Origin of the sequence: Streptococcus sp. 2018WUSS126 (assembly GCF_044427425.1) — a bacterium.
In the GTDB taxonomy this organism is placed as follows: Bacteria; Bacillota; Bacilli; order Lactobacillales; family Streptococcaceae; genus Streptococcus; species Streptococcus hashimotonensis.
The window spans coordinates 1-57,671 of the sequence record NZ_JAOTGB010000003.1; the positions used below are offsets into that span (position 1 = coordinate 1).

The 57,671-nt window shown below is 40.8% G+C and carries 51 protein-coding genes and 3 pseudogenes (1 of these 54 running past the window's edge); 7 read left to right on the forward strand and 47 right to left on the reverse strand.

Features of this window, described 5'->3' with window-relative positions; all coding sequences use genetic code 11:
- The 8 genes and pseudogenes from ODU34_RS01735 to ODU34_RS01770 form a co-directional block, all read right to left on the reverse strand.
- Positions 1 to 84, reverse strand: a pseudogene (locus ODU34_RS01735) (IS200/IS605 family transposase); the annotation flags it as partial.
- 178 nt (positions 85 to 262) lie between these two features.
- Entirely contained in the window at positions 263 to 892 is a 630-nt protein-coding gene (gene upp, locus ODU34_RS01740; RefSeq protein ID WP_012027487.1) for a uracil phosphoribosyltransferase, read from the reverse strand.
- A 79-nt stretch (positions 893 to 971) separates the two neighbouring features.
- Positions 972 to 2,588: an alpha-glucosidase gene (locus ODU34_RS01745; protein ID WP_205014759.1), complete on the reverse strand. Its 1,617-nt coding sequence runs from the start codon at positions 2,586 to 2,588 to the stop codon at positions 972 to 974.
- A 72-nt stretch (positions 2,589 to 2,660) separates the two neighbouring features.
- Positions 2,661 to 4,109 (reverse strand): sucrose phosphorylase, encoded by a 1,449-nt coding sequence (gene gtfA / locus ODU34_RS01750; protein ID WP_136647044.1) that lies wholly within the window; start codon positions 4,107 to 4,109, stop codon positions 2,661 to 2,663.
- A 69-nt stretch (positions 4,110 to 4,178) separates the two neighbouring features.
- The gene (locus tag ODU34_RS01755) at positions 4,179 to 5,009 is read right to left on the reverse strand and encodes a carbohydrate ABC transporter permease (RefSeq protein ID WP_002937312.1); all 831 of its coding nucleotides are present in this window, start codon (positions 5,007 to 5,009) and stop codon (positions 4,179 to 4,181) included.
- A 10-nt stretch (positions 5,010 to 5,019) separates the two neighbouring features.
- Positions 5,020 to 5,892 carry a carbohydrate ABC transporter permease gene (locus ODU34_RS01760; RefSeq protein WP_169051016.1) on the reverse strand — a complete coding sequence of 291 codons (873 nt, stop codon included), beginning with the start codon at positions 5,890 to 5,892 and terminating at the stop codon, positions 5,020 to 5,022.
- A 134-nt stretch (positions 5,893 to 6,026) separates the two neighbouring features.
- Positions 6,027 to 7,262, reverse strand: coding sequence for an extracellular solute-binding protein (locus tag ODU34_RS01765; protein ID WP_136647042.1), 1,236 nt, complete (start codon positions 7,260 to 7,262; stop codon positions 6,027 to 6,029).
- Between the two features lie 12 nt (positions 7,263 to 7,274).
- Positions 7,275 to 9,449: an alpha-galactosidase gene (locus ODU34_RS01770; RefSeq protein WP_136647041.1), complete on the reverse strand. Its 2,175-nt coding sequence runs from the start codon at positions 9,447 to 9,449 to the stop codon at positions 7,275 to 7,277.
- Positions 9,450 to 9,554: 105 nt separating this feature from the next.
- Between ODU34_RS01770 and ODU34_RS01775 the strand changes: the two genes are divergently transcribed.
- Complete coding sequence (locus ODU34_RS01775; RefSeq protein ID WP_136647040.1) at positions 9,555 to 10,397, forward strand: AraC family transcriptional regulator; 843 nt, start codon at positions 9,555 to 9,557, stop codon at positions 10,395 to 10,397.
- Positions 10,398 to 10,424: 27 nt separating this feature from the next.
- Here the strand turns inward: ODU34_RS01775 and ODU34_RS01780 are convergent, their stop codons facing one another.
- Positions 10,425 to 11,585 carry a MalY/PatB family protein gene (locus tag ODU34_RS01780; RefSeq protein WP_136647039.1) on the reverse strand — a complete coding sequence of 387 codons (1,161 nt, stop codon included), beginning with the start codon at positions 11,583 to 11,585 and terminating at the stop codon, positions 10,425 to 10,427.
- 3 nt (positions 11,586 to 11,588) lie between these two features.
- Positions 11,589 to 12,680, reverse strand: a pseudogene (locus ODU34_RS01785) (cystathionine gamma-synthase).
- A gap of 478 nt (positions 12,681 to 13,158) precedes the next feature.
- Here ODU34_RS01785 and ODU34_RS01790 point away from each other — a divergent pair.
- The 4 genes from ODU34_RS01790 (at position 13,159) to ODU34_RS01805 (ending at position 14,766) form a co-directional block, all read left to right on the forward strand.
- Positions 13,159 to 13,413 carry a hypothetical protein gene (locus ODU34_RS01790; RefSeq protein ID WP_398578333.1) on the forward strand — a complete coding sequence of 85 codons (255 nt, stop codon included), beginning with the start codon at positions 13,159 to 13,161 and terminating at the stop codon, positions 13,411 to 13,413.
- A gap of 9 nt (positions 13,414 to 13,422) precedes the next feature.
- Positions 13,423 to 13,674, forward strand: coding sequence for a hypothetical protein (locus ODU34_RS01795; protein WP_044762743.1), 252 nt, complete (start codon positions 13,423 to 13,425; stop codon positions 13,672 to 13,674).
- A gap of 80 nt (positions 13,675 to 13,754) precedes the next feature.
- Complete coding sequence (locus ODU34_RS01800; RefSeq protein ID WP_398578334.1) at positions 13,755 to 14,504, forward strand: tRNA1(Val) (adenine(37)-N6)-methyltransferase; 750 nt, start codon at positions 13,755 to 13,757, stop codon at positions 14,502 to 14,504.
- Complete coding sequence (locus tag ODU34_RS01805; protein ID WP_136647034.1) at positions 14,494 to 14,766, forward strand: GIY-YIG nuclease family protein; 273 nt, start codon at positions 14,494 to 14,496, stop codon at positions 14,764 to 14,766. The genes ODU34_RS01800 and ODU34_RS01805 overlap by 11 nt, the downstream gene beginning before the upstream one ends.
- A gap of 17 nt (positions 14,767 to 14,783) precedes the next feature.
- On the opposite strand, the gene ODU34_RS01810 is transcribed toward ODU34_RS01805, so the two are convergent.
- The 8 genes from ODU34_RS01810 to ODU34_RS01845 form a co-directional block, all read right to left on the reverse strand.
- Positions 14,784 to 15,395, reverse strand: coding sequence for an FMN-dependent NADH-azoreductase (locus ODU34_RS01810; protein ID WP_136647033.1), 612 nt, complete (start codon positions 15,393 to 15,395; stop codon positions 14,784 to 14,786).
- Between the two features lie 116 nt (positions 15,396 to 15,511).
- A complete protein-coding gene (locus ODU34_RS01815; RefSeq protein WP_136647032.1) occupies positions 15,512 to 15,925 on the reverse strand; it encodes a GNAT family N-acetyltransferase in 414 nt (137 codons plus the stop codon).
- Positions 15,926 to 16,354: 429 nt separating this feature from the next.
- Positions 16,355 to 16,954, reverse strand: a complete 600-nt coding sequence (locus ODU34_RS01820) for a DUF1648 domain-containing protein (RefSeq protein WP_105179321.1) — start codon at positions 16,952 to 16,954, stop codon at positions 16,355 to 16,357.
- The gene (locus ODU34_RS01825; protein WP_105179322.1) at positions 16,941 to 17,219 is read right to left on the reverse strand and encodes an autorepressor SdpR family transcription factor; all 279 of its coding nucleotides are present in this window, start codon (positions 17,217 to 17,219) and stop codon (positions 16,941 to 16,943) included. The genes ODU34_RS01820 and ODU34_RS01825 overlap by 14 nt, the downstream gene beginning before the upstream one ends.
- A 143-nt stretch (positions 17,220 to 17,362) precedes the next feature.
- Positions 17,363 to 18,907: a DEAD/DEAH box helicase gene (locus tag ODU34_RS01830; protein ID WP_105179323.1), complete on the reverse strand. Its 1,545-nt coding sequence runs from the start codon at positions 18,905 to 18,907 to the stop codon at positions 17,363 to 17,365.
- Positions 18,908 to 19,369: 462 nt separating this feature from the next.
- Positions 19,370 to 19,963, reverse strand: coding sequence for a YitT family protein (locus ODU34_RS01835; protein WP_105179324.1), 594 nt, complete (start codon positions 19,961 to 19,963; stop codon positions 19,370 to 19,372).
- Positions 19,964 to 20,040: 77 nt separating this feature from the next.
- Positions 20,041 to 20,424, reverse strand: coding sequence for a PH domain-containing protein (locus tag ODU34_RS01840; RefSeq protein WP_105179325.1), 384 nt, complete (start codon positions 20,422 to 20,424; stop codon positions 20,041 to 20,043).
- 91 nt (positions 20,425 to 20,515) lie between these two features.
- A complete protein-coding gene (locus ODU34_RS01845; RefSeq protein WP_105179326.1) occupies positions 20,516 to 23,092 on the reverse strand; it encodes a pneumococcal-type histidine triad protein in 2,577 nt (858 codons plus the stop codon).
- Between the two features lie 387 nt (positions 23,093 to 23,479).
- Between ODU34_RS01845 and ODU34_RS01850 the strand changes: the two genes are divergently transcribed.
- A complete protein-coding gene (locus tag ODU34_RS01850; RefSeq protein WP_105179327.1) occupies positions 23,480 to 24,232 on the forward strand; it encodes a hypothetical protein in 753 nt (250 codons plus the stop codon).
- 518 nt (positions 24,233 to 24,750) lie between these two features.
- On the opposite strand, the gene ODU34_RS01855 is transcribed toward ODU34_RS01850, so the two are convergent.
- From ODU34_RS01855 to ODU34_RS01945, 19 genes are all read right to left on the reverse strand, one after another.
- Entirely contained in the window at positions 24,751 to 25,281 is a 531-nt protein-coding gene (locus ODU34_RS01855; RefSeq protein WP_044694114.1) for an ECF transporter S component, read from the reverse strand.
- Entirely contained in the window at positions 25,278 to 26,126 is an 849-nt protein-coding gene (locus ODU34_RS01860; protein WP_105179328.1) for a pyridoxamine kinase, read from the reverse strand. Before ODU34_RS01860 ends, ODU34_RS01855 begins: the two co-directional genes overlap by 4 nt.
- Positions 26,127 to 26,477: 351 nt before the next feature.
- A complete protein-coding gene (locus tag ODU34_RS01865) occupies positions 26,478 to 27,167 on the reverse strand; it encodes a 5'-methylthioadenosine/adenosylhomocysteine nucleosidase (RefSeq protein ID WP_105179329.1) in 690 nt (229 codons plus the stop codon).
- 8 nt (positions 27,168 to 27,175) lie between these two features.
- Positions 27,176 to 27,496, reverse strand: a complete 321-nt coding sequence (gene macP, locus ODU34_RS01870) for a cell wall synthase accessory phosphoprotein MacP (protein WP_002936700.1) — start codon at positions 27,494 to 27,496, stop codon at positions 27,176 to 27,178.
- A gap of 10 nt (positions 27,497 to 27,506) precedes the next feature.
- A complete protein-coding gene (locus ODU34_RS01875; protein ID WP_004194850.1) occupies positions 27,507 to 28,052 on the reverse strand; it encodes an NUDIX hydrolase in 546 nt (181 codons plus the stop codon).
- Between the two features lie 8 nt (positions 28,053 to 28,060).
- Entirely contained in the window at positions 28,061 to 29,443 is a 1,383-nt protein-coding gene (gene glmU, locus ODU34_RS01880) for a bifunctional UDP-N-acetylglucosamine diphosphorylase/glucosamine-1-phosphate N-acetyltransferase GlmU (RefSeq protein WP_136647031.1), read from the reverse strand.
- A gap of 305 nt (positions 29,444 to 29,748) precedes the next feature.
- On the reverse strand, positions 29,749 to 30,063 hold the full coding sequence (locus ODU34_RS01885; RefSeq protein ID WP_105152888.1) for a hypothetical protein: 315 nt from the start codon (positions 30,061 to 30,063) through the stop codon (positions 29,749 to 29,751).
- Positions 30,064 to 30,128: 65 nt separating this feature from the next.
- The gene (locus tag ODU34_RS01890) at positions 30,129 to 30,602 is read right to left on the reverse strand and encodes an ASCH domain-containing protein (RefSeq protein WP_105179331.1); all 474 of its coding nucleotides are present in this window, start codon (positions 30,600 to 30,602) and stop codon (positions 30,129 to 30,131) included.
- The gene (locus tag ODU34_RS01895) at positions 30,599 to 31,150 is read right to left on the reverse strand and encodes a GNAT family N-acetyltransferase (protein ID WP_105179332.1); all 552 of its coding nucleotides are present in this window, start codon (positions 31,148 to 31,150) and stop codon (positions 30,599 to 30,601) included. The genes ODU34_RS01890 and ODU34_RS01895 overlap by 4 nt, the downstream gene beginning before the upstream one ends.
- A gap of 11 nt (positions 31,151 to 31,161) precedes the next feature.
- Positions 31,162 to 31,860, reverse strand: coding sequence for a 3-oxoacyl-ACP reductase (locus ODU34_RS01900; RefSeq protein ID WP_105179333.1), 699 nt, complete (start codon positions 31,858 to 31,860; stop codon positions 31,162 to 31,164).
- A complete protein-coding gene (locus ODU34_RS01905; RefSeq protein WP_044758700.1) occupies positions 31,853 to 32,089 on the reverse strand; it encodes a DUF2829 domain-containing protein in 237 nt (78 codons plus the stop codon). Before ODU34_RS01905 ends, ODU34_RS01900 begins: the two co-directional genes overlap by 8 nt.
- A gap of 84 nt (positions 32,090 to 32,173) precedes the next feature.
- Positions 32,174 to 32,998 carry a hypothetical protein gene (locus tag ODU34_RS01910; RefSeq protein ID WP_238146018.1) on the reverse strand — a complete coding sequence of 275 codons (825 nt, stop codon included), beginning with the start codon at positions 32,996 to 32,998 and terminating at the stop codon, positions 32,174 to 32,176.
- 1 nt (position 32,999) lies between these two features.
- Positions 33,000 to 33,794: a hypothetical protein gene (locus ODU34_RS01915; RefSeq protein WP_105179348.1), complete on the reverse strand. Its 795-nt coding sequence runs from the start codon at positions 33,792 to 33,794 to the stop codon at positions 33,000 to 33,002.
- 1 nt (position 33,795) lies between these two features.
- Positions 33,796 to 34,113 (reverse strand): PadR family transcriptional regulator, encoded by a 318-nt coding sequence (locus ODU34_RS01920; protein ID WP_024387534.1) that lies wholly within the window; start codon positions 34,111 to 34,113, stop codon positions 33,796 to 33,798.
- Entirely contained in the window at positions 34,110 to 34,274 is a 165-nt protein-coding gene (locus ODU34_RS01925; RefSeq protein ID WP_105179349.1) for a hypothetical protein, read from the reverse strand. Before ODU34_RS01925 ends, ODU34_RS01920 begins: the two co-directional genes overlap by 4 nt.
- A gap of 176 nt (positions 34,275 to 34,450) precedes the next feature.
- Positions 34,451 to 36,454, reverse strand: a complete 2,004-nt coding sequence (locus ODU34_RS01930) for an FtsX-like permease family protein (protein ID WP_398578335.1) — start codon at positions 36,452 to 36,454, stop codon at positions 34,451 to 34,453.
- Position 36,455: 1 nt separating this feature from the next.
- On the reverse strand, positions 36,456 to 37,214 hold the full coding sequence (locus tag ODU34_RS01935; RefSeq protein ID WP_105179351.1) for an ABC transporter ATP-binding protein: 759 nt from the start codon (positions 37,212 to 37,214) through the stop codon (positions 36,456 to 36,458).
- A 95-nt stretch (positions 37,215 to 37,309) separates the two neighbouring features.
- Complete coding sequence (locus tag ODU34_RS01940; RefSeq protein ID WP_105179352.1) at positions 37,310 to 38,302, reverse strand: HAMP domain-containing sensor histidine kinase; 993 nt, start codon at positions 38,300 to 38,302, stop codon at positions 37,310 to 37,312.
- Entirely contained in the window at positions 38,295 to 38,978 is a 684-nt protein-coding gene (locus tag ODU34_RS01945; RefSeq protein WP_002936735.1) for a response regulator transcription factor, read from the reverse strand. The genes ODU34_RS01940 and ODU34_RS01945 overlap by 8 nt, the downstream gene beginning before the upstream one ends.
- Before the next feature lie 169 nt (positions 38,979 to 39,147).
- Between ODU34_RS01945 and ODU34_RS01950 the strand changes: the two genes are divergently transcribed.
- Positions 39,148 to 40,329 carry a DUF2974 domain-containing protein gene (locus ODU34_RS01950; protein WP_105179353.1) on the forward strand — a complete coding sequence of 394 codons (1,182 nt, stop codon included), beginning with the start codon at positions 39,148 to 39,150 and terminating at the stop codon, positions 40,327 to 40,329.
- A 14-nt stretch (positions 40,330 to 40,343) separates the two neighbouring features.
- On the opposite strand, the gene ODU34_RS01955 is transcribed toward ODU34_RS01950, so the two are convergent.
- The 10 genes and pseudogenes from ODU34_RS01955 to lgt form a co-directional block, all read right to left on the reverse strand.
- Entirely contained in the window at positions 40,344 to 41,468 is a 1,125-nt protein-coding gene (locus tag ODU34_RS01955) for an aminotransferase (protein ID WP_105179354.1), read from the reverse strand.
- Positions 41,469 to 42,103: 635 nt separating this feature from the next.
- Positions 42,104 to 44,866 (reverse strand): G5 domain-containing protein, encoded by a 2,763-nt coding sequence (locus ODU34_RS01960; protein WP_398582917.1) that lies wholly within the window; start codon positions 44,864 to 44,866, stop codon positions 42,104 to 42,106.
- A 572-nt stretch (positions 44,867 to 45,438) separates the two neighbouring features.
- Positions 45,439 to 51,915, reverse strand: a complete 6,477-nt coding sequence (locus ODU34_RS01965; RefSeq protein WP_398578492.1) for a YPDG domain-containing protein — start codon at positions 51,913 to 51,915, stop codon at positions 45,439 to 45,441.
- An 846-nt stretch (positions 51,916 to 52,761) separates the two neighbouring features.
- Positions 52,762 to 53,088, reverse strand: a pseudogene (locus ODU34_RS01970) (nuclear transport factor 2 family protein); the annotation flags it as partial.
- Positions 53,089 to 53,097: 9 nt separating this feature from the next.
- The gene (locus ODU34_RS01975) at positions 53,098 to 54,609 is read right to left on the reverse strand and encodes an ABC transporter permease/substrate-binding protein (protein WP_105179358.1); all 1,512 of its coding nucleotides are present in this window, start codon (positions 54,607 to 54,609) and stop codon (positions 53,098 to 53,100) included.
- Positions 54,609 to 55,340, reverse strand: a complete 732-nt coding sequence (locus ODU34_RS01980; RefSeq protein ID WP_105179359.1) for an ABC transporter ATP-binding protein — start codon at positions 55,338 to 55,340, stop codon at positions 54,609 to 54,611. Before ODU34_RS01980 ends, ODU34_RS01975 begins: the two co-directional genes overlap by 1 nt.
- Positions 55,333 to 55,782 (reverse strand): MarR family winged helix-turn-helix transcriptional regulator, encoded by a 450-nt coding sequence (locus tag ODU34_RS01985; protein ID WP_002936751.1) that lies wholly within the window; start codon positions 55,780 to 55,782, stop codon positions 55,333 to 55,335. The genes ODU34_RS01980 and ODU34_RS01985 overlap by 8 nt, the downstream gene beginning before the upstream one ends.
- Before the next feature lie 337 nt (positions 55,783 to 56,119).
- Entirely contained in the window at positions 56,120 to 56,656 is a 537-nt protein-coding gene (locus tag ODU34_RS01990) for a YtxH domain-containing protein (protein ID WP_105179360.1), read from the reverse strand.
- Positions 56,640 to 57,050 carry a DUF948 domain-containing protein gene (locus ODU34_RS01995; protein WP_024376744.1) on the reverse strand — a complete coding sequence of 137 codons (411 nt, stop codon included), beginning with the start codon at positions 57,048 to 57,050 and terminating at the stop codon, positions 56,640 to 56,642. The genes ODU34_RS01990 and ODU34_RS01995 overlap by 17 nt, the downstream gene beginning before the upstream one ends.
- Positions 57,051 to 57,063: 13 nt before the next feature.
- Positions 57,064 to 57,671 carry the 3' portion of a prolipoprotein diacylglyceryl transferase gene (lgt, locus tag ODU34_RS02000; RefSeq protein ID WP_105179361.1) on the reverse strand. 169 nt of this gene lie beyond the right edge of the window, so the window shows 608 of its 777 coding nt (coding positions 170-777); its start codon lies beyond the right edge, outside the window; the stop codon is at positions 57,064 to 57,066.

The window sequence follows — 57,671 nt, forward strand, 5'->3', positions numbered from 1 at the left end:
TTTTCTACGGTACTTAGGTGTGAAAACTATGTGATATTTGTACATCCATTTGGTATGTGATAAACTGTAACTGGTTTTAGCCATTTCTTTTTCCTCCTTTATCTAACCTGAACAATTAGATTATATCAGGAAAAAGAAATGGAAGCTCAAAGCCTTGTCAGCCACCAGCATAGCTGGTGGTTTTCTTGTTTTTCTCTACGAGAAAAACTGGCTCGAAGCCATAATGAAAAAGAAACCAGCAGAGCTGATTCCTTTTAATCAATTATTTTGTACCGAACAAGCGGTCACCTGCATCTCCCAAACCTGGTACGATGTAGCCTTTTTCATTGAGTTTTTCATCCAAAGCTGCTGTGTAAATATCAATGTCTGGATGTGCATCTTGAAGAGCTTTTACACCTTCTGGAGCTGAAACAAGAGCAACAAATTTGATATTTGAAGCACCACGTTTTTTCAATGAATCAACTGCAAGAATAGCTGAACCACCTGTAGCAAGCATTGGGTCAACTACAAAAATATGACGTTGATCAATGTCTTCTGGTAATTTCACAAGATACTCAACGGGTTGAAGGGTTTCTTCATCGCGGTACATACCGATGTGACCAACTTTAGCTGCTGGTACCAAGCTTAGCAAACCATCAACCATACCAACACCTGCACGAAGAATTGGTACGATAGCTAATTTTTTACCTGCAATTTGTTTCTGAACTGTTTTAGTGATTGGCGTTTCAATCTCCACATCTTCAAGTGGCAAGTCACGCAAAACTTCGTAACCCATCAGCATCGCGATTTCATTAACCAACTCACGAAAATCCTTTGTTGAAGTAGATGTACGACGAAGGATAGACAACTTATGCTGAATGAGTGGGTGTGAAATGACTTGGAATTTCCCCATGATGATAAAACCTCTCTTTTTTGTTTTTTCTATTTTACCAAAAAAATTGAAAAAATGCTTGAGAATATGGCAAATTTATTTATTTTTTGAAAACGATAGCTTCAAAAGGTCTCAACATCCCTTTATTAATCGCCTCTTCGTTTTCATAATTGTTCATGAAAATAGAATATTCTTCCACAGCTATAGTATAAGCCTGCTCCTGGCTTGAAAAGTTTACTAATATGATGAAATCATCCTGTTCATCATATTTACGGTAGGCCATTACCGAGCTATTTTCAGTCTCCATCACTTCATATTTTCCTTCAGACATGCAAGGATACTCTTTCCGAAGAGCAATTAATTTTTGATAGGTATAGAAAAGCGATTGTTTGTCTGCAAGTGCTTTTTCAACGTTGATGTCTTTGACAGTATCTCCCAAAGCCAGCCAGGCTTGACCTGTACTGAATCCCGCTCCTTCTGCTCCTGTCCATTGCATTGGACGGCGAGCATTATCACGACCTTTGGCATTTATAGAAGTAATCAATTCCTCCTTGGTAAAGCCATTTTCAATCCGTTCCGCATACATGCGACGTGTTTCAATATCGTCCGCTTGGCTAATATCTGTAATCGGAGTATTGATCATACCGATTTCCTCACCTTGGTAGATATAAGGTGTCCCTGACATAAAATGAAGATAAATAGCCAACATTTTACCACTTAGCTCACGAAATGCAGGTCGATCATCACCGAAGCGAGAAATGGCACGAGGTAAATCGTGGTTATTCCAGAAAAGAGAGTTCCAGCCTTTACCAACCAGTTCAGTCTGCCATTTGGATAGAACCTTATGCAAACGAGCTGGATCAAGCGGTGCCAAATCCCACTTTTCTTTCCCTTCCTGCTGATCAAGTCCTACGTGTTCAAATTGGAAAATCATCGAAAATTCTTTTCGGTCAGGGTGCGAATATAACTGAGCATTTTCTGGATTGGCACTCCAGGTTTCCCCAACAGTCACTAAATCGTATGCACCAAAGGTTTTCTCATTTAATTCCTGAATAAGAGGATGGAGAGTCGGTCCATCGGCTGTAATTAATTTTTCCGGTTCTTTTCCAATCAAATCAATCACATCTAGCCTGAAACCGCCGACACCTTTTTCAATCCAAAAATTGATCATGTCCCAGATTTCTTGTTTCAGAGCAGGATTTTTCCAGTTCAAATCCGGTTGCTTAACAGAGAATTGGTGGAGATAGTATTTGTTCAGATGTGGAACGTATTCCCAAGCAGAGCCTGAAAAGGTCGAGCGTAATTCATTCGGCTCATCAGCCCAAACATAATAATCATAATAGGGATTATCTGGTCCTTTGAGGGCTTCTTGAAACCAAAAATGTTCATCCGAGGTATGATTGAGCACCAAATCCATGATTATTTTGATATTGCGCTTATGGCCTTCTGCAATCAGCTCTTCCATATCTTCCATGGTCCCAAATTCTGGAGCAATTCCTTGGTAGTCGCTGATGTCGTAACCATTGTCATCCATGGGGGACTGATAAACAGGACTGAGCCAAATAGCATCAATTCCTAGCTCGTGAAGATAATCTAATCGGCTGATAATCCCTTGAATATCCCCTACTCCATCTCCATTTGAATCTTGAAAACTACGAGGGTAAATTTGGTAAATGACGGACTTCTTCCACCAATCTGTCTTTTGTATTTCTGACATTTGATTGATCCTTTCTGTACAATCTTATTTACGCAAGAAAAAAGGGAGTCCCCCTCTTTCTATATAATCATATTATAACTCAATTGTGGTAATTTTGCCCTCTTCTATTTCAACAATTTCAAAGTTTTTTTCTTTTAGGTTTGCTGTTAGGCGGGCAGATACCCCTGCATCTTGATTATTCCAGAAAATTTCCATACTTGTTTCATCGAGCATCTTAACAGAGAACTCTCCGTCGAAAGCTGGACTTGTATTGCGGAATTTAAGGAGTTTGAACAAGGATTGTACAACTGGCCGTTGTACTTCGTGCTCAATTTCTTCCAAATCATAGTAATGGCGATTAATATTGCGGCCTTCCTTACTTGATTCTAAAAGTTCAATATCATTTTCGCCTGCAAGTAAACCAACATAGTAAATCTGTGGAATACCTGGTGCAAAACATTGAAGAACACGCGCTAATAGGTAAGCTTGATCGTTATTGCCAAGGGCAGAATAATATGTACAGTTAATCTGATAAATATCCAAATTATTATAGGCTTCTGTACTATAAATTTTCTTTACATTGGCACCTTGTGCATATAAGGCTTCACGCGTTTCCTCTGTCTCTTCATCCGTCAGCAAATCCTTAACGTCCACAACACCGATTCCATCATGTGTATCAAGAGTTGTAAATTGCTTGCGAGGGCAAATCTCCATCCAGTGAACCAGGCGATTGACATGACCAGAATACAAGGCGTGGAGAACCAGCATTGGCAAGGCAAAGTCATAAACATAATAATCCTGTTCCGTAATTTTTTGCTGAATGGTATAGTGTTCATGAATTTCTGGTAAGATTTCTACATCTTTTGGTGCCAATAACTGACGTGGAAAATGAAGCATTTCCCAAATATCAGGCTCCACAAAGAAACAGTTGGTTCCTATTTTTTTATTGGCATAAGCAAAGGCGTCCAAGCGAATAATCGAAGCACCATGTTCTGCCAACTGCTCCAAATTTTCTTGGATGAACCGACGTGTTGTCTCTGTAGTCACATCCAAGTCAATCTGTTGCTCATCAAAGGTACACCATACCTTCTCCTCGCTACCATCAGCAAATGTTGCAATTCTATATGGAGCACGAGTTTTGCGTTTGTATATCAAATCAACATCTTCTTGCGTTGGTTCACCATTTGGCCAAAAGTTTTTATAGCGAATAAACAAATCCGCATAAGCTGAATCGTCTTTCTTTTCAAGAAAATCAAGGAAATAAGGAGATTTTGCAGAAATATGATTGATCATAAAGTCAAACATCAGATAATAGTCCTTGCTCAATGCTTCAATATCTGACCAATCTCCAAATGCAGGATCTACTTTTGTATAATCCATTGGCGCAAACCCACGGTCACCTGATGATGGGAAAAACGGCAGAATATGGATACCTCCCACAACATCCTTTAATGGCCCCTCAAGAACCTTTTTCAAATCCTTGAGATTCTTTCCTAAACTATCCGAATAAGTAATCAACATAGCTTGATTTTTAATTTTCATAGATATTCTCCTTTGTAAGCCTTTTCTTTTTTCTTTGTTAGAAAAGGTTGAACAAGTCAACCTTTAGATTTATTTGACAGAACCACTCGTCATACCTGAAATAATATGTTTTTGGAAGATGAGGTAGACAAGTAGGATTGGGATAATTCCTACAACATAGGAAGCAAATGATGGTCCATAATCACTGAAATACATGCCTTGATAGTTGTATTGGAAAAGAGGTAAAGTCCACATGCTTTGATCACGGTTCAATACTAGTAAAGGCAAGAGGAAATCGTTCCAGACCCAGAGGGCATTGATAATCAAAACAGTTGCATGCATAGGTTTCATGAGTGGGAAAATGATTTTCCAATACATGGTAAATTTATCACAGCCATCAATAGCTGCCGCCTCATCCATTTCTTCAGGAACAATGGTCTTAATATAGCCGACGTAGAGGAAGAGGGCCTGAGGAACTGCATAGGTCAAATATAGAATAATCAAACCGACAATATTGTTTAAACCAAGGCTTGACATTAATTTGGTCATTGGGAGCATAATCACTTGGAAGGGTACAAAAATCCCAATAATCAAGAAAAAGTAGATAAAGTTAAACACTGTCTGGCGTTTCATTTGACGGGCTACGGCGAAAGCTGCCATTGGAATAACAAGTAGAATCAAACCAACAGCAACAATCGTAATCAAGGCAGAATTGCCAAAATATTGTACAATACCATCATTAAACAAGCGTTCGTAGTTGTTTAAAGTAAAATTTTCAGGAAGACCAAAGAAATTACTGGTAATTTCCTTGGTTGGTTTGAATGAGCTGATAATGGTCACAAGTAGCGGAATAAACATGAAGAGAATACCGCTGAAGAGCACGAGATAGACCCACCAATTTTTTTGTTTCTGAGTATTCATGTCAGTCCTCCTAAATTTCAAATTTCTTCGAAATTCTCATCTGAACCAATGAGATGACAATTATGAAGATGAAGAGCACTACTGCCAAAGCATTGGCATAAGAGAATTTGTTGTCTACAAAGGCATAGTTGTAAACGAGTAAGCCCAAGGACTCTGTTTTGCCATCTGGACCACCACTTGTCAATGCAAAGATAAAATCAAATGCTGTCAAACCTGATTTCATAGCCAAGATGAAAACCATACTGATAGATGGCAATAAGAATGGAAGCTCAATGTTGAAGAACTGTTGAGAACGACTTGCACCATCGATTGCAGCCGCTTCCTTCACATCTTCTGGAATACTTTGCAGACCAGACAAGAAGATGATAACCGGCATCGCCAACCCTTGCCAAAGAGCCACAAAAAGTACAGCTGGAATAACCGTATTTTCTTGTACCAATAAGTTTTCCATCAACCAATCGATATGCAGAATCTCACCAATTTGTGTGAAACCATAGTTGAACAGCTGAACGAAAATCAAACCCAAAGTGACTGTGGATAGCACTGCTGGGAAGAAATACCAGGTTCTAAAGAAACCAACTGCTTTAATCTTACGATTGAGGAGACTAGCCAACCAAATCCCTATAACAATTTCTCCGATGACCAAACCAATGGTGAAGATAATGGTAAAAGTCATGGAAGTATAAAAATCAGGATTTTTTAAAATATCTAAGTAATTCTGAATACCGATTAGTTTGAAATCAGATGTCAACCCATTCCAATCCGTCAAACTATAATAGATACCTGTAAATAGGGGATAGAAGAAAAAGATTAACTGTAAGCCAATTGGTATGGCAACAAATAGATAGGGCCAATATTTAGCAATAAATCCTTTTTGATTCATCATGGTACTCCTTTTTGATAAAGTTATAGTTGCTTAGTCTCAGTTCAAGGAATCCCATAGGGTTACTAAAACTGACACTAGGCAACTATAAGGAGGCTAGGCTACAACTAGCCTCTGCTTATAGTTTTCCTGGATTATTTTTTCATTGGGTCAAAGAACACATTCAGTTTTTTCACTAATTCTGCTGAGTTTGGATTTTTAACCATTTCAACAGTGATATTCCAGAACTCTTCTTCTGATTCCCATTCAGATTGCAACCAAACTACATGTTTGTCAGCGAAGGCATATTGTGTCACTCCAGCAGTTTCTTCAAACTTACCTTCTGTATTTACACCTTCAACTGAAGTTGGTGAGCCATCTACATCATAGTATTTCTGGATAACTTCTGGACGTGAGAGGTATTCTAGGAATTTTTTAGACTCTTCTGGGTGCTCTGTATCTGCGGAAATAGATAGAGCAAGGTCAGCTGCACCGATGGTATAGTCGCCCCCTTCTTTATCACCAGGGAATGTAAACATACCATATTCAAATTCTGGTTCTTGTTGGTTAACAGCTGTAGCTGCCCATGTACCTTGTGGAAGCATGAGAGCATCACCTGCTGCAAAACTTGCGACTGCATCTGCATAGAGCGCGCCTGTCGCACCTTTTTGTCCATTATCAGTCAGTAGTTGCAAGCGTTCTAAGACAGCTTTTGTTGTAGCATCATCTTGAATCGCTCCCTTTGCACTGCGGATTAGAATATCTTCAGCACCATCAAAACCACCCGCAACAGTTACCCAAGCTAACTGATGGTAGCCGTTCAATGACCAAGCATCGTTTAATGAAAGAGCAAACGGTGCTGCACTACCATCAGCCTTGATTTTGTCTATCAAAGCTACAAATTCTGCATAGGTAGTCGGAACTTCCAGTCCCAACTCTTTGAACTTATCTTTATTATAGTAAATACCATAAGCATTAGCTGTCAAAGGAAGGGTGTAATTTTTTTCATTAACAAGATAAGGCGTTACAGCACCATCTTTTAGATGACTAAGACCTGCATCATCACCAATTTCTAGGAAACGACCATCCGCTGCATATGCTTTGAAGTCCGCATTTTGTGGATAAATGTTGATGACATCTGGCGCTTCGTTATTTGCCATACGGGTTTTCAGAACAGTTCCTGCATCTGGTACATTTGAAAATTTAACATCAATCGTAGGATTTTCTTTTTCAAAATCATCAATAATTTCCTGCAGAGTTGCTTGCATTTCAGGTTTTTGTGAGAAATATTCAATTTCTACCTTATCGCTACTACTTGCATTCCCACAAGCAACCAAAAAGCTGGCAAAAGCACAAACCGATGCACATTTTAAAAATGTTTTCATTTTCATTATAAAATCCTCCTAGATTTTGTTAAAAATATATTGTACACTAAAATAATCTTTTTGAACATGTGGCATTGTAAGCCCAATGTTCATCAATTCATCCCCGTAGAATGTCTCTCCTAATTGTGGGCATCCATACAAGGCATCTGGGTCTAGCCCCTTCAACCGAACATGAAGCAAAGGCGCTTCTGGCTTGGCAAGAATTTTTACAAATGTAAAGACCGCTTGATTCTTATCTTGACTAACATAATTGGCAGCCCAGGTATTGGTCGTCTTTTTCAGACGGTAGAGCTGACCGAATTGTATAGTTTCACGAATGGAGTGATAGGTTTCGATTTTCTGACTGATTTCATCCAATTCCTTTTCCGAAAGTTTCATTAAATCCAGCTCGTAACCAAATGCTCCTCCCATCATAGCCACGTTACCCCGTGTAGCAAGAGGTGTGATACGACCAACCTGGTGGTTAGGAACGGCAGAAACGTGTGCGCCAATTGAGGAAGGGGGATAAATCAAACTAGTACCTTCTTGAATAGATAAGCGCTCAATCGCATCTGTATCATCACTTGCCCAAGCTTGCGGCATGTAATACATGATTCCCAAATCATTACGACCTCCACCGCCTGCACAGGATTCGAAAAGAATATCTGGGAACCGCTTGGTAAGGTTGTCTAATACACGGTAGAGACCTAGCATGTAACGATGGTGGAACTCAAAGCGCTGGTCATTTGCTAAACCTTCAGGGATATTGGTGATATTACGGTTCATATCCCATTTTACATAAGAAATATTGGCTGATTCTAATATTGAAGAGACGCTATCAATGATGTAGTCACAGACTTCCTGCTTGGTCAAATCCAACACTAATTGTTCTCGGCTGTAAATTGGTAAGCGTCCTTCTGTGCGAATTGCCCAATCAGGATGTTCACGATAAAGATCGCTATCAATAGAAATCATCTCCGGTTCAAACCACAGTCCGAATTTCATGCCAAGCTCATTTATTCGCTCTGCTAAGCCATTCAAACCATTTGGCAACTTATCCAAATTGACTTTCCAATCGCCCAATGAACTTTCATCATTGTTTCGTTTACCAAACCAACCATCATCCAGAACAAATAATTCAATACCAGCTCGACTTGCGACCTGAGCTAACTGTAAAATCTTTTCTTCTGTAAATTCAAAATAGGTCGCTTCCCAGTTGTTGATTAAAATGGGCCTTGGTTTGTTTACAAACGATGATCGAATGAGGTGTTTTGTGATAAAGTGATGACTATTTTGTGTCATGCCAGTAAATCCTTTATCAGTATACGAAAAGAGAACTTCTGGAGTTTGAAACCGGTCATCCTTATCCAATTGCCATGAGAAATAGTGACTTTCCAATCCTAATCCCAATCGACTGGTTTCCATGGCTGTCGTTTCGACAAATGCTGTAAAGTTGCCACTATAGACAAGGTGGGCCGCATAAACATCGCCCTTGTCCTCACTTGCATCGGGTGAGGCTAGTGCTAAGAAGGGTGTTCTTGAGTGACTTGAAGCACCTCGAATGCTACCAATCGAATACTGACCTTTTGTCAATGGGGTCTGTGTCCACTCTTTTTCATAAGCATAGCGTCCTGTCAAGCTGTGAACAATGAAATCTTGATGTGGAAAATCAAGAGTTGCAGACAAGACCTTCTCTAGTTTGCATGGATATTTGCCAGTTTGAATTGTAGCTGACCGTGCGAGATAAGAAGCTTCTTCAAAAACAGAATACTGAAGTGTTACGGTAACATCTGTCAACTGATCATAAAGATCAATTTCAAGACTCTCTACCTCTTCTTGATTTCCAAAACTTGCTGGTAATCCCCTCAGTTCTTTTTTCCCCTTGTATAATCGATACTCTTTGTATTTTAGGTCAAGAGTAACCCCAAATTCGTTCCGAACATCTAGTGCTGAGGTTCTAAAATCTCCCAGACCATTGCTAGAATATTCGAGCGGGAGGACATCCAATGAGTATGTCCTATCCCCAGTAATTGGACTCGGAGAAAACGATCGATCTAAATATGTTATTTTGTTTCCATCGCTAAATTTTTCGATTTTTTTCCCAAAATAACGATGAACCAGATCTCCTGTTTCCAACACTTGGATGATATAAGAGAATTCTCTTGTTTTCAGGTGAAAAATCTGTTTTTCATTATAAATCTCAATCACATTCATCTCTCCCATCTCTTCTTTATGCTATTATTTTACGAAATGAAAACGCTTTATTTAATAGCCTTTTGTATTTAAAACATGTTATAATGTTTCCTAAGGAGGAGTAAGATGAATATTCTGAACATCTATAACGAGCTTGATAGTCACAACTTTGACCTAAATGTAGACCATTACGGTGCCGAACAATGTGACAAGGGCTATTCCTTCGGTCCTACTATCCGTGATAATTTTGTCCTGCATTTTATTACAAAAGGACGAGGAAAAATTCTTGTTGATGGAAAAACAAGCTATCTTGCTGCAGGCGATTTATTTATTCTTCCAAAGGATGTTTCCATTTTCTATCAAGCTGATGATATAGATCCTTGGACCTATATATGGGTTGGTTTTAGTGGTTCACGAGCAAAAGACCTACTGAATCAAAGTCAACTGCTAGAAAACTACTACCTCCACTCCAATCTAGAGTCACCAATTCTAGGCTACATGCATCAGATTAACCATGTTCAGATGCATCCCATCCCCTCTATCACAGAATTGGTCTTAATTGGCTATCTCAATCAACTCTTAGCAGCACTCATCGAGGAATTTCCAAGTGAAACATTAATTAAGCCTGAAACACAAACCAAGCATTATGTTCAGCAAGCCATCAAGATGATCCATAACCACTATGCTCACCCAATTAAAGTTTCTGAAATAGCAGATTTTCTAGCTCTAAGCCGAAGCTATCTCTATAAAATTTTTAAGCAGGAAACTGGCTATTCTATCAAAGATTATATTTTACAAGTAAAAATGAATCGTTCTTGTCAACTATTAGAAGATGCTTCTTGGAGTATCACTGAAATCGCCTATTCTGTCGGCTACCAAGACCCTCTCACCTTCAGCGCGGCCTTCAAAAATTATTTCCATATGAGCCCGACAGAATTTCGAAAAACACAAAAAATAAGGATTAGGTGATTTTACTCACACCTAGTCCTTATTTCTTTATCCAAAAACGTTTCTAAGTCGTTGACAGGCTTCTTCAATGACATCAAATGGAGCTGCCACATTTAGACGTGCATGGTGCTTACCTTCCTTACCAAAGGTCAAACCATCATTCAAAATCAACTTCGCTTTACAATGAAGAATATCAAAGAGCTCCGCATGCTCTAACTCATAAGCAGAAAAATCAAGCCAGATGAGGTAGGTTCCCTGGGGCTTCATGACCTTGATCCTTGTATGGGTTGTCAAATACTCCTCAACAAAGTCTATATTTCTCTCCAAAATAACCTTCAACTCCTTCAACCACTCATCTCCATAAGTGAAAGCAGCTTCTGTGGTTAACAAGCCAATTGTTGGAATCTCGTGCTGATTATTTATCAATTGATGCTTAGCGAAAGTCTTGCGAATGCTTGGATTTTCAATGATTGCAAAGCTATTTTTTGTACCAGCGATATTGAAGGTCTTGGTCGCAGATGATAAGATGATTGAAAACTCTTTAAAACTTTCATCCACTGTGTTAAAGGAATAATGCTTGTGACCATACAAGGTTAAATCTTGATGGATTTCATCTGAGACAAGGATAACACCATGTTTCTGACAAAGACGTCCAATCGCCAAAACTTCCTCTCTTGTCCAAACCCTACCACCTGGGTTGTGGGGATTACAGAAAATATAGAGTTTAACTTGATTCTCTACAATGTCCTTTTCAAGCCGGTCAAGATCAAGCCTAAAAATACCATCCACATCAACTAGTGAATTGGTGACTAGCTGACGATTGTTTAATTTTACAGTCCGCGCAAAGGGGAGATAGACAGGTGTATTAATTAGGATTGCATCCCCTTCTTCTGTCAAAGATTGAATAGCCACAGATAAAGCAGGAACAACTCCTTCGATGAGTAGGACGGACTCTCTTTCAATCTTATAGCCATGCTGTCTATCTTCCCAGTCAATAATAGACTGATAGAGGCTGTCACTAGCATAAGGATAACCAAAAACATGATGATCTGCGTAGTCACGGATAACTTGGCGAATTTCTGGTAGAGGCTCAAAGTCCATATCTGCTATCCACAAGGGTAAGAGTTCTTTATCCGTCTCTACTTTTCTCCATTTTTCCGCATGCTGGGATAGGCGATTCGGACTATCTATAAAATTATACTGTGTCATATCTTATCCCTCCAAGGCTGTTTTTAAATCTGCAATCAAGTCTTCCGCATCCTCTATACCAATAGATAAACGAAGCAAATCATCTGTCAAACCGTAAGAATGACGGGTTTCAGCTGGAATGTCTGCGTGGGTCTGAGTGGCTGGATAGGTAATCAGACTCTCTACTCCACCCAGACTTTCAGCAAAGGTAAAGACTTTCAGGGTGTTGAGAATATGGGGAATCCGACTTTCATCTACCACCTTGACTGAAATCATGCCACCTTTGCCTGTGTAGTAAACTTGCTTGACTGCTGGACTCTTCTCCAAATAGGCAACAATTTTCTGAGCATTTTGTGTCGCCCGCTCCATTCGAAGCGAGAGGGTTTTGAGTCCACGCATGAGTAAGTAAGAATCCAGTGGAGATAGTGTTGGACCTGATGTATTTTAGTCATAAAAGAGCTTATCATATAGGGCTTGATCATTGGTCATCAAAGCGCCAGCTAGTACATCATTATGCCCAGATAGGTACTTGGTTGCTGAATGTAGGACAACGTCCGCTCCTAGAACAAGTGGATTTTGATAAATAGGGCTATAAAAAGTGTTATCGACAATTACCTTAGCACCTTTGGCATGGGCGATAGCCGAAACCTTGGCGATGTCAAACTCCACCATGAGTGGGTTGGTCGGCGTCTCCAGATAAACATAGTCTGTCTCTTCGGTGATGGCTGCAATCAGCTCCTCCTCGGTGTTTGCATAGGTAAATTGAAATCTACCGATACTCTCTTGCTCATTTAACCAGCGGAAGGAACCACCGTACAAATCACGCGCCGCTACCACTTGACTCCCTACAGGAAAACCATTAAAAAGTAAGGCCAGAGCAGCCATTCCCGAGCTCGTTGCTAGGGCATAGTCGGCCTTTTCAATAGCTGCCAAAGTCGTCTCTAGACTGGCACGTGTCGGATTTTTTGTTCTCGTGTAGTCATAACCTGTCGATTGACCAAACTCAGGGTGTTGATAGGTCGTCGAAAGGTGAATAGGGGAAATCAATGCCCCAGTTTTTTCATCGCTATTGATGCCCGTATGCGCTAAAATCGTATCAATCTTATAATCTGTCATAACATCTACTCCATTCTAACTTACAATCTAGTCTAGCATGAAATAGGAGATTTGGTGTGAAAAATATCCAAAAATACTTATAGAAAAATAGCAAGCTTTGTTATAGTTTTTCTTTATAACAACATCTCCCCCCCTTACATATACTTGCTAGATTATCCATTATTAATTTGATATAATGACAAAGAGGTGGTCATTATGAAAATCAGATTCAACAAATACTTCTACCGTTTCAGTAATTTTTATTCTATGATATTTTGGATTTGTTTTCTGCTACCAACTGCCAATGATAGCTTTGATCAGTGGCCACTCTGGTATACAAGCCTAATTCTAATAATCATTCCTATTCATATTTTCAGGGCTTTTTTCCTCAAAGAAGAAAAGGAGCTCACTCGCATGGGTTATATCTTCTATATCGGATTGATTGTATTGATTATTTTCCTGCGTTTTATTTTAGGTAAATAGCTGAAAGGAGACAAGAATGTTTAAACAATTCAATAGAACATTTTATCGAACTTGGGAATTTTACTTCTCCATTCTTTGTATCCTACAAGTGATTTATGCTGTTGTAAATGGACCGTTTTGGTTTATCCATTTTCTCAAGCTTGGAGTCGGACTTTATGCTGGTTATCTAGCTTTCTTTAAGTCACGTAGCTGGATAAAAAAAACATGGCAGATTTATCTGACGATTGGATTGATTGCTAGTTGGATAATCATTTCCTTCTTTGTATTGTGAGGATTTTCTATGTTTAAGGAATTTAATAAAGAATTTTATCGGAGTTTGAATTTTTATTTGATGATCCTGTTATTGCTGGGTAGTCTAGGAGAATGGCTAAATAAGGGACCTAGCCTCTGGCTTGCACTCTTGCTGTTTGCGACTGTCGGTACTGCCCGTAGTGCCTTTTGGTCTAAAGAATGGACCTTGAAAGCAAATTGGCAAATCTATCTCTGTATCGCCTTCTTGCTGGTCGGGGCTTGGATTGAATTTTTTAGTTAGATTGAACGGAGCGGTGAATGCGCTCTTTTTTTCTTCCAAAATGGACTGAGATTTTCTGCTAAAGATGATATAATAAAATCATGCAAAAAATTGAGTTATTAGACGGAGAGCGGATTGACCAGCTCTTCTCGACAGATGTTCAGATTATTCAAAACCGGGAGGTTTTTAGCTACTCGATCGACAGTGTCCTCCTTTCTCGTTTTCCAAAAATGCCTGCTCAGAAGGGGCTGATTGTTGACCTTTGTAGTGGAAATGGGGCAGTGGGCCTCTTTGCCTCCACACGTACTAAGGCTCAGATTATTCAGGTCGAGTTGCAGGAACGACTTGCTGACATGAACCGCCGCTCCATCGCCCTCAATGGTCTGGAGGAGCAAGTTTCAATCATCAATGATGACTTGGCAAACCTGCCCCAGTATGATTTGCGGTCCAAGGTGGATTTGATGCTCTGCAATCCTCCCTACTTCAAGGTAGACGAGGGTTCAAACCTCAATGAAAGCGAGCATTATCTTCTAGCCAGACATGAAATCGCAACCAACCTAGACAGCATTTGCCAGGTGGCCCAACAGGTGCTCAAATCCAATGGTCGCTTGGCCATGGTCCACAGACCCGACCGATTTTTAGATATTTTAGACACGCTAAGGACCTACAAGCTGGCTCCCAAACGGATCCAGTTTGTCTATCCCAAAGCCAGCAAGGAGGCCAATATGTTACTGATTGAGGCTATCAAGGACGGCTCGGTGGACGGTCTGTACATCCTGCCACCTCTGGTTGTCCATGAAGAAAACGGCGACTATACTCCGGCTATTCGTGAGATTTATTATGGAAAATAAGGCCTACTTTTATGTCTTGGAATGTGCCGACGGGAGTCTTTATACTGGTTATACGACTGATGTGGAGAAGCGGCTTGCTACCCATAATCTTGGGAAAGGGGCCAAGTACACCCGCGGACGCTTGCCTGTCAGCCTGCTCTATCAAGAAGCCTTTGCTAGTAAGCAGGAAGCTATGTCCGCTGAGGCACTCTTTAAGAAACGCAGTCGGCAGAGCAAGTTAGACTATATCGCAGAAATGCAAAAAAAGCCATTCTCCAAATGAAGCTTGGCTATTTTTTATTAGAAATGAAGTAAAATATTATCAATTTTCTCCATAGCTTCTTCAAATATCGCTTGAGCCTGGCTTGGATCAGCCGATTGTCCTTCGATGAAGACCTGATGAATGTCTTCAAATCCAAGAAACTCAAAGATAGATTTGATGTATTGGGCTGCTGGATCTTGACCTGCGTAAACTCCACCATTGGACTGGATATGCAACAATTTTTTGCCCTTGACCAGACCGATAGAGCCCTCAGGTCCATACTTGAAGGTCAGTCCTGCAACGTTAATGGTATTAATCCATGACACTAATTGACTTGGCACATTGAGGTTCCAAAGGGGATTGACCACGACAATCTTATCTGCTGCAAGAAATTGTTGGGTCAAGGCATTGTAGCGGTCCAACTGCTCCGCTTGTTCAGGACTGATTTCTATACCTTTTTTTGCTGCTCCCATAGCCTCTAATAAGGACTTGTCTAAGGCGGGAATCTGGTCTTCAAAAACATCTACTAGTTCAATCCGATCTTCTGGATGCAAACTGGCGTACCGAGTTTGAAATTCTTCCAAAGCCCGCAAGGCATAGGACTTTTGTGCGTCGAGGGGGTGGGCTTTTACAATTAATACAGTTGCCATTGTTCATCTCCTTTATTACTAATTATTGATAGTTCTATTCTACTCTTTTTGATTTGAAATTCAAATCATCTGCTCATAGCAAGAGGCTGGTCTCCCAGCCTCTGCATTCAAAACTGTTATCTTTTTTTTAAATAGGTGTAGGCGATACAGTCTAGGCTATCAACAGCTGTAAAGCCAATTGCCTCATAGAAAGACCGCGTTTTCTCAGTATTGTCCGTCAAGAGATGCAGCTGATAAATCCCTGAAAAGTGGGTAATGGCCTGCTCCAAAAGCTGACGCCCAATTCCTTGTCGCTGATAGGTTGGCAGGACCAAGATGTCCTGAATAAAAACGATTGAATGGCCGTCACCAACTGCTCGCAAGAGACCCACGAGACGATCACCGTCAAAGGCCGCAAGAACAAACAGGCTATGTTCCAAAGCCTTCTGTAACATGGCAGGCCGGCCAGTATAATTTGTCCAACCAACTGAATCATAGAGGTTAAGGACAGCTTGAAAATCAAGTTGAGGATCTTGTTTGTAAGTAATCATGTATTCTCCTTTGTATAGTCTTTTAGTTTACTTTTAGTACTCGCTCCAACTATCTGGTAGATAGTTGGAGGTTGGAAATAGAGCGAACAAGGTTCGCATCAACAGCCACAGGCATAACTCAATGCTTTCTTTTTTCTAGGTGACCAGCTGATGTACTTCGCTTTTTTGTTTTCAGGCTCAGGTACGAATAGTCCACCGGACTATTCGTATCCCCCAGACTGTTTCAATCAGGCAAGGCGAGTTCAAACAATCCAGTGGAGTGTTTGAAGTTGGAAATAAGGAAACGGAGTTTCCTCTTACGTCGAAGTAATAAAAGAAAAACTAAATGACGATATTGTTTTTTAGAATACAAAGGCTCGACCCATTGTCAAAACGCCCATGTTCTTTCCTCCTGTTTTGCTACTTCTAGTATAACAAAAACCGCTCCAATTATGAAGCGGTTTTAATATGCAGATAAGCATAATAGATGCTAAGACTTACAACAGAAATACCAACCAATATCATTGCAAGGATAGATATGGTTGGTGAACCTAACAAACTTACTAATTGCAACAACCCGCCAATAATGAAGAGATAGCCTGCCTGCTTTCTTCCACTTCTTTCTATTTCATTGGTCTTGCTGTCCAATTCCTCCTTGGGTAAATAATTTCCTATCACCATATAATATACAGCAAGCAGTCCAATGACAAGTCTCCGGTAATCTAATTCTCCTCCCAAGTTAGACCTGAGTAAAGCAACTTGAATGATGAGAGCCAGCAACGGAAAAAGCCATTTGACCACTCGAATGACTGGTGTTTTCCCTATCCCTTTCACATCATAAAGTACACAAATGAATAGGTGAACACAAAAGAATAGTAGCGGTGTCAAAATCATCATATACTTGGCCATAGAGCTATTTGGCTCACCATTTACGCCAAAATGTGTCACCATAGTATCTGGCAATGCCTTATAGTAACAAATCATCAATACAGCAATCAGTAGAAATATACTCGAAGTTGCTAATAAAGTTTTTATGTCAATTTTCTTCATCTTGATGTCCTCCTAAACTTGCAATCCAAACCAAGACTTCTTCAAAGACCGTGTAATTTAGACGATAATAAATAAAATTTTTCTGCTTTTCCTCCAAAATTAATCCAGCTTTTTTCAAAGTGGATAAATGATGAGAAACTGTTGCTCCTGTTAAATGAAATTGTTCTACAATTTCCCCAGCAGACTTCGACCCCGACTTAAGACTATCTAGAATTTGCCTACGAATAGGAGCAGAAATTGCCTTCAAGGTTTCAGACAATCCCATAATAAGCCTCCTTGCTCATCTATTTAGAAATATTTCTAAATAGAATTATACTCTATTTTTATTGTTTGTCAAGAGCTATTTCGATTATTTTCTAAATAGATTTCAAAAAAACAGACCACTCTTTATGGTCTGTCAAACACTGCTTATCTCTCCCCTTTATTGCGGATAACAAAGCCTGTTTTCTTTTCACTTGATGTGCGTTGGTGTGGTTTTTTGTTGTCCTGACGGCGGTTGTCACGTTTAAATTTGTCATCGCGACGGTCACGGTCATTGCGTTCACCACGGCGTCCACCACGGTCACGGTCGCGGCCACCACGTCCACCCTTGCCCTTGGCTTGTCCAGGAGCAAATTTAAATGGTAATGGTTTTTCACGCGCAATTTCTACCTCTGGCAGACTTTCTGGATCCTGAACAGTCAAGGTCAATACATAAAGCGCTAACTCTTCAGGGGTAAATTCAGCTGCCAACTTGACTGCATCTTTCTTGAACTTATCGAAATTGCTACGGATAGTTTCATCCGCCATTTCGCGCTCAATCTTTTTCAAAGCAACTTTCTTCTTAGCTTCGAATGCTTCCTGAGCAGTTGCTGGTTTGAGACCTTTCATACGTTTCTTGGTCAAATCTTCGATAATTGCCAAGTAGCCCATCTCGTTTGGCGAAACAAAGGTAATAGACTGACCTGATTGACCCGCACGACCTGTACGACCAATACGGTGAACATAGCTTTCTGGATCCTGTGGAATATCGTAGTTATAGACATGCGTTATACCTGAAATATCCAATCCACGCGCCGCAACGTCCGTCGCAACAAGGACATCAATCTGGTCGTTTTTAAAGTCACGAATAACACGTAGACGTTTGTTCTGGTCCAAATCTCCGTGGATACCTTCTGCACGGAAGCCACGCAATTTCAAACCACGAGTCAATTCATCGACACGGCGCTTAGTACGACCGAAGACGATAGACAATTCAGGCTGGTCAACGTCCATGAGGCGTGTCATGGTATCAAATTTTTCATGTTCTTTGACACGGATATAGTATTGGTCCACGTTCACATTGGTCAATTCCTTAGCCGCAATCTTAACGTGCTCAGGCTCTTTCATGAATTTGACACCAATGCGCTTGATTGGCTCTGGCATAGTCGCAGAAAATAGGAGGGTCTGGCGACTTTCAGGAACACGTTCGATGATCGCTTCAATATCATCCAAGAAGCCCATGTTGAGCATTTCATCAGCCTCATCAAGAATGAGGGTTTCAACGCCATCAAGTTTGAGGGCCTTGCGTTTGATTAGATCCAACAAACGCCCTGGCGTACCAACAACAATGTGGGCACCTGAGCGAAGAGCCTTGATTTGTTTTTCAATGCTTGAGCCACCGTAAACAGAGCGGACTTTCACACCCTTTTCACGACCAAATTTGAAAAGCTCTTCCTGACTCTGCACCGCCAACTCACGCGTTGGGGCAATAATCAGGGCTTGTACAGCTTGATTATTGGTGTCAATTTTATTGAGGGTTGGCAGACCAAAGGCTGCTGTTTTCCCAGTACCCGTCTGGGCTTGACCAATCACATCTTTTCCTTCCAGAGCAAGCGGAATTGTTTGCTCCTGGATAGGTGACGGCGTTTCAAAACCAGCCTTCTCAACGGCAAGCAAAATGTCTTCTGACAGATTTAATTCAGTAAATTTCAATTATGATACCAAGTGCGTTAAGAAAACAAGGTGAAAATAAGAGACTGACGCAGTGTGACAACACACTAGGAAGTCTATCTTTTTCACGAAGTTTTTAGCACGGGTTCGAATGCTCTTCCCGAACTAGTTTCCTAACGCATTTCCTTTCTTTTACAAGGCAGTACGAAGCTACCTTATCTAACTTTTTTTGTAACAAGATATCAGGGTCGAACCACTGATATTGGATTTGCAACTTACCAAGTATAACACAATCTAACAATAATAGTTAGTATTTACCTTTAAAAACTCAATAATACGTTTTCATGAGGAGTCCATCATTTTTATAGTCATTTGAATTAGCTTTGATACATCGACACTTTCGGTTTGCCCTACTCTAGTATCTGCTCCTTGTCTGAAAGTTAATTCATTCGACTATAACAAAAAACCTAGCTATATGTGCATAGCTAGACTTTTCTTGTATTTTTATTTATGATTATTCCTTTTCAATGCTTGCAAGAACCAGTCCAAACTTTTACTGATAATGACAACCATTACCAATGTCCAAAATGTTTTTACAAGCCCAATTTTAAAAGCCAAAGGAGTTACCACAAATACATCAAAAATGAGAATAACGGTGGAAATCTTCCATTTGAAATATTTATTACACAACAATGCAATAATATCACTTCCTGCCGTGGACCCGTTTCCATAAATGACTAGAGCCATTGATAAACCTGTCACCAATCCCGCCAAGAGAGCAGAGGGAATCAGGGGCAACCATTTTATTTGCAGAAAAGTCGTATAATGCATGGTTAAGGACATAGTAGCAACCGCTAAGAAAGTATAGAAAACCGTTAACTTACTCAAAAAGCGGTAGGCTAATACAATCAAAATCCCATTCAAAACAAAACTGGACAGACTTGTTTCAATCCCTGTCGTATAAAACAAAAGTAGGGTAACACCAGTAATCCCACCTTCGCCAAATTCATGTGGAATGATGAGCATATTCAAAACAAGGGCATATAGGATTGCCCCAAAACATATCAATAAGCAGTCTCTCCATTTTATCTGAATCATATTCTCTCCTCACAAACAGTCCACCTTAGTATATCAAAAAAAGCAGAAAGCGGATAGCCACTTTCTGTACTTTTTTCCTATTTTCCTAAGACAGCTGAAGCCAGAGCTTTTTGAATAGCAATGACACTCTTATCGCTCTTAAACTGAAGAACTTCAGCAGGTTCAACAGCCGATGAAATCCATATTTTCAGCTCGGCATCTAAGTCAAAATGACCAGAGGTTTCTACCGTAAAGCGTGAAATCGAGCGGTAAGGAATCGATTTATAAGATACCTTTTTCCCAGTCATTCCTTGCTTATCGACCAAAATCAATCGATATTCTGTAAAAACAATCAAATCACGAACCAGACTAAATGCCATCTCAACCTGTTCATTATCCAGTAGAACATGCTCCAATTCCTGCTCAATCTTATCATTATCCATTTGCGAGGCATTACCTAGTAAACCTGAAAATAGTCCCATAATATGGCTCCTTTGGTATTTTTCTATAGTATAACACAAAAAGCTACTAGTTGACTATCTTAGACACTAGGTCTTTACCAAACATGGAGAATTATTCGCTTACCTTTGCTTCCTTATCAACTTCTTTAGGTTGATTGTTCTCGATACTGCCACCTTCAACTGCTGGAAAATGTTCTGCAATCGCAGATGGGATCTTCTTATCATTTAGATTTAATTCTTCCTTCGGAATGTGATTTTCACTCACATCAATTGTTTTCAAAGTCTTATTTGGCTCTGTGATGGCAAGTGTTTCAATATCATTTTTTGAAGCATTCAGGTCTTCTAAGGCTTTGTAATCATTGACTCCTTCTAAATTCTTCAATTGATTATCTGCAACATTTAATCGAACAACCGATTCTTGTTTACCCTCTATTTCCAAAGTCTTAATTTGATTCCCCTCTACATCCAGATTTACTAATTTTTCATTTTCTTCTATCCCTTGTAATTCAGTAATCTTATTATTCTTAAGAGTAAGACTAGTTAAATTTGGATTGTTTTTTACAAACTGAAGATCTTTTACATTACTTTCATTAGCTGTCAGTTCTTCTAAATTCTCTGTTTTTAGAGTTGATATATCTAATTGAGGATTCTGTGATATATACAAACGGGTTAACTTCTTCTTGTTTTGAAGCGCAGATAAATCTGTGATACGATTATTATCTAAACTAACAGCTGTCAATTGTGACAAATCTGCTAATGGGGATAAATCCGTCACTTTATTATGATCTAAATTTAAGGATTCTAAAGCTTTTAATTTAGCTAGAATAGTGATATCTTCAATGTCATTTCCTGCAGCAGAAACTACTTTTAAGTTTGGAAATTCTTCCAAAAAGCCCAAATCAGAAACACCATTTTGTGATAAGTCAATTCCCTCCAATGTTGGAATTTCTTTCAAAAACTGATAATCCTTAACGCCTGTGCTGGTCATCCATAATTGTTTCAATTTTTTAAATTGCAAGATAGGTTTTACATCATCAATTGGTGTAAAACCTATCCCTAACACTTCAACATTTGACATCAAGTCCAGACCGGCTCTCTTTAGCGGATCTTTTCGCTGACCAATATTTAGATATTTTACCGTTTTTAACCACTCTCTCATCTTCTCGGAATCTGTTTCATTAGATGGGAAAGGAGTATCAGCCGTAGCATGCAAAATGTCTTCAATAATCTCATCATCAAAACCTAATTGTTTTAAAGTAGCCATTCCAATTTTATCATGAGCATGTGGGTCACCGTGAGGGTCTTCGATTGGTTTTCCAACTTCAATTTTCTCAATCAAGATTGTATGAGAATGGTCACCATGAGGGTAAACGAAAGCAGGTCCTGCATCTGTTTCTATCACCTTGATTTTTTCTTTTGAAACATGCAGATTTTCGGCTAGGTAGCTCTTTTTAGCTTCTCGTTCTTCTTCTACACTTGAGTTAGGTTTCCCACCTTCTTGTGGTGACAACGGAATTTCTACATCAACTTGAGTGGAAGTTGACGAATGGTATTCTGCTCTAGCAGTCTCTAAATACTGAGTAGGAATATAAGACTCCCACGGACTTCCTATCAAATGACTGTACGGAATTAAATGAGTATGCGTACCATGGCCAATGAGTAACCCTAACGCTGTTTGACCTTGGACTCCACTACCATCAAAAATGAAACCGTCGCTTGTTGGATAATCAATACCTGGGAAAGCTTTTTTTGAATTAGACTGAGTGGAAGTATGCCCTTTTTCTGTGGTAGACTTGAGTGGGACGAAATTATTTCTTGTGGTCGGAGTATGCAACGAATGATTATCAAGAACAGTAATCTGTCCCTTTTTTCCAATGGTCTCCCCAGTATTTCCTTGTCCGTGTTGCAAACTTGATTTCCAAATATAATGATAATGATCTCCATGACGTACCGTATAGCCATTCGCATCTTCAGCCACTATATCCTTCGGATCAAATACATAACCATCATCAAAAGTTTGTGATAGCTTCGCTTGCTTTGCCTTGGAATGTGAGCTGGATTGGCTATTCTCAATGTACTCTTTGGGTACCAAATAGGACCATTTGCTTTCTTTTAAATCCTTATAGAAAATAAAATGTGAATGACCATTATGTTCTAAGACCAGTCCCTCATCCGTTTTTGAAAGAATTTGACCTTCATTTTCAAAAAGAAATCCATCATCCGTAGGATAATCAACACCAGCTACCCCTTTTTTAGCTTGAGAAGTAGGTTTCTTTTGATTTTTGGTGAGTTTCTTAGCTTCAGAAATAGAAATTACATTAGCATCTTTATCCTTTGGATAGTAGAAGTACTGCTCATTTACTTTTATAATATAACCTTTCTCTAGCTGATACTGAATATCTTCTTTATTCAATTTATAATCAGAATCTGGAAGGGTATCTTTTAAAAAGTGTGCCGCATACGGAATAGGACCTTCAAAAAAGTATGACTCTTCTCCATATAGACGCATATAGCCATTAGATTTAATTTCAGACACCACAATCATATTTTCATCTACTTTTGAGGCATTGCTACTTTGAACATCTTGATGATTTATTGCAGTATTCTCTGTTTTTTGGCAACCCGCCAAAAAAAGATGACAAGATAAGATAATGCCTGTCAAGGCAAATAAGGTTGTTTTCTTTTTCATTTTTGTCCTCCTATACTTATTAACCAGTTAACAATTAACTAGTATATATTTTATTTTTGATTTTTGCAAGAAAAAACAACTGACAATGATTGTTCGTGAATAAATTTTCCATTCCACGACAAACGCATGAAAAAATTTGTTTTATAAACCATATTTTCACGACTGCTGTCAGTTTTTAGTAGAAAAAATGTAATATAATAGCCTTGGAAATGAGGGATTGTCCTTGTTAAAGCGAAGGTTTTATAAAAGCTTTTAAAAAAATGCATACAACAAGAAAATAGTTACATACCTTTTTCTTCATACAGATAGCGTGTTTCCATCCCTACGACCATTGACAAAGCAAACAAACTATAGTATATTAAAAATAGGGAAATAAAAGGAGAATATATGGAAAATACATCTACTCAAACTTTCGAAGAACTCGTTGCGAAACAGAAAAAGAAACGTAATCGCGTCCTTAGAATTATTATCACACTCTTTACCGCTATTATCGTATTTTTTGCCTGTCTTGCATTATTCAAATATAATAGTGGCAACATTAGCGGTACATGGCGCAATTCCCAAGCTGAACAAGACATTGTCAAAACCAGTATCAAGGAGTTACAAAATCAACTTCCAGGTATCGATAAAACGTGGATTGATGCAACTTATACGATGACAGTCGTAGATAAGAAAGCTGTCTTCACCGCTACAACAAGCTTTGATATTCCTAAAATCGCAAAATTAACCTTGGATCAAGCCTATAAGGTAATGTTAGAGGAAGCACAAAAAGAAGCAAGTTCTCTGGGAATTTCCGTAGAAGAATACTTAACAACCGCTCTCGGAGCAGACTATGAAAAGCAATTGAAATCATTTCTACCTACACAAGCTGAGGCGGAAAAAGAATTTCATAAGTACCAAGACGAGTATGCTAAAGAACTAGGTGCCACATACAATCAAGAAACTGGTACTATCTCTGCTACCTTTTTCGAGGGAGATGTCGATCAGCTCCTCCATACAGTAACCATTACAAAAATTAATGACGCAGCAATCAAACAACTGACTACATACGATATTTCCGTAAAAGATATTATTTCCTATTCTCGCAAGGGAAATACCACCATTATTAACGGAAATGAAGAATTTACTTTAGAAAAATAATAAAAAAAGCTGGTAAAGTCATCCCTGATGGTTCCGACCTCACCCACAGAATAATGAAAATAAATATGAAGCCCTCACTAGGTGTATAATCTTAGTGAGGGCTTTGTGCTTGACGAGTTAATGATGTTAGTCATCGCCGGAAAAACTAACCCACTCTATTGACGAGCTTTAAAAAATACGCAACAAACATGAGTATAAGAACTAGCCAATAAAAACACAGATAGATTCAAGCTGATTTTGATGAAATACAGCCGAATTGTCTGTGCTTTTATTTTTGTCTCTACTATAGATAGGACAACATTGCGGCGATATTTGAAAGAGCTTGTACTAATACTCAATGAAAATCAAAAGTAGCTTTAGGAAACGAAGCCGAAGATAGAACTGGAGTTCATCAAGAAAAGTTGACAACGGATAATTTTGATTTTCGAAGAGTATAACCTCCTGTTTGTTTCGTCACTTACAGTGTAGTCCTTCTGACCTTTTTTCATATTGAATTTAACTAATGTCACCAATATAAATTATTTTCTCTTATATAACTTTTTACATACCTGATAAAGAATAGGTACAGCAATGATGGTCGTAATTGCAGTGCCATAGGTTCCTAAAATCCTACCCAAAGCAGCTAAAAATGATGCTGATGGCGTTAGTCCACCGACTAAACTCCCCGTCAATGTGTACTTCAACAGGTTCAAGATAATTTTTGTGAGGGCTGCAACTATCCCAACCAACATAATATTTGATAGACTATCGTTTGCCTGTAGGAATTTCTCATAAAATAAGTGGAGGACAAAACAGACAATGAGTGATTCTAGAATGGTAATCCAAGCAACGGAAGCATATCCCGACAGTAAATCGAAGATGCCTAGACCGAGTGAGGCTGCCAGCGCCCCTTTTTTGGCACCAAAGATTAGTACTCCTACTACCACCAAAGCATTTCCTAGATGGACAAATTGACTCCCAAAAGGAATACGAATAAAGAAGACAACCACACAAATAAGGGCTGCAAATAGGCTAATTTCTGTTAATTGACGTAATTGATTCTGTTTCATAATTTCTCCTTTAATGTTTGAAATGCCTGCTGTAATGCTGCTAGAAAAGGTTCAAAGGAAATCCCAAATTTCAAGTCTCTATCCAAAGCGAGAGTACGCTCTAAACTCTTATCGATAAAATCTAAAGCTAGTGGGATGGCTTGATGGAGATTGATTTGTTGGATGGTTGCTACAGCCAACAAGGTAGATAGAATGTCACCTGTTCCAAAGAAATTTGCTGGATATTTTTTAGACATATAGGTAGTTATTTCCCCTGTTTCCTGCTGAAAATAGGCTACACCTATTTGGCTATCATCAAAGGAAATCCCTGTCAGTACAATATCTGCAGACACCTGCTCTGCTAAAGCTTCCAGTAAGTCCTCAATAGCCGCCCTATCGTAGCAAGCTCCCAAATAATCCCTCCCTGTCAAAAAAGCTGCCTCTGTTACATTGGGGAGAATGAGCTTGGCCGACTGGATCAACTCTTTCATGGCTTCTACATAGGTAGGGGTGAAACCTGTATACAACTTCTCTCCATCCCCCATGACCGGATCAACAATCAACGGTGTCTCTGTTTGTTTAGCATACATAGCCAATTGACTTAGTTGCTGAGGATTTCTACAGTAGCCAGACAAGATGCCTGCCAACTCCAAATTCAAGTTCTTCCACTGTTCAAAATAGGCTCGATTCAAGTCAGTCATATCTTCAACGACAACATCTGGAAAACCACCCGTATGAGAAGAAAGTAGTACCGTTGGTAAAAGAATCGTTTCTACCTGACAGGCTGCTGCAAGTGGGATGCTAGTGGCTAGGGCAACCTTGCCCACACCAGGCAAATCATTTGCAAGCAATAATCGCTGAACCATAACAACCTCCTAAATTATTTTTCTTTAACAAAATTGTAAAGTATTTTCACGAGCTTTTCAATAACTCTTATCATAAATTGTATGGGGACAGATGGCTGAAACCTTATAATATCGGGCTCAAATCACTGCATAAGAAAAACAGTAACAACTTTTTGCTACTGTCATCCTATTTCAATGTATTGTTGTCAAAATCTGTTTATACTCAATGAAAATCAAAAGTAGCCTAGGAAACGAAGCCGAAGATAGAACTCTGTTACTATCTTATTTCAAGGTAACAGGCTGAAAACCTCCACTGGAGCTTTTCACTCATCAAAGAAGTTGACAACGGATAATTTTGATTTTCGAAGAGTATTAATTTTTCTCCAGAAAGGCAATCAGGGTCTGGGCGGAACGTTCTCCTGCTTGAATAATAAATTCATCAAAGGTGATATTGGCATCTCCCTGAGCTGTGTCACTCATGGCACGGATAACCAAGAATGGCTTACCTGTATTGACAGCTGCTTGAGCGATAGCTGCTCCTTCCATCTCTACGGCAAGGACTTCTGGAAAATGAGTTTTGATCGTAGTGATTCTCTCCTGACCTGCGATAAAACTGTCACCTGTCACAATCAGACCCACATGGCTAATCATTTCCTGCTCTGCTAAAACGGTTCTTAGCTGTTCTAACAAGACTTGGTCTGCCGGATAATACAATTCCTGCCCTGCCATTTGTCCGTAAGCATAGCCGAAAGCCGTCACATCCACATCGTGGTATGCCAATTGATTCGCTACAACCACATCACCGATGGCAATACCTTCGGCAACAGCTCCTGCCGAGCCAGTATTAACAATGACATCAACTGAAAAACGATCTGCCAAAACAGCCACGGTCATAGCTGACATAACCTTACCGATACCTGACTGAACAAGAACGACTTCATGTTGACCGATTCGTCCCTGATAGTAAGTTCGACCCAAGACATCGATTTCAGTTGCATCTTGTAGATGCTCGACCAAAATCTTTAATTCCTGAGGCATGGCTGCGATAATTCCAAATTTCATCTCTTCTCCTAAATAAATAATACTGCAATGATAAACATTATCAGTAAGATGATGACCCAAAAAAGAATTTTGTTTACCTTACTGCGGAAAGCTTCTCGCTTGATGGTTTCGATACGGCGACTTTTTACTACAGTAGGTTTGACCGGGATTCGGATTGTTTGTCCCTCTTCATATCCCTGATAATCTTCTTCTAGATATGGATCGAATAGAGCATCATCCATTGATATATCCTGGTTTGGACGATAGTGTCCAAACTGGCTAGATTGGTCGGAATACTGTTTCTTTTTCACTTTCTCTAAAATTTCATCCGTCAACAAGGGCTTACCCATTGCTAGTTTCCTACTTTCTCATGAGTTGTAAATATTGGATAGCCATGATGGTCTTTGCATCACAAATATCGCCAGTAGCCACCAAGTTCAAAGCCTCTTCCAAGGTTACCTCATGTAATTCGATAACCTCATCTTCATCCATTGGACGAGGATTTTCAACCTTGATAAGGTTATCTGCTAAATAAAGGCGAATTCGTTCATTACAGAAACCGATGGCTGAATAGAAATCTGCCAACAAGGTCAGTTTGTCACTAGTATAGCCTGTTTCTTCTTCTAATTCACGCAAAGCAGCATCTTCAAGCGTATCTTCTTCCCCCAGCTCCAATTTCCCCGCCGGAATTTCATAAATAGTACGTTCAATAGCCTTGCGGTATTGTTTGACTAAAATCATTTTACCTTCTGGAGTGACGGCTAAAACGCAAACTGCTCCCTTGTGGAAAATGAGTTCGCGCTTACCAGTTCCACCATTTGGCAGGGCAACATCATCTACTACTACATCAAAAATGTGCCCTTTAAAAATTTCTGTCCGCTCAATGGTTTTTTCTTCAAAATTCATACGATTACCTATTTTTGACTTGGATGGAACGGAAAACGAGTTGCATAACCTTCTTTGTTTTCTTGACGACCACGACCAATACCGATAGCATCCTCTGGAATATCTTTTGTAATAACAGAACCTGCAGCCAACAAGGCATTGTCCCCAATAGTTACTGGTGCGATAATGGTTGAGTTAGAGCCAACAAAGGCATTATCTCCAACGGTTGTTTTAAATTTATTTTTACCGTCGTAATTGACAGTGATGGTACCAGCACCAACGTTAACATTATTGCCAAGCGTTGCATTTCCTAGATAGGTCAAATGACCAGACTTCGTTCCTTGACCAAGTGTAGAAGCCTTGATTTCCACAAAGTTTCCAACGTGAACATCTTTTTTCAAAAGACTACCTGGACGAATATGGGCGTATGGTCCTACCGTCACACCTTCTTCAATGACAGATTCTTCAATGTCTGAGTTGCTGATAACTACATCTGCTGCAATTTTCGCATCGCGTACACGAGTACCATTGGTTAAGACAGTGCGTTCACCAATCACCGTTTGCCCTTTCAAGACAACATTAGCTTCGATAACAGCTTCTGCGCCAATCTCAACATCAATATCAATATAGGTAGCATCTGGGTTGATAAATGTCACACCATTGACCATGTGTTTTTCATTGATTCGTTTGCGCATAACAGCTTCTGCAGTCGCAAGAGCGACACGGTCATTTACACCCAAACTTTCATCAAAATCACGCAATACATAGGCACCAACCTTTTTGCCTGCCTGACGGAAAATCGAAATAACATCTGTCAGATAGTACTCTCCTTGGGCATTGTCCGTATTAATATCTTTAAGCGCTTCAAAAAGACGTTTATTATCAAATAAGTAGGTTCCTGTATTGATTTCTTTCACTTGTTTTTCAAAATCGTTGGCATCTTTTTGTTCAACAATTTTTTGCACTTCCCCATCAGCATTGCGAATAATCCGACCATATCCGAATGGGTTATCAGCCTGAGCTGTCAAGATAGTCGCAACATTCTTGTGGCTGACATGGAAGTTAATGAGGTTCTTCAAGCTTTCTCCTGTAATCAGCGGTGTATCTCCTGCGATAACAAGGGTCTGACCTTCCAAACCTGCAAGAGCTGGCTCAGCCATCATAACGGCGTGGCCTGTCCCCAACTGTTCAGATTGAAGGGCAAACTCTGACTGACCTTCGAGAACAGTCTGCACCAATTCTGCCTTGTGACCGACAATGGTTACTGTTTTAGCAGGTTCCATAGCATCTACAGCCCGTTTGACATGCTCCAACATGGTAATTCCTGCCACTTTGTGTAGGACCTTTGGCAAGTCAGACTTCATGCGAGTTCCCTTACCCGCCGCTAGGATAATTGCATAGTTATTGCTCATAGTTTTCTCTCTTTTCAATGATATACTCCTATTATAGCAAATTTTGATGTTTTTGGAAAATAGCGGAAGAAGTGAAAATAGAACTCGACAAAATGCAAAGTATCCCTCTCACTTCCAAGCATCTAGTCTGGGCTAACTGTAGTCCCTGAATGATGTGAACCTACTACCGCCAACATCTCAACCTTTTCCTCGCTTCTACCTTTCTAGGTTTAGGTTGAAACACTTCACTGAATAGCCTAAACTGTTTTGATGCCAGGTTCAAGAAAGATGCTACAATCTAGGATATAAAAAGGAGCCTGAGCTCCTTAGATTGTTAAATGAAGGCCTCGTTGACCATCTTCTCTTGCTTTCTCTGTCAAGGCTTTAAACTCTTCCCAAACAGGGCGTTCTTGGTCTGTAAAACGGAGATTGGCGCCTGGAAGACTAGCCTTGGAAATCATCTGAACAAATCCTGACAAACTATTTGCCAAAGCCACTCCTTCCTTACTAGCCACATCTTCCTTGGCAACAAGCAAGGCCGACTGCAACTTCCCTGTCTTCTCTTTGCCAATCTCCTCCTCTTTTCCAGCAATAATAGAAGAAAGCTGGTCCAATAAATTGATGGCACGTTCCTTATTCATAGGAACCTCCTTGTTTAATTTTATATTATTATAATATAAACAACTTAAAATAAACAAGCAAGAACCTAGTTTTTAGGGTAAACTAATTCAAATTCTTCACAGACGACTAACATATCTTCTGAGAAGGACAGGCCTGCTTCTGCCAGCCAGATAGTGAAAAGCTCTTCATGGACCTGTCGCCAGTGGATCAGACTTTTCGCTTTTATGTCAGACAAGTCACCTTCCTGACGGAACTCGCCCTCCTTATAGGCATGATTTTCCGTCACTTGGGAAAAGGGCGTCACATAGACCTTGGTGGTCTGGATAATGCACACAGCCTGACCTTGCCCGTCAAGAATGATGTCATAGCCACCAGCTGTAGGGATTTCTTCTCCCTCTACTGCGTAAAGGGCATGAGCAGAGCTGGTCGAGGTTTTTATGCCCCTGGCCACCAAGTCAGCCAGTCGATCAGCTTCCGCCCCAAAGGCCCAAGCCTCTGGCTCAGGACCTGCTTGGGGATTGGAGGCAAGAAAATCTTGCCAGAGTTGTGTAGGTGTCATGGTTTTTCCTTTCTAGAATACCATTCCTCTCTCGTCAATAAACTCACTCGTTCGGTACGAACTTCATCAATGAGTGGGAAATGCATATCTTCCAAGAGGTATTGGTATACAAAACCCAGCTTTTCTTGTACACGCAGAGACTTGCTATTTTCTACAAATGCACAACACCAAATCTTATCTAAACTCAACTGAGCAAATCCATAATCCAGTAAAACTTGACTAGCTTCTGGAATGAGGCCTTGACCCCAAAATCCCTGTCCAAGCCAGTAGCCCAGTTCTGCTTCTGAATCTGGCAAACTAAGCCCACTCTGCTTGCCAATCATCAGGCCAATACTGCCAATGACCTGACCTGTTTCTTTAAGGACAAGGGCATAGGTTTCGGGTTGGCTGAGAACTGTCTTGATAATCTCTCGACTTTCTTCCAGACTCTGATAAACTGGCCAACCCGCTGCGGGACCAACTTCAGGATGACTGGCCTGAGAAAATAAGTCAGCTGCGTCTGCCTCGCTCCAAGGACGGAGTAAAAGACGATTGGTTTCTAACATCATAATTTTCCTCCCTATTTCAAACTCCAGCCACCGTCAATGGTGATAATTTGACCTTGCATGGAAGCCAGTTTGCCACTGGCTAGCATAAAGGTCAGCTCTGCGATTTCGCTGGGTTGGGACCACCGTCCGATAGGGGTCTGGTCTGCCACCCAATCCGCCAGGCCACCAGGCTCAAAATCCTTCTGGGTCATACCTGTTTGGACGGCACCTGGGGCGATACCGAAGACCTGAACCTTGCCCTTGGCATAGTCCAGTGCCAACTGCTTGGTAAAGCCTGCTAAAGCGTGCTTGGAAGCAGTATAGGCTGAGCCCCCTCCTCCTGCTAGGTTGGAGGCAATGGAGCACATATTGATAATAATACCCGACTGTCTGTCCACCATTTGTTGCAGATAGGGGCGGGTTAGTCTGGTCACCGCAAAAAAATTAACTGCGAAGATATGAGCTAATTCATCCTCCTCAATATCGAGGTGGGGTCGGTAATCGTCTAGAATGCCTGCGGTGTTACAGAGGACATCAACTGTCTGGCACCAGGAAAAGACTGGGCTTAAATCGCCAGTCAGGTCCAGCTGTAGAAAGTAGAAATCGCCTGCCAAATCAGGCTTGCTGGTCTGATCAATCCCGTAGACACGCCAGCCATTTTCCAAAAAAATCCGCGCTTGTGCAAGACCAATGCCACTGGAAACGCCGGTGATGAGGGCTGTCTTAGTCATGGACTTCTACCCAGTCGGTCGCAAGGACATCGCAGGGGGTCGGGCTCCACACGGAGAAGCCTTCGCCCTCGCCTGTCACGTTGATGAGGAAATAGGGCGTCGCCTCCAGTTTTTGCCCGTGAACCTCAATCGTGTCAAAGAGCTGGACGTAGTTCTCCGCCCCGCCCCAGCCTGTGCGAACGTACTTTTTCTTGGCTTTCAAGCCTGGTAAAATCTCTTCAAATGTCATGGTTTTACTCCTTTGTTGCTTTTCTCTCTTTCAACCATTATACCAAAAAATCAGACCACTCTAAAGAGTTGCCTGATCGTGTTTCTAACCCACATTCTCCTTTTTCAATAGGAAAAATGTGCCTGCAAGCGTTGAGAAAAAGGCAAAAACCATAAAGAGCAGAGGCAACCATCCTGTCCAGTCCTGCGATCCATAGCCAAACTGGCTGACCAGCAACTGACTAAAGCCGCTGAGAACCGTTAGGACATAGGCTGGAATCAAGGTATCTACAATTGCTGACTTACTGCGATAGTAGAAGAGACCAGCTACGATTCCTAGAATCACCAAAAGACTGGCCCACAAGGGCAGGGGAAGCCCCTCATAAAACTGCCGACTAATCCAAAAACGCAAGACAATTAACCCCACAAAGCTAAGCCCCCAGGTCCCCATCAGCAGATAGGACTTGATTTTTGACCGTTCATAGACTAGGTTCTTTAGGATGAAAAAAGCAGAGCTGAGTAGAATGAGTGCCAGAAGCAAATCGCACAGCAAGCCCCGCCATTCTAGGACCATTTCACCAGTCACTCCAAACAAACCTAAGAAAAACCAGCTCATATACACCAAGGAAATCAATCCTGTTAATCGCAAACCATAGTACCAACGGATTGGCGGCAAGTCTGACAAGAGTTCATCCGCCATGTGCTTGCTATCTTTTCCTAAAAATTCCTCAGCGGATTGACCGTCTGTTTGGGCATCCAAGACATCTTGGTGAATAGAAAGCAATAGTTCTGTCGCCCTTTCCTCCTGCTCATGAAAGGCCGAAGCCAATATCATATATCCATGAAGTTTACGCATGTAAGCCTTGTTTTCCTTGGTCAATTTCGCTTGCAATTTGCTAATATCGTTCAAATTTTCCTGTTGTTTGTTCATTCTACTTCTCCTTTTTCACCAACAAAACCGCAGTACCAATCCAAAAGGTCATAGCTGGAAGAATGACCAACATCAGATTGAGCCAAACTGGAACGGTCATGACCATATTTACCACACCGCCAACAATCATGAAGAGATAGGTCGGTAAAAAGACATAGCGGACTAATTTTTCCTTTTGGAAAAATAGCAGAGCAAGACCGAGCAAAGTGAGTGGCACTAGAAGCCCCCAGCCAGTCAAGACTAGGTCAGGTTCCTTGGGCATTGCCCAGAGACGAAGTCCACAAATCACGAGAAAAAGAAGGGGGATGCAGAGAAAACTTGCCCAAACCTTGATTTTGCTGGTCTGGTAAATCAGACTGCGAATGATGAGGAAAATCCCTGCTGGGAGGAGGAGGCTAAGTACCGCGTCGCAGATCAAGTCCAGCCAGTTGAGGGAGATGGTTCCTGTCCCTGCAAAATCCATGAGCCATTGGCTACCGAGGTAAATGATGAGCATGAGACCACTCAGGTTTGCAACTTCCACGAAACCAATCGGAGGGAGATAGCTGAGTAGGTCGTCCGCCATCTGCTTGCTATCTTTACCCAGAAAATCCTCCGCCGAAAGCCCGTCTTTTTGGGCTTCAAGAACATCTTGGTAAATGGATAAGAGCTGGGCAGTCACTGCTTCTTCCTGCCTATGAAAGACAGAGGCAATCATCATGTAGCCATTGATACGGCCCATGTATTCCTTGTTTTCCTTAGTCAGCTGGCTTTCAATCACTTCAATCTGCTTGCGGTATTCCATTTGTTTGCTCATCCTACTCTCCTTTCAATCGCTGAACCTTTTGGACCAATTCCGTCCATTGGCTCCAAAAATCTTCTAGATAAGCCTTTCCCTGGTCTGTCAGATAAAAATACTTCCTGTCCGGTCCGTCTGGCGAGGGCTTATTCTGACTAAGAATCAGGCTATTTTTCTCTAACTTCTGAAGGAGGGGATAGACTGTCCCTCCGACCATGTTTTCAAAGCCCTGATTTCTCAACTCCTGAACCAGCTCATAACCATAAATCTCCTTCTGACTGATAATTTGTAAGACACAGCCGTCTAGGACCCCCTTTAGCATTTGGGTTTCTTTCATAAGCCCTCCTCATCATCTGTAAAAAATCCAAACAGCAAGCCTGATGCTAACAGGATACCTAAAATCAAAATAGAATCCAAGGCCCAGCCTGTTATAATGGCCGTCACAAGCGTGATAGCTGCCAGTTTCCAATTTTCCCGACTTTTCTTATCCAGTTTCATACTGCCTCCCTACCTAGTTTGTAATACCAACTAGTCTGATAAAAATAAAAGTGATTTTTTTGTCTTCTATCACTAGTTTGTTTTACCTATTAGCCTTGTATCTATAGTGTAACACAAGGTAGCTAGTATGTAAAGCAATATAGTGGTAAATATTAAAAACTTGGGTTGCCCCAAGTTTAGGAAATAATCTGTTTGTAAGATCGTGTTGTGATGGCGTAGACCACTAGGTAGAAGAGGAGATAGCCACCACAGATGGCTACTGTCACCTGCAACATAAGCCCTGCATTAACCACGCCGATAGACAAAAGAATGGATGATAGCATCTTGTAGGCAAAGGCAAGATGGACAAAGGCAAGTAGGATAGGTAGGAAAAAGACGGTCAGCAATTGCTTGCGAATGGACTGTCTCGTCTGATCCTCATCCAGACCAACCTTGGTCATAATGACGAAGCGATCTCTGTCTTCATAACCTTCTGAAATCTGTTTGAAGTAAATCACCAGCACCACCGCCATCAAAAAGATGAGCGATAGCAAGAGGCCGATGAAGAAAAGTGAACCTGCAAAACTAAAGAAACTACGCATCGCATAGGCACGATAGGCTAGACTGATTGAGTTGGTACCATCTGGAAGAATATTAGAGCTCCACAGTTCGCTTTCAAAGTTTCCAAATACGAAAGCATCATAGCGTTCTACCTGTTCTTCTTCTGATAGACTGCTTTCAAAGCCCATATAATAGCGATTCTCAGCTTGATTTTCAAAAACAGCCAAATCTTGAACAATAATGACCAGATACTGGCTGAGAAGGAAGGAACCATGGTCTGGCAGATGTCCTAAAGTCACATTCTTGGGTAGGACTTGGGCAACTTCCATCTCCTTTTCATCAAAGGTGAGGGTTTGACCAGCTTTATACTGGACTCCCTTACTAAAAATTGCCACTTGGTCAGATTCCAACTGGAGTTTTTCTCCCGTCATCTTTTCATAGCTGGCTTGATTAAGGACAAAACCAATCCCAACTCGGTCAGAGAAATCCATACCAGCGGCTTCTTCATCCGTCAAAAATCTTACTTGCTGGTTTGTCACCTCAGAAAAATAGGCTTGCTGATAGGGATAGACCGCCTTGCTTTCCACAGGAATCCCCGCCTTTTCTGCAATAGCACCAGCCCATTCCTCTACCTGTGTTTTTGAAATAGTCGATTTCAAGGCAACATCAATAGAATAGTCATTTGGATTTTGATTGGCGATATAATCTTTGCCACCGACGTAAATATTGAGTCCTCCAACCATGGTCACCAAGAACATACTGGAGAGGATGGTAATGGTCGCAAGGCCCAGAGCATTTTTCCGCATACGGAAAATCAAGTTGGATACAGAAATGAAATTATCTGGCTTATAATAATAAGTCTGACGGTTCTTTAGCCAGTTTAATAGACTGATAACACCTGCGTGGAAGAGCAGGTAAGTCCCAAAGATAACCAGAAGAGTTGCACCAAAGAAACTTGGAATAGCCTGCATCGGACTGGTCACTAGTTGGGCAATTGCATAGCCTGCCACCAATAAGATAAGGGCTAAGAAGGTCTGCAGCCAGAGGAAGCCAGTTTTCTTATCCCCACGCTTCTTGTCCTGAACCAGTTTGAGTGAGCCGGTCAAGCCCAATTTCCCAATATTAAAGAGGCTGACCAAGGCAAAAATCCCAAAGAGATAGATAAGTACAGTGACCAGACTTTTCAACTGGAAGGTTGAAGCCAGGATCACAGGCATCTGCATGGCTTTCAGCAAGAGGGCATAGAAGAGTTTATCTAGAGCCAGTCCCAAGAGCAAGCCAGATAGAATGGTACCGACTGAAAAGACCAGATTTTCTAGAAAAGTCATCAAGAAGAGATGTTTTTTCTCCAGACCAAGAATGCTATAGACACCAAACTCTTTTGACCGCTGCTTCATAACAAAACTATTGGCATAGAAGACCATGATAGCAACGGCCAGCATAACCACAATCATACCGAAGCCCAGCACTTGAATCACTCCATTGGCCCCCTTGACCTGACCTAAATCAGGATGAAAGGCAAGCGAAGCAAAAATATAGGCAATGGCTGTGGACAAAATGGTCATCAGGGCATAGGGAAAATAGAGTCTGCGGTTCTTTTTGAGATTGGTCAGAGCCAATCGAACGGTTAGTCCAAACATACTACTCACCTCGATTCGCCATAAGTGTCAAGGTATCTGAAATCAGCTGATACATTTCCTGACTGGTTCTCTCACCTCGGTAGATTTGATTGTAGAGAATGCCATCCTTGATGAAGAGGACCCGTTTGGCACGACTAGCTGCTACTGTCGAGTGGGTTACCATCAGAATGGTTTGCCCTTCTTGGTTGATTTTTTCAAAAATATCTAGAAGAGTTGCCGTTGATTTAGAGTCGAGGGCCCCAGTCGGTTCATCCGCTAAGAGGATTTCTGGCTGGGTAATGATGGCACGCGCCACCGCAACTCGCTGCTGCTGACCACCCGAAATCTCGTAGGGCATCTTGTCTTGCAAGGTCGCAATTCCCAGGCTATTAAGCGTATGAACGAGTCGCTTGTTCATCTCATCAATCGGATAGCGGGATAAAACCAGAGGTAAGAGCACATTGTCCTTGACAGAGAGGGTATCCAAGAGATTGAAATCTTGGAAGACAAAGCCCAATTTCTCCCGACGAAAGGCTGCCGCTTCCTTGCTCCTGATAGACTGGGTATCCAATCCGTTAAGCAAGACCTTGCCCTGCGTTGGCTTATCAAGGGTTGCCAAAATATTGAGCAAGGTGGATTTTCCAGAACCAGATTCACCCATAATAGCGACATACTCACCCTTTTCCACTGTAAAATGAATATCCTTCAAAGCCTCAACCTGTCCCGCCTTAAAGAGAGAACTGTATATCTTTTGAACGTGTTGAACATCTAAAACTGACATAACTTGACTCCTTTTCTTTTTCTACCTTCATTCTACACGGTCCCAAGATAAACTACCATAGCCTTAGCTTTCATTTACGTGACAGTTTTGTAAGATTAATCAAAAATCAACTCCACTTCTTTGATACCGATTCGCACCTCTGTTCCCCGACCCACTTTTGATTTTAGCTTTAGGGAATAGCCCAGCTCCGCAGCAATTTTCCGTGAGAGATAGAGCCCCAGACCCGAAGATTGCTGGGTTCTGCGACCATTGAAACCTGAGAAACCACGCTCAAAGACCCGTTCCAAGTCACTCTCTGCAATCCCAATTCCCGTATCGCGAATGACCAAATCATCCCCATCCAAAACAATCGAAATGGTCCCCTCCTGACAATACTTGAGGGCATTAGATAAAATTTGCTCTATTAAGAGACCCAGCCAGCGTTTGTCTGTCTTTACGCTCCTATCCAGCTGACCCAGATTCAGGCTGGTATTGACCTGAATGAAAAAGAGGGAATACTTTCTTACTAGATTTCTGACCAGTTCATCCAAATTGACTGATTCGATAACCAAATCATCATGGAAGGATTGTAGACGGAGATAGTTCAAGACCAGACCTGTGTATTGCTCAATCTTGAAGAGTTCTGATTCCAGTTGGTGACGGACTGGACTACTATCTACTTCCTTGACCAAGAGCTGACTGGCTGCAATAGGCGTTTTCATCTGGTGGGCCCAGAGGGTGTAGTAGTCATCTAATTCTGTCTGTTCCTGTCTCTGTTTTTCTAGTATTTGCTTGTTCTGAACTTCTAGCCATTCCACTTTTTCCTGCAACAAACGCTCACTGGCTGTCCCAGTTGCTACTTTCTGACCACGCCAGATTTTTCCAAAGCGGGAAAATTCCCTGACAAAATCCCAGAGGAGGGCGAGAATCCAGCAGATAGTGAGCAGGGTGATGGCATAGAAAATTAGGTTTCTTTTGATGTCAAAGAGGCTACTATAAGCCAGAATAGCCACAGCAAAAACGGCGTAGGCTATCAGAAAAATCAAGCGATGACCAAGCCATGATGTCAAAAATCCTGGTACTAATGAGCCAAAATCATCCTTATTCATGTGTCCACACCAGGCCGTAGCCTACTCCTTTCTTGGTCGCAATCACATCTGGTAGACCCAGTTCTGCCAACTTTTTACGCAGGCGAGCAATGTTAACCGACAAAGTATTGTCATCCACAAAAATATCACTGTTCCAGAGTTCTCTCATCAGCTCCTCACGGCTGACCACTTCCTTGCCATGTTCAAATAAAACGCGTAAAATCTGAAATTCATTTCGCGTCAGCTCTTCCACAACCTGTCCATAGGACACCTGCATGGTCTTTAAGTCTAGGGAAATCTCCTCAAACCAGAGTAAACTTTGTTCACCAACAAAGTCATAGGTTCTTCTGAGAAGCCCCTGTATTTTGGCCAGGAGAACCGTCATTTCAAAGGGTTTGGTCACATAGTCATCCGCCCCCATATTGATCGCCATAACAATATCCATTGGCTGGTCATGGGAAGACAGAAACATAATGGGCACACGGGATGTCTTGCGAATTTCCTGACACCAGTAATAGCCATTGAAAAAAGGCAGGCCAATATCCAGTAAAATCAAATGGGGCTGAAACTCTTCCATCTGTTCCAAAACCATCTGAAAATCCTTGACCTCTTGCACCTGGTAACCCCAGTTTATCAAGTTTTTAGCAACTAGTTGACTAATCGTTTTATCGTCCTCGATAAGAAGAATTTTCTGCATAACTATCTCCTTTCATATCCCTACTATTTATTATAGCTTACATTGGAACAAATTTGAGTATTTTTATACATTTACACAAGAAGTTGACTAAAAAACCAGGTCATCAGTGGTGCAGATTTGTCATTCCCCACATATTTCGTTATACTAGATAAAAAAGGAAAGGACTGCTATGCCGAATTTATTAACCTATATTGAAGAAACTCAATACGATATTTTTTATGATAAACCTATCAATAAGCTGGATATTCTGGCTCTGACCGAACTTTCCTACCTCCCTTTTGATAATCTGGTCCCCTACTCTTTTATAGAAAATGGTGTACGACTTGATCGGTTGGCAACGGCCTTTGAAGAGACCTACAAAAATAATTTCCCTCCCTTTTCTATGGTGACCAAAAACCGCCTAGCCTTACTTGGACTTCTAGCCAAATCCAAACGCTTCAAATCTATCAAGGCATTTGGCTTCGTTGACGATTATCAGTTGGAACAGGAAAAGCAGTTTTCAGCAATCAGCTATCGCATTGACCGAAAAACGATTGTGACTTGCTTCAGGGGAACAGACGACACCATTATCGGTTGGAAAGAAGACTTCCACATGACCTATATGGATGAAATTCCTGCCCAACGTGCAGCGAGTGGCTACTTAGAAAAACTTATGATGCAGCAGATGGGCCATTTTTATCTGGCAGGTCATTCGAAAGGCGGAAATTTAGCCCTCTATGCAGCATGCCAGCAAGCTACAGACCAACAGGATAGAATCCTAGCTATCTATCCCTTTGATTCACCTGGCTTACACAAAAAACACTTGGAAGCACCTAGTTACCAAGCTATTCACCAACGGATTTTCCCTGTCATTCCCCAGAATTCAATTGTCGGTATGATGTTAGAAACACCAGAAAATGCTCAAATCGTTCAGAGTAATACCCTCGGCATTCTACAACATATCAGTTTTTCTTGGGAGGTTGACGGAAGCGACTTCAAACTAGCTCCTGCCCTGACCAGCGATAGCCTACAAACCGACCAAGCCTTAAAAACTTGGACGGCTAGTTTAACAGACGATGAATTACGAGACTTCTTCGATTTGTTTTTCGGCATCTTCATCAAAGCAGGAATTGAACGTTTTAGCGACATCACGGTAAATCCCCTACAGAAATTGCAGGAAATGGACCGATTGAGAAAAGAATTATCTCCTCAAGAGGCGGACATGATGGACAAACTCATTCGGCAACTCTTTGATACCCGCTACCAAATTTGGAGGGACAATATTAGCACTTCCATTCCAAGCCCTGAAATCTCTCTACCAGATTGGCGGAAATTGTTTCAAAGAAATACAGCTGAAAATAAAGAAAACTAGCTCAACCACCTGAGCTAGTTTTCTTTATCAAATCTTCTTAAAAATTGGGATAGTTTTTCTAATCCTTTGATTAGAATATCTTGTTCACAGGCAAAACCTAGACGGACATAGCCGTCACGTTCAAATCGATTACCAGGAACTAGGAGAACACCGTATTCCTGCAGAAGTTGCAAGCAAAAATCTTCCATAGGCATATCTACTGCAATCTTGACAAAGCTGCTAGAAACAACCGCTGGACGGATATAGGAAACGAGGGGTTCATTCTCAATCCATTGGTCCAAAATTGCTAGATTTTCTTCTAAAATACGCCGATTTCGTTCTAGAATTTCTTGATAATGTGCCAAGGCTAATTGAGCCACCAGGTCGTCAAAGACACCTGCACAAATCATAGTGTAATCCCGATAATCTCTCAATATATCTGTCACTTCAAGATTGGCAGCCACCCAACCAATACGAATTCCTGGCAGGGAGTAGGTCTTGGATAAGCTATTTACAGCAATTCCTTTATCATAGACTTCTATAATAGATGGCACATCCAGCTCAGAAAAGGAACGATAGACTTCATCCGATAGAATGTAAGCTCCAACTTCACCAGCAATTTCCGCCAATTCTTCCAAATAAGTCCTATCCATGACAGCACCAGTTGGATTATTGGCATTGTTGATGCAAATCATCTTAGTGTTAGGACGAATGAGCTGACGCAGTTTTTCCAAGTCTGGCAACCAGCCATTTTCCTCCTCAATCTGCCACAAATCTACTTCTGCTCCCAAGGACTTTGGAATATCGTAGAGTTGTTGGTAGGTCGGATAAAGGGAAATGACATGGTCTCCTGGTTCAATCAAACTATAAAGAACTAACAAGTTGGCCCCTGTTGCCCCGTTGGTCTGGAGAATTTGTTCTGGCTTGACGCCTGTATAGAGTTGACTAACTGATTTTTTAAATGCTGGCGAACCTTCTATCCAGCCATAGTTGAGCTTGGTGCCCTGCAATTTCTCATAAAAATCCTCAGGATTGGTGCCCGACAAGGCAAACAATTCCTCCAAAGTCAATGAAGAAATGGACACCCCTGCTATATCATAAATCGCGCTATTTTCATGGACATTCAGCCATTCCTCAACACCAAAACGTGGTAATTTCATAAGACTTCCTACTTTTATTTATTCTGCCCTTATTGTACCATATTACTTAAAATTACGTATACATATACAAACATTCCCAAGTAAAGTACTTTTCTGTAAGAAATAGTTTGTCGCTAATCAAGTTAATTTTTTGAGAGAATACTGATTGTATCATCATTTAGTTTCTATTTTACTACTTCGACGCGTGAAAAACTCCAATGGATTGTTTGAACACGCCTTGCCTGATTGAAACAGTCAGGAAGTCGTTTTAATCCGCCGCCTCACAGTAGTCAGGCTTAGAAGTCTATTTTGGGTTCACCAATACCAATAGCAGATGCCACAAAGAACTTTCACTTCATCCCCGACGTACCAAAAAGGAATATATGATTGCCACACTCTCATATTCTACTCAATAAACATCAAAAGTAGCCTTAAAAACAAAATTAAAGATAGGACCAGGGTTCATCAATGCAAGTTGACAACGGATAATCTGTACCGCCCAATAATGGAGTATATTGAAAAAAAGTCCCAAAATTACGATTTAATTCTGGAACTTTTCCTACCTAACAAATAATCTTTAATCCATTTCAGTTGACTGAATCATTAGATCTTTAGTATTAGCACGACTTGCTGATACAAAAAGGATTTACAGTGTTCTACATCTTTTGTTTTAATTTCGAGAAAATCAGATTTTTTTGATTCTTAACATAAACCAAAACACTAATCATTGCGATACCAACTACTGCGAAAAAAGTCTGTAAGCTCCCTTTATTTTCTCCGGTTTGAGGAAGTCTCTTAGGTTTTAGAACATCATCTGTATTTGTACCATTAATTACCTTATTTTTAGCAGTGTACTCCCGAGATTCCCCTAAGTCAGATGTAGAAACCAAGTCTAATGAACCAGCAGCAACCTCTCGAACATCATCTATCGTCTGGGCTCCAATACTAATCACATTAGTTTTTCCTGTTACACCGGCAACTTGCTCAGACTCTTGACCAACTGGAAGAGTAGGGTCGTCTTGATAAAGAGTATCAAAAGGGATTTCTTTCTCCGTGATAACAGCTTCGGCAAGGTCTGCACTCTGAGCAGCTGCTAACTTCGTACCAACTCTAACAATACGATCTACTTTGGCAGTGGTAATGACCTCTGTCGTCTGGTCTCCAATACTAATCACATTGATTTTTCCTGTTACACCGGCAACTTGCTCAGACTCTTGACCAACTGGAAGTGTGGGATCATCTTGATAAAGAGTATCAAAAGGGATTTCTTTCTCCGTGATAACAGCTTCGGCAAGGTCTGCACTCTGAGCAGCTGCCAACTTCGTACCAACTCTAACAATGCGATCTACTTTGGCAGTGGTAACGACCTCTGTCGTCTGGTCTCCAATACTAATCACATTGGTTTTTCCTGTTACACCGGCAACTTGCTCAAACTCTTGACCAACTGGAAGTGTGGGATCGTCTTGATAAAGGGTATCAAAAGGGATTTCTTTCTCCGTGATAACAGCTTCGGCAAGGTCTGCACTCTGAGCAGCTGCTAACTTCGTACCAACTCTAACAATGCGATCTACTTTGGCAGTGGTAACGACCTCTGTCGTCTGGTCTCCAATACTAATCACATTGGTTTTTCCTGTTACACCGGCAACTTGCTCAAACTCTTGACCAACTGGAAGTGTGGGATCGTCTTGATAAAGGGTATCAAAAGGGATTTCTTTCTCCGTGATAACAGCTTCGGCAAGGTCTGCACTCTGAGCAGCTGCTAACTTCGTACCAACTCTAACAATGCGATCTACTTTGGCAGTGGTAACGACCTCTGTCGTCTGGTCTCCAATACTAATCACATTGGTTTTTCCTGTTACACCGACAACTTGCTCGAACTCTTGACCAACTGGAAGAGTGGGATCATCTTGATAAAGGGTATCAAAAGGGATTTCTTTCTCCGTAATGACAGCTTCAGGAAGGGCTACACTTAGAGAGGTAGGATAGTCTTTCTTATGCACTTTTACAGGAATTTGCAGTACATCATAGCTATTGTCAGAATACAAAACTTGTACAGTTGCAAGATAATCTCCCTCTTTATTCGTATTAACAGTGCCTTTTGGAGTAATATCTTGTATAGTTATAGTATTAGGGAGGTCCTTAGAATTGGTAAGATTATCATTAAAATCTACTTCTTCTCCCTCAAAAATTTCTTCATTAGAAAAAATTGGTTCATAGACATTTGCTTCTGGCAATGTAAAATAATATAAATTAGCTAATTTGGGATCAATGTAACCTGTCTCATTAATGCTTTTCTTGTCCCCCGTTGTAAAGTCATATTGCCCATTCATTAACGGTTCTAAGAAAGATCTAGAACCGTGCCCCGCCACGGATTTACCAACAAATTTTGTGCCAGAAAAATGCCCAACACCATTAGTAATTAAAGTATCATTATCTGTTGCATAATGAATCGATTTTCCTTCATTTGTCAGCTGGTCTCCTATTGCAGCAATACCATTGAGATTGCTAACAAGCCCTTTTATTTTGGGGGCATTAAATGTGTAGGATTTTTTTGCCCAATCATAGTTCTTTTGATTAGCATAAATAAAGCCACGTTGCGCAAGATAACCACCTAAAGAATGTCCTGTCAAATACAAATTATTGATTTGTGTGGACTGCTGAAGCTGATCCATCAATCTTTCAATACTATTTGCCTGTTTGGGATTTGTTGCAAAGAAAATACTAAGATCATCATCCACATCGGAAGTTCCTTTTGTACCCCTAATTGCAAGGACTTGCACTTCACCAGCATTGATAAATGGATAATTAGAAGTCGTCTCGAACAAAACTGCATCAAATCCATTATTTTCATGGAAAGTTCTTACCATTCGCCAGTATGGAGAGAGTTCCTTATGCATCATAGCATACTCTTGTCTACCATCATAAAGAGTATCAAGTGGCTGTAGTGGATCTAGTACCTTTCTTATATAATCATCGTCTCTATAAGCCAATTCCATAAACATGGCCATCTCTCTAGACGTAACATCCCATTTCAAGGGATCTGTCAATTGAGGATGGGAATCAGTAACCGTCCGCTCCGTGCCATCTGAAAAACCATCACCATCACTGTCTTTAAGAAATGGATGACTATAATAACCGAAATAAGTAGTTTTGTCTTTCTCATAGGTATAGATTTCTTCTTTATTTGCTAAACCATCACCATCATTATCATTATCTGGCAGAATATCACTACCAAGTAAAAGAGAGTCTACTTGACGATTTTCTAATGTGATTTTCCCTTCTGAAATCTTTATTGCATTTTCCAAGGTAAGTACTTGTTTTATAATTTCAGCACTAATGTTCCAACCACTACTAATGTCTACTGTCACAAGACTTGTTAATATGAGCGCTGAATATAATTTAATTTTATTTTTTTTCACTTTTTTTCCTCATTAATTCCTCTTATGCTAAGTCGCAACTGCACAAGATAAGTTATCAATACACAACTGATTATATCACAGCACTTTATGAAAAGCTAACATTATCACAAATCAAGCGTGCCATTCCAACAAAAAATACATGTATTTATTATATAGGTCTATAATTTCTTCAGAGTGTTTTTATGATATTTACAATTTTCTAAGAATAGCATCTCACCCCCAAGGAATTGAGTCTTATTTTACAGTAAAAATGAGGTTATTTCTCCTCAACAAGCTACCTATCCAACATCTTTTTCACCATTTAACTAAGTTATTTTTTATTATCAAAAACCTTTATATAATAGCAAAAATTCTTGTTCATTCAAGCCAACTCTTTCAATCTCCGCAGAAGAGGGGGTGACATCAAAATACCCTCCAGTTTTGTTTTTTCTAACAGTATACTGAAGAAGGGAGTGATTGGATAGATACCTCGTTATTTGGGTGATTATTCGTACAACAAACCACCTCCAAGAATAAATCTCGGAGGTTGTTTTGTATATTTAAAAGTGGAGATTATGGGTTCTTAAACCTAATTATTCTTCACCTTTTTTACGACGCTTACCTGCAAAGGCAAGTGTTGCAATCAACATGCCTACACCAAGAGCTGAAACTGCAACAGTGCTTGTTTCACCTGTATTTGGTAGTTGAGCTGTCGTAGATTTCGTTGACTTAGTTTCGGTCGATTTAGGTGTTACTGTCACACCAGCGTTCGGAACTTTTGGATCAGTACCTTTTTCTTTTTCGACTTCATCTGAGATGCCATCGTTGTCATCGTCAGTATCAGTCACATCTGGCATACCGTCGCCATCTGTGTCGCGTTGGATTGTAACTGGAACGTCAATTACTTTAGACTCGCCATCTGTTGTAACAGTAACTGGGATAGTGATCTTACGTTCTTCTTCGTCTTTACCCCAATCGTCTACTTTTGGTGTGCCTACAAGGTTACCATTGCCATCTACTGATACGCCATTGACTGGAGCAGATGGAGTGATTACTGTCTTAGGTGATTCTGGTTTGACAACTTGGGTACCATCTGGAACCGGTTGACCTTCAAGAACATCTTTAGGTGTTACTGTCACACCAGCGTTCGGAACTTTTGGATCAGTACCTTTTTCTTTTTCGACTTCATCTGAGATGCCATCGTTGTCATCGTCAGTATCAGTCACATCTGGCATACCATCGCCATCTGTGTCGCGTTGGATGGTGACTGGAACGTCAATTACTTTAGATTCGCCATCTGTTGTAACAGTAACTGGGATAGTGATCTTACGTTCTTCTTCGTCTTTGCCCCAATCGTCCACTTTTGGTATACCTACAAGATTACCATTGCCATCTACTGATACGCCGTTGACCGGAGCAGATGGAGTGATTACTGTCTTAGGTGATTCTGGTTTGACAACTTGGGTGCCATCCGGAACTGGTTGACCTTCAAGAACATCTTTAGGCGTTACGGTTACACCTGTATTAGGAGACTTAGGATCGGTGCCGTTTTCCTTCTCTACTTCATCAGTAATACCGTCGTTGTCATCATCAGTATCAGTCACATCTGGCATACCGTCGCCATCTGTGTCGCGTTGGATGGTAACTGGAACGTCAATTAATTTAGATTCGCCATCTGTTGTAACAGTAACTGGGATAGTGATTTCACGTTCTTCTTCATCTTTGCCCCAATCGTCTACTTTTGGTGTGCCTACAAGGTTACCATTGCCATCTACTGATACGCCGTTAATCGGAGCAGATGGGGTGATTACTGTCTTAGGTGATTCTGGTTTGACAACTTGGGTGCCATCCGGAACTGGTTGACCTTCAAGAACATCTTTAGGCGTTACTGATACGTCCACATTCGGAACTTTTGGATCAGTACCTTTTTCTTTTTCGACTTCATCTGAGATACCATCGTTGTCATCGTCAGTATCAGTTACATCTGGCATACCATCGCCATCTGTGTCGCGTTGGATTGTAACTGGAACGTCGATTACTTTAGACTCGCCATCCGTTGTAACAGTGACTGGGATAGTGATCTTACGTTCTTCTTCGTCTTTGCCCCAATCGTCTACTTTTGGTGTGCCTACAAGGTTACCATTGCCATCTACTGATACACCATTGACTGGCTCAGATGGTGTGATTACTGTCTTAGGTGATTCTGGTTTAACAACTTGGGTGCCATCTGGAACTGGTTGACCTTCAAGAACATCTTTAGGCGTTACGGTCACACCAGCGTTCGGAACTTTTGGATCAGTACCTTTTTCTTTTTCGACTTCATCTGAAATACCGTCGTTATCATCATCCTTATCGGTCACATCTGGCATACCGTCGCCATCTGTGTCGCGTTGGATCGTAACTGGTACGTCGATTACTTTAGACTCGCCATCCGTTGTAACAGTGACTGGAACGGTGATTTCACGTTCTTCTTCATCTTTGCCCCAATCGTCTACTTTTGGTGTGCCTACGAGGTTACCATTGCCATCTACTGATACACCATTGACTGGAGTAGATGGAGTGATTACTGTCTTAGGTGATTCTGGTTTAACAACTTGAGTGCCATCCGGAACTGGTTGACCTTCAAGAACATCTTTAGGCGTTACTGATATGCCCACATTCGGAACTTTTGGATCAGTACCTTTTTCTTTTTCGACTTCATCTGAGATACCATCGTTGTCATCGTCAGTATCAGTCACATCTGGCATACCATCACCATCTGTATCGCGTTGAATGGTGACTGGTACATTAACTACTTTAGATTCGCCATCTGTGGTAACAGTGACTGGGATAGTGATTTCACGTTCTTCTTCATCTTTGCCCCAATCGTCTACTTTTGGTGTACCTACAAGGTTACCATTGCCATCTACTGATACGCCGTTGACTGGAGCAGATGGTGTGATTACTGTCTTAGGTGATTCTGGTTTGACAACTTGGGTACCATCTGGAACTGGTTGACCTTCAAGAACATCTTTAGGCGTTACGGTTACACCTGTATTAGGTTTTGTTGGATCTTTTGGAGCTGGATCTTCTGTATCTAGAATACCATCATTATCATCATCTTTATCGGTTACGTCTGGCATACCATCGCCATCTGTATCACGTTGGATTGTAACTGGAACATCAATTACTTTAGACTCGCCATCTGTGGTAACAGTAACTGGGATAGTGATCTTACGTTCTTCTTCATCTTTGCCCCAATCGTCTACTTTTGGTGTGCCTACAAGGTTACCATTGCCATCTACTGATACGCCGTTGACAGGAGTAGATGGAGTGATTACTGTCTTAGGTGATTCTGGTTTGACAACTTGAGTGCCATCCGGAACTGGTTTGCCTTCAAGAACATCTTTAGGCGTTACTGATATGCCCACATTCGGTACTTTTGGATCGGTACCTTTTTCTTTTTCGACTTCATCTGAGATGCCATCGTTGTCATCATCAGTATCAGTCACATCTGGCATACCGTCGCCATCTGTATCGCGTTGGATGGTGACTGGTACATTAACTACTTTAGATTCGCCATCTGTGGTAACAGTGACTGGGATAGTGATTTCACGTTCTTCTTCGTCTTTGCCCCAATCGTCTACTTTTGGTGTACCTACAAGGTTACCATTGCCATCTACTGATACGCCGTTGACTGGAGCAGATGGAGTGATTACTGTCTTAGGTGATTCTGGTTTGACAACTTGGGTGCCATCTGGAACTGGTTTGCCTTCAAGAACATCTTTAGGCGTTACTGCTATGCCCGCATTCGGTACTTTTGGATCGGTACCTTTTTCTTTTTCGACTTCATCTGAAATACCGTCGTTATCATCATCCTTATCGGTCACATCTGGCATACCATCGCCATCTGTATCGCGTTGAACAGTAATTGTAATGGTTTTGATTACTGGTTTATTGTCTTTGTCAACAATCGGATTACCTTTATCATCCTTAGCTTCAACTGTTACAGTGAAATCACGTTTCTCTTCATCTTTGCCCCAATTTGTAATCTTCTTAGGAGTTCCTGTGACTTCTCCTTTATTTGGATCAAATGTGAGACCATCTGGCAAGCCTGTTACTTTAACTGTTGCCTTTGGATTATCAGATGTTACAGTCACTGGGATTGGTTTAACTGGTTGACCTTCGGTTACTGTAGCATCATCTGCTGTAATAACTGTATTCGTTGCTTTCTTAGGATTTTTATCCTCTGTATCCGGAATACCATCATTATCATCATCCTTATCGGTCACATCTGGCATACCGTCACCATCTGTGTCTAATTGGAACTTAGCTTTCGCATTCTCCACAGTCTTATCTTCATAAGTCACCTTAACTGGTACTTCAATGCTTTCAACTGTCGTGCCATTAGCAACTGTAACTGTTACAACGCCTGTCGTTGGGTTGATCTTTGCAGTATATCCTTCTGGAACTTTGAAATCTGATGGAATTTCATAAGTTGCATTCTTTGGAGCTGCTACTGGTCGACCGCTTGCATCTGTAAATGTAGGTGTTGAGATAGCTGGAGTACCTGGAACGACATTTGTGACTGGATAGTTTGGCTTTGCTTTTACAACATTGCTCAAGGCAGTCGCAAATTTCTCTACTTCTGGAGATCTAACATAGCCATCTAGCTCGGTAGGATCTTGCTTTTCAGCACGAGTAACAACACGATCTCTTGCCGCAAAAGTTTTTCCATCTGGTAAGGTTAGAGTGATATTTCCTGTTTTTGGCTCAGTTGATACAGTGACATTCGCCTCATTTTCCTCCGCCACATAAGTTCCATCTGGCTTTTTCACTAATTTAACAGATTTCCCTTGAACTCCGACAAAGATTTGGTCAACGTCAGATTTTGGAACAAGCTCAACACTTCTGTCACCTTCTTTAAAGTCAGTAATTTCAACTGTACTTACAGTGGCTTTCACAATGACAGTGACTTCTTCCTCTTTGTAAACGTTAGAATCTGTAACAACCCTGACTGTAAATACATAAGTACCGGCTTTAAGTTTAGACAAATCTTCATTCTCATTCTTCAAGAGAACTTTACGGTAACCCTTGCCTTCTGCTACATTAGTTACACCACCTGTATTGACTTCTACTTGGCTTAGAATATCGCTTTCAGTGACACCTTCCCAGTCTTCTTTGATTACAGTACCTTTAACGGCAGTATCCAAAACATAGGTCATGTATTTATTGTTGGAAAGGACATCGGTTACATTGTCCTTATTATCTGTCACTTTCAGTCCGCGAGAATAATAACCAAGTTTGTCTACAGAAGCAGTACCGTATGCGTTTCCGTCTTTGTCTACTGAATAACCTAATGAACTTGGTTGGTTAACTTCGACAGACTTAATACCTTCTGGATCTACTAAGTCAGCGATTTTTACCTTATCCAAACCATCTGGCTTATTAGAGCTATCAACTGTCTTAATTGGTGTCTTATTGAAGATAAAGATGTCGTGCTTATTGGTAGCTGTCGATGGTGTATTTTCTTCTATCGGACCAGCACCCTTCAAGAAACCGTCATCAGTGATGATTTTTCTATCTCCATAACGTTGCTCTTTAGTTAAACGGGTTAGAGTATCATCCCAATCAGGGTTGCTAGTTGCTGAAGAATTTCTTAAGTCTTGCTCAGTGTCCAAACGTGTCAGAGAAGCAGAAGAACGTACATAGAGTGTGTGGTTCGGCCCGTGGGTGATTACTTCAATAACATAGTTAGGAGCAGTCGAATCACGCCAAGACCTATCCTCTAGAATAATCCTGTTTGCCCCAGCCCCTGCACTAGGACGTTCATTTTGAGTAAAACCGGACCCATTTGGTGCTCCAAAATACTTAGCTAATTCTCCATCAAAGTTGACATAACCGAAGTTTCCTTGGTAACTATATACATGTAAATCTGGAGAACCAGAAGTAATTTTAATATCACCACCACCAGCGGTATTATTAAACTTATCGCTAGTTGCAATCATGACATATTGCCAATGCTTGCTTGCTTTCGAATCATGGGTAATCACCCATTTGACCATATCTAAGCCTTCTGAGTCTTTACCAATATATTGAGATGTAACTGACTTGATACCATATTTCCAATCGGATGGACGATTTAAAACTTCCACAGGGTCCGCAAGGGCTGTTGCACCTAATTGAGCCGTGATGACACCATCTGGACTAAATTTGCGCAATTCCACAGCTAGTGCTTCTACGTTTGTACGAACCGAATCAATCTGTTTATACAACTGTTCAACCGTTGCGGCTGAATTTGCCAGTAATAGGTCAGATTCTTTAGCTACCAAACGAGCATTTGTCACTGCAGTTTTTAGCAATGAATTATTAGATTCAGTTGTTGCAACCAATCTCTCACCCTGTGAGGCAAGAACTGCCGCTTCAGATGACACTTGGGCTAAAAGATGTTTTACGTCTTCAATAGTTGCTGGCTCTGTAGCTGCCCTTGCTTTAAATTCAGCTGGTACAGCCGATGACGTTGAGATTGCAGTATCAATTGGTAAAGTTGAGGTTGTTACGCTTGCTGTCTCCGCTGCTTGCTTCACAACTTTGAAAACAATTTTTGTACTTCCTCCTTCTACTACTCCAGAATTAATCGTTGCCACTTCATTGGCTGCTAGTTGATACCCTTTCGGTAGCTCGGCTGTCTCAGTCACAACTGCAATCGCAATAGGGTCTTTTGTAGTCAAATCAATTGATTTGGCTACTGTAGCTACAGCAGTACCAGTTTCATCTTGATATTCAACTGTATAGTCAATTTTTGTTGCACGCTCTACCACATCCTTAGAGGACACAGCATCTGTTGCAGTCGTATCTGTTGATGTTGTTGCATCAGTGGATACCTCCGTTTTATCAGTAGATAAACTTATTGTCTCAGCAGCAGAATTTGATGGCGCTGTATCCATCGTCAATGCTGAAACTTCCATACCTCCTGACAAAGCAAGCGATACCCCAAGTAATACACTTGCGGCTCCACAATGATACTTACGAATTGAAAAACGTTGCTTGGCATTGTACCAATCAAATTTTTTCGGTCGTTTTCGTTCCATGTTAACGATCTCCTTCTTTATTAAAAAACATAACCAGAGCAACTGACATTGATACTTCAAACTATTTCTACAGTTTGCCTCACTTTAGGACAGCTTTATAAATTTATAAAAAGATAACTTAAAACTATAATTATTAAATGCCATTCACTACTAGCTTGTTTATTTTATCACCCTATCTTCAAATTTGTCAAGGTTTTATGCGTTTTTTCAAGAAATAAACTTGATTTTAAAGTGAATATTTTCCCTGTTTTATCTGTATTTTTATTTGTTTGAAGACTAATACTATTATTTCACCCAAAAGCCATTCTTTAGAAGCCTTATAGAATAAGCATTCTGAACTTAACAAATATAAAATTTAATATATTTCTAAATGTATATTCTTAAATTTTTTCTAGAATTTTTCAAATTCCCTTTTGATTTGCACATAGCATTACGTGTAAAAAGGATTTCATTTTATAGATACGCTATGTTTGCTTTATTTCAAACTTTCAACACTCCCCCACGGACTGTTTGACGGAAGCTACACTCGTTTCCCGCTTCAATTAAAATTTGAACAAACAAAAATAGCTTAAAATCAACGTTTTTGACGACGTAATTCTAAGCTATTTTCTATATTTTAAGACTTTTCGCGCAGCCTCAAAGATTAAATAGGATTTGCAGAGCACATTTCCACGGTTTGTGTTTTACACTCCAAATCTGACCTCTATGACTGTTACAAACAAAGTATTTCCAACTACCAGTTAACTTAATAGCATTAACAAAAGCATATGCCTACTTTCATCATTTAATGGATTAAAACTTCCCTAAATTCGTCAAGTCTTTTTTGTCTGGCATGACTTCTTTGTTGTCCCAATGCTCGACGATACGACCATTTTTATCCGAACGGAAGATGTCCGCCGTCACCCAGTCAGCCTCACCGTCATTGAGTTTCTGGTGAACATGGACAAAGACAAAATTCCCATCCTCAATGGCACGCACAATGGTGATTTCCCGCTTGGGATTGCGTTTGAAAAAGTCCTCAAAGAAAGCTACAAAGCCCTCTTTCTCATCAGGCACACCCGTACTGTGCTGGGTGTAAGTAGCCCCCATATAGTTTTCATGAACTTCCTTGATTTCCCCGTCCCGAATGCCACGAAGGTAAAGATTTTTAGCGTTATCTAGTTGATGTGACATGATGTTCTCCTATTTTAACAATCCTTCTCGTTCCAAATATTCCCTCGCCACTTGCTCTGCCGACTTGCCTTCCACATCGACCGCATAGTTCATCTGGGTCATTTCCTCGGTCGAGATTTTGTCTGCCAAGACCCCCAGGACTTGCTCCAACTCAGGATATTTTTCTAAGGTTTCTTTGGACAATAGCGGAGCAGCCTGATAGGGTGGGAAGAGCTGTTTGTCATCTTCTAGGATTTTCAATTTGTAAGTGACTACCTTGCTATCTGTAGAATATGCTTCGATAATCTGCACATTACCACTCTTAATAGCTTCATAACGAAGGGCTGGCTCCATGGTCTTGACATTAAGTTGGAGATTGTATAGATTTTTTAGACCGATATTACCATCTTCGCGATCATTAAACTCTAAAGAGAAGCCTGCGACAGCTGTCTGTTGCACTTTTGCCAAATCCGAAATCTTTTCAATGCCATTTTTCTGAGCATAGTCTTCTGTCACTGCTAAGGCAAAGGTATTTTGGAAGGCCATTGGTGCTAGGTAGACCAAGCCATCCTGCTCCAAAATCGCCTCTTTGGCATAAGTGTAAACCTCATCAGAATTAGTAGATAAATCCATTGATGAATTTTTCAAAAGAGTACTTGTAATGGTCCCTGTGTACTCAGGATAAATATCAATAGAACCTGATTTGAGTGCCTCATAAAGGAAGCTAGTCTTTCCGAAATTAGGTTTTATCTCCACCTTGATGTCTGTCTGGTCTTCAATCAACAACTTATACATATTGATGAGAATTTCAGGTTCTGCACCGAGCTTCCCTGCAATGACCAACTGCTTTGTGGAAAAGTTAAGCATGGGAACATAACTAGCTCCAACAGTAAATAAAGTCACCAATAGAGCCAACAAAATTGTCTTGGGTTTCTTGTCCTGCAACAGACGAATGCCGTAACCGAAAAGTACTGCAAGGACAGCCGACGATACCGCACCAATCAAAATCAAGGCTGAATCATTGCGGTCAATTCCAAGTAGAATAAAGGAGCCAAGGCCCCCAGCCCCCACCAAGGCTGCCAGAGTCGCCGTTCCGATAATCATAATGGAAGCTGTCCGAATCCCTGACATCAAAATAGGCATGGCAAGTGCTAACTTAAATTTTTTCAACTTCTCCCATTTATTCATACCAAAGGCGGTTGCTGCTTCTTCTAGAGAAGGGTCGATTTCTCCAAGTCCTGTCAATGTCCCCTGCAAGATAGGAAAGATAGCATAAATAACGAGTGCTACTACTGCTGGCAAGGTTCCGATTCCCATAAAAGGAATGAAAAGACCAAGCAAAGCAAGGGATGGAATAGTTTGGAAGATACCTGTTATTTGCAGACTCCACTCAGTCAAGCGTTTTTTACTAGATAGAATCAGTCCCAAAGGTACTGCAATTGCAATCGCAATAATCAAAGCTAGAAGGGAGATGCGAAGGTGTTCAAAAAGAGCGATTCCCCACTCATCCTTGCGTTCTATAAAGGTTTCAAATAGGTTCATTACATACCTCCTCGAGCTCTGATAAATTCCTTGACAAAATCATTGGTAGGATGATTCCTCAATTCATCAGGACTTCCTAATTGCACAACTTGTCCATCTTGCATGAGACAGATGCGATCCGCCAATTTAACCGCCTCATCCATATCATGAGTAACGAAAACCGTTGTCATCTTGAATTCCTCATGTAATTTCTTAATCAAGTCCTGCAACTGAGCCTTACTGATTGGATCCAGAGCTGAGAAAGGTTCGTCCATGAGTAACACTTTCGGATTTGCAATGATGGCCCGCAGAATGCTAACCCGCTGTTTTTCTCCCCCAGACAAGTCCTTGGGCAAACGATCCAGATAGCTGTCTGGTTCCAAGCCAACCTTGGTCAAGAGCTCTCTCGTCCTCGTCAAGGTTTCTTCCTTACCCAAACCTTTCATTTCAGGAATAAGAGCGATATTTTCAGCTACTGTCATATTTGGAAAAAGGGCTATCTGCTGAAGAACATAACCTGTCTCCAAACGTAATTCACGCAGGTCGAAATCCTTAAGTCGCTTACCTTGAAAAAAAACCTCTCCCTCAGTCTGCTCAATCAGTCGGTTAATCAATTTCAACGTAGTTGTCTTTCCGCTACCACTCGGTCCAATTAAAACAAAGAACTCCCCTTCTTGAATGTCAAAGGTCAAATTTTTCAAGATTGGTCCGCTAACCTTACAGGTCAGGGATACATTTTGATAATCAATCATCATCTTCTCCTTTTAAAATAGCCATGAGACTCTGACTGTAGCGCTGAATTAATCCTAGCATAAGCTCCTGTTCCTCCTGACTGAGTTGAGACAGCGCCTTATTTTCTGCCTCCTCCAAGGGGTCCAAAATGCGACTAGCAAATTGCTGCCCCTCCTCTGTCAATTTAATTTTCTTATGTCGCTTATCTGCTGGATTCTCCTCTAAAACTACCAGGCCTCCATCCAAAAATTTCTTTACAGTAGCATTGACAACTTGTTTGCTTGAATAGGTCTTCTTGCTGACCCAGTTTTGCGTCACACCTCCGGGATTATAATAAATCCACATGAGAATGGATAAGCATTTTGCATTGAGTCCATGTCCACGAGCATAGTCTTCATAAAGACCGACTTGCTGGTCAAACATACGAGCATAATCCTTACTCCTTTTCTCAACTTCCATCATCCTTCCCCCTCCTCAGTGAGCACAACTACCTTACTAAAAGCCTCTGGTCTACTAGTATTCAAAACAACAACAATTTTCACAACGACTTCCTCCTGTAATCATGTTAGTCAATATTTTTTACTATTTTATCAAAAAAAGAAAAATAGTCAATCATTTTGACTATTTTGAAACATCAACTACTTTATTATAGATTCCCGTCTTCATCCACTCAAACATATTAAACCCCTGAAATTATCTGCTTTTATACTCTTCAAAAATCAAAATTATCCGTTGTCAACTTGCCTTGATGAACTCCAGATAACAAAACTAGCCTAGAACATTCTAAGCTAGTTTCTTTTTATCCTTCACCTGTTTCTGAGGCAGTTTCGCTTGCTACTTCTGAAACTGTTTCTGATACAGGTTCGATGATGACATCATCAATTGTAAGCTCAATATCTTCAGACACAACTACAGCATCCTCAATATCTTCTTCTGTCAAATCCACTGTCGGAGCTTTAGCAGTTTTTGACTTAATAGCTTCCAAAATGTCAGCCGTTGACAAGTTTTGTTCCGCAATTTTTTCCTTGATTTGCTCAAAGGTTTCCAAGGATTTTTCCTTACCAGACTTGACCAAATCTTCTACTGTCAATTCACCAGTTTCAAGTTGAGTTTTTACTTCGGTAAATCGTTCAGTCGCTTGTTTGCCTAAATCTTGTGCCTTATTGACAAAATCAGCATTGATTTCTTCATGGTTTTCTTTATAGTCATTAGCAAAGTTTACAACTTTTTCTTTGACTGTTTTACCAGTTTTACTTGCTAGAAAAGCAGCTGCAGCAGCTCCTCCTGCTGCCCCTAACAAAAGGCTAGTCCACACACTACTAGATTTTTTTACCATTTTTTTCTCCTTTCTTACCTAAGAGAGATGAGAGAGTTGACAGAGCTGAAAGAGCTCCGCCGGCTTTTACAGTACTTGCTCCAGCAGACTTAGCTTTGACTGTCAAATCACGCGCTGAAGCATTCAAATCTGATACAGAAGTTGACAAGTCAGCTACCGCTACAAAAAGAGGATCAAGGGTCGAAACCTTACCATTTACATCTTCGACTAAGACATTGGTTTTAGCCAAAAGCTCGTTGGTCTGATAGAGAGTCACATTGACATCGCTGGTCAAGACCTTAAGCGTTTGCTGGGCTTCATCTGTCACCGTACCCAATTTTTTCAACAACAAAACAATATATACTGCCACCGCCGCGATGGACAAGGCAATAATCAAGACAGAAATTTCAATAATCATATCTTCTCCTTTAGGGTTGATAGAATGGAATAGAAGACTTTCTTCTCCGCAACACAACCATGATAATACCAACGAGGATTAACACCCCAGATAGCCATTGTGAAATACGTATTCCTAAGAACATGAGGCTGTCCGTCCGCAAGCCTTCTATCAAAAGGCGACCACAACCATACCAGACTAGGTAGAAAGCTGTAATTTCTCCCTGTTTAAGGAATTTTGGCCGTCTACGTAACACACAAACCAAGCCAAAACCTAGCAAATTCCAGAGAGACTCAAACAAGAAGGTTGGTTGATGGTAGGCACCATCAATATACATCTGGTCTCGGATAAAGGCTGGCAGGTAGTTCAAACTTTCTACTGCCTTACCATAGGCCTCTTGGTTAAAGAAATTTCCCCAACGACCGATTGCCTGAGCAATCATGACCGATGGCGCTACAATATCCAAAAAATCCAGGGTATTAATAAAGCGATACTGAGTAAAGAAATAAAGGACGATTGCACCTGTAATCAAACCACCATAGATGGCAATACCACCGTTCCAGATAGCGAAGATAGATAAAATGTTATCCTTATATTCACTCCATGAAAAGGCTACATAGTAAATCCGTGCCCCCAGGA

Excerpts from the sequence above, each read along its gene's own strand:
- ODU34_RS01760 (WP_169051016.1), bottom strand. The coding sequence starts at position 5,892 with ATGAATCAAAAAGGATTTATTGCTAAATATTGGCCCTATCTATTTGTT.
- ODU34_RS01770 (WP_136647041.1), bottom strand. The coding sequence starts at position 9,449 with ATGAATGTGATTGAGATTTATAATGAAAAACAGATTTTTCACCTGAAA.
- ODU34_RS01890 (WP_105179331.1), bottom strand. The coding sequence starts at position 30,602 with ATGACACCTACACAACTCTGGCAAGATTTTCTTGCCTCCAATCCCCAA.
- upp (WP_012027487.1), bottom strand. The coding sequence starts at position 892 with ATGGGGAAATTCCAAGTCATTTCACACCCACTCATTCAGCATAAGTTG.
- ODU34_RS01925 (WP_105179349.1), bottom strand. The coding sequence starts at position 34,274 with ATGAAACTGGATAAGAAAAGTCGGGAAAATTGGAAACTGGCAGCTATC.
- ODU34_RS01900 (WP_105179333.1), bottom strand. The coding sequence starts at position 31,860 with ATGACTAAGACAGCCCTCATCACCGGCGTTTCCAGTGGCATTGGTCTT.
- ODU34_RS01990 (WP_105179360.1), bottom strand. The coding sequence starts at position 56,656 with ATGGTAAAAAAATCTAGTAGTGTGTGGACTAGCCTTTTGTTAGGGGCA.
- ODU34_RS01945 (WP_002936735.1), bottom strand. The coding sequence starts at position 38,978 with ATGCAGAAAATTCTTCTTATCGAGGACGATAAAACGATTAGTCAACTA.
- ODU34_RS01820 (WP_105179321.1), bottom strand. The coding sequence starts at position 16,954 with ATGAAGAAAATTGACATAAAAACTTTATTAGCAACTTCGAGTATATTT.
- ODU34_RS01805 (WP_136647034.1), top strand. The coding sequence starts at position 14,494 with ATGGAAAATAAGGCCTACTTTTATGTCTTGGAATGTGCCGACGGGAGT.
- macP (WP_002936700.1), bottom strand. The coding sequence starts at position 27,496 with ATGGGTAAGCCCTTGTTGACGGATGAAATTTTAGAGAAAGTGAAAAAG.
- ODU34_RS01965 (WP_398578492.1), bottom strand. The coding sequence starts at position 51,915 with ATGGAACGAAAACGACCGAAAAAATTTGATTGGTACAATGCCAAGCAA.
- ODU34_RS01815 (WP_136647032.1), bottom strand. The coding sequence starts at position 15,925 with ATGATTACTTACAAACAAGATCCTCAACTTGATTTTCAAGCTGTCCTT.
- ODU34_RS01835 (WP_105179324.1), bottom strand. The coding sequence starts at position 19,963 with ATGATTCAGATAAAATGGAGAGACTGCTTATTGATATGTTTTGGGGCA.
- ODU34_RS01780 (WP_136647039.1), bottom strand. The coding sequence starts at position 11,585 with ATGACACAGTATAATTTTATAGATAGTCCGAATCGCCTATCCCAGCAT.
- ODU34_RS01915 (WP_105179348.1), bottom strand. The coding sequence starts at position 33,794 with ATGAGCAAACAAATGGAATACCGCAAGCAGATTGAAGTGATTGAAAGC.
- ODU34_RS01810 (WP_136647033.1), bottom strand. The coding sequence starts at position 15,395 with ATGGCAACTGTATTAATTGTAAAAGCCCACCCCCTCGACGCACAAAAG.
- ODU34_RS01935 (WP_105179351.1), bottom strand. The coding sequence starts at position 37,214 with ATGTCAGTTTTAGATGTTCAACACGTTCAAAAGATATACAGTTCTCTC.
- ODU34_RS01910 (WP_238146018.1), bottom strand. The coding sequence starts at position 32,998 with ATGAACAAACAACAGGAAAATTTGAACGATATTAGCAAATTGCAAGCG.
- ODU34_RS01930 (WP_398578335.1), bottom strand. The coding sequence starts at position 36,454 with ATGTTTGGACTAACCGTTCGATTGGCTCTGACCAATCTCAAAAAGAAC.
- ODU34_RS01865 (WP_105179329.1), bottom strand. The coding sequence starts at position 27,167 with ATGAAATTTGGAATTATCGCAGCCATGCCTCAGGAATTAAAGATTTTG.
- ODU34_RS01755 (WP_002937312.1), bottom strand. The coding sequence starts at position 5,009 with ATGAATACTCAGAAACAAAAAAATTGGTGGGTCTATCTCGTGCTCTTC.
- ODU34_RS01825 (WP_105179322.1), bottom strand. The coding sequence starts at position 17,219 with ATGGGATTGTCTGAAACCTTGAAGGCAATTTCTGCTCCTATTCGTAGG.
- ODU34_RS01840 (WP_105179325.1), bottom strand. The coding sequence starts at position 20,424 with ATGGGACTATTTTCAGGTTTACTAGGTAATGCCTCGCAAATGGATAAT.
- ODU34_RS01745 (WP_205014759.1), bottom strand. The coding sequence starts at position 2,588 with ATGTCAGAAATACAAAAGACAGATTGGTGGAAGAAGTCCGTCATTTAC.
- ODU34_RS01885 (WP_105152888.1), bottom strand. The coding sequence starts at position 30,063 with ATGAATAAGGAACGTGCCATCAATTTATTGGACCAGCTTTCTTCTATT.
- ODU34_RS01845 (WP_105179326.1), bottom strand. The coding sequence starts at position 23,092 with ATGAAAAAGAAAACAACCTTATTTGCCTTGACAGGCATTATCTTATCT.
- ODU34_RS01950 (WP_105179353.1), top strand. The coding sequence starts at position 39,148 with ATGCCGAATTTATTAACCTATATTGAAGAAACTCAATACGATATTTTT.
- ODU34_RS01955 (WP_105179354.1), bottom strand. The coding sequence starts at position 41,468 with ATGAAATTACCACGTTTTGGTGTTGAGGAATGGCTGAATGTCCATGAA.
- ODU34_RS01855 (WP_044694114.1), bottom strand. The coding sequence starts at position 25,281 with ATGAAACAGAATCAATTACGTCAATTAACAGAAATTAGCCTATTTGCA.
- ODU34_RS01875 (WP_004194850.1), bottom strand. The coding sequence starts at position 28,052 with ATGAATTTTGAAGAAAAAACCATTGAGCGGACAGAAATTTTTAAAGGG.
- ODU34_RS01850 (WP_105179327.1), top strand. The coding sequence starts at position 23,480 with ATGGAAAATACATCTACTCAAACTTTCGAAGAACTCGTTGCGAAACAG.
- ODU34_RS01975 (WP_105179358.1), bottom strand. The coding sequence starts at position 54,609 with ATGAACCTATTTGAAACCTTTATAGAACGCAAGGATGAGTGGGGAATC.
- ODU34_RS01775 (WP_136647040.1), top strand. The coding sequence starts at position 9,555 with ATGAATATTCTGAACATCTATAACGAGCTTGATAGTCACAACTTTGAC.
- ODU34_RS01940 (WP_105179352.1), bottom strand. The coding sequence starts at position 38,302 with ATGAATAAGGATGATTTTGGCTCATTAGTACCAGGATTTTTGACATCA.
- ODU34_RS01795 (WP_044762743.1), top strand. The coding sequence starts at position 13,423 with ATGTTTAAGGAATTTAATAAAGAATTTTATCGGAGTTTGAATTTTTAT.
- ODU34_RS01905 (WP_044758700.1), bottom strand. The coding sequence starts at position 32,089 with ATGACATTTGAAGAGATTTTACCAGGCTTGAAAGCCAAGAAAAAGTAC.
- ODU34_RS01860 (WP_105179328.1), bottom strand. The coding sequence starts at position 26,126 with ATGGTTCAGCGATTATTGCTTGCAAATGATTTGCCTGGTGTGGGCAAG.
- ODU34_RS01765 (WP_136647042.1), bottom strand. The coding sequence starts at position 7,262 with ATGAAAATGAAAACATTTTTAAAATGTGCATCGGTTTGTGCTTTTGCC.
- ODU34_RS01985 (WP_002936751.1), bottom strand. The coding sequence starts at position 55,782 with ATGATGGAAGTTGAGAAAAGGAGTAAGGATTATGCTCGTATGTTTGAC.
- glmU (WP_136647031.1), bottom strand. The coding sequence starts at position 29,443 with ATGAGCAATAACTATGCAATTATCCTAGCGGCGGGTAAGGGAACTCGC.
- ODU34_RS01895 (WP_105179332.1), bottom strand. The coding sequence starts at position 31,150 with ATGATGTTAGAAACCAATCGTCTTTTACTCCGTCCTTGGAGCGAGGCA.
- ODU34_RS01920 (WP_024387534.1), bottom strand. The coding sequence starts at position 34,113 with ATGAAAGAAACCCAAATGCTAAAGGGGGTCCTAGACGGCTGTGTCTTA.
- gtfA (WP_136647044.1), bottom strand. The coding sequence starts at position 4,109 with ATGAAAATTAAAAATCAAGCTATGTTGATTACTTATTCGGATAGTTTA.
- ODU34_RS01800 (WP_398578334.1), top strand. The coding sequence starts at position 13,755 with ATGCAAAAAATTGAGTTATTAGACGGAGAGCGGATTGACCAGCTCTTC.
- ODU34_RS01980 (WP_105179359.1), bottom strand. The coding sequence starts at position 55,340 with ATGATTGATTATCAAAATGTATCCCTGACCTGTAAGGTTAGCGGACCA.
- ODU34_RS01790 (WP_398578333.1), top strand. The coding sequence starts at position 13,159 with ATGTTTAAACAATTCAATAGAACATTTTATCGAACTTGGGAATTTTAC.